This window comes from Brevibacterium picturae (genome assembly GCF_900105045.1).
Taxonomy (GTDB): Bacteria; Actinomycetota; Actinomycetes; order Actinomycetales; family Brevibacteriaceae; genus Brevibacterium; species Brevibacterium picturae.
In genome coordinates, this window is sequence record NZ_LT629739.1 from 3,839,336 (window position 1) to 3,897,006 (window position 57,671).

The 57,671-nt window shown below is 62.7% G+C and carries 47 protein-coding genes and 1 pseudogene (2 of these 48 running past the window's edge); 33 read left to right on the plus strand and 15 right to left on the minus strand.

Annotated elements, in window-relative coordinates; genetic code table 11:
- From murC to nrdR, 12 genes are all read left to right on the plus strand, one after another.
- A protein-coding gene (murC, locus tag BLT92_RS17450) for a UDP-N-acetylmuramate--L-alanine ligase (RefSeq protein ID WP_092107653.1) crosses the window boundary here: on the plus strand, positions 1–922 show its 3' portion. The gene continues 479 nt to the left of window position 1, outside the view; the window shows 922 of its 1,401 coding nt (coding positions 480–1,401); its start codon lies beyond the left edge, outside the window; its stop codon occupies positions 920–922.
- A gap of 5 nt (positions 923–927) precedes the next feature.
- Entirely contained in the window at positions 928–1,683 is a 756-nt protein-coding gene (locus BLT92_RS17455) for a cell division protein FtsQ/DivIB (protein WP_092107654.1), read from the plus strand.
- 190 nt (positions 1,684–1,873) lie between these two features.
- Positions 1,874–3,046 (plus strand): cell division protein FtsZ, encoded by a 1,173-nt coding sequence (gene ftsZ, locus BLT92_RS17460; protein WP_092107655.1) that lies wholly within the window; start codon positions 1,874–1,876, stop codon positions 3,044–3,046.
- A 46-nt stretch (positions 3,047–3,092) separates the two neighbouring features.
- On the plus strand, positions 3,093–3,806 hold the full coding sequence (gene pgeF, locus BLT92_RS17465; protein WP_231938898.1) for a peptidoglycan editing factor PgeF: 714 nt from the start codon (positions 3,093–3,095) through the stop codon (positions 3,804–3,806).
- 76 nt (positions 3,807–3,882) lie between these two features.
- Positions 3,883–4,383, plus strand: a complete 501-nt coding sequence (locus BLT92_RS17470; protein ID WP_092107657.1) for a cell division protein SepF — start codon at positions 3,883–3,885, stop codon at positions 4,381–4,383.
- A 102-nt stretch (positions 4,384–4,485) separates the two neighbouring features.
- Positions 4,486–4,785, plus strand: coding sequence for a YggT family protein (locus BLT92_RS17475; RefSeq protein WP_092107659.1), 300 nt, complete (start codon positions 4,486–4,488; stop codon positions 4,783–4,785).
- A 288-nt stretch (positions 4,786–5,073) separates the two neighbouring features.
- Positions 5,074–5,904: a DivIVA domain-containing protein gene (locus BLT92_RS17480; RefSeq protein WP_092107661.1), complete on the plus strand. Its 831-nt coding sequence runs from the start codon at positions 5,074–5,076 to the stop codon at positions 5,902–5,904.
- 132 nt (positions 5,905–6,036) lie between these two features.
- Positions 6,037–6,582, plus strand: coding sequence for a signal peptidase II (locus BLT92_RS17485; protein ID WP_092107663.1), 546 nt, complete (start codon positions 6,037–6,039; stop codon positions 6,580–6,582).
- Positions 6,575–7,498, plus strand: coding sequence for an RluA family pseudouridine synthase (locus tag BLT92_RS17490; protein WP_092107665.1), 924 nt, complete (start codon positions 6,575–6,577; stop codon positions 7,496–7,498). Before BLT92_RS17485 ends, BLT92_RS17490 begins: the two co-directional genes overlap by 8 nt.
- A gap of 203 nt (positions 7,499–7,701) precedes the next feature.
- Positions 7,702–11,211, plus strand: coding sequence for a DNA polymerase III subunit alpha (gene dnaE / locus BLT92_RS17495; protein WP_231939171.1), 3,510 nt, complete (start codon positions 7,702–7,704; stop codon positions 11,209–11,211).
- 60 nt (positions 11,212–11,271) lie between these two features.
- On the plus strand, positions 11,272–12,582 hold the full coding sequence (gene hisD / locus BLT92_RS17500; protein WP_092107669.1) for a histidinol dehydrogenase: 1,311 nt from the start codon (positions 11,272–11,274) through the stop codon (positions 12,580–12,582).
- A 2-nt stretch (positions 12,583–12,584) separates the two neighbouring features.
- A complete protein-coding gene (nrdR, locus tag BLT92_RS17505; protein ID WP_092107671.1) occupies positions 12,585–13,082 on the plus strand; it encodes a transcriptional regulator NrdR in 498 nt (165 codons plus the stop codon).
- Positions 13,083–13,338: 256 nt separating this feature from the next.
- Here nrdR and BLT92_RS17510 read toward each other — a convergent pair whose 3' ends face one another.
- Both BLT92_RS17510 and BLT92_RS17515 read right to left on the minus strand, forming a co-directional pair.
- Positions 13,339–15,549, minus strand: a complete 2,211-nt coding sequence (locus BLT92_RS17510) for a HelD family protein (protein ID WP_092107673.1) — start codon at positions 15,547–15,549, stop codon at positions 13,339–13,341.
- 86 nt (positions 15,550–15,635) lie between these two features.
- Positions 15,636–16,427 carry a spermidine synthase gene (locus BLT92_RS17515; protein WP_092107675.1) on the minus strand — a complete coding sequence of 264 codons (792 nt, stop codon included), beginning with the start codon at positions 16,425–16,427 and terminating at the stop codon, positions 15,636–15,638.
- A 164-nt stretch (positions 16,428–16,591) separates the two neighbouring features.
- On the opposite strand from BLT92_RS17515, the gene BLT92_RS17520 reads away from it, so the two are divergent.
- Both BLT92_RS17520 and BLT92_RS17525 read left to right on the plus strand, forming a co-directional pair.
- Positions 16,592–17,779 carry a DUF4192 family protein gene (locus tag BLT92_RS17520; RefSeq protein ID WP_092107677.1) on the plus strand — a complete coding sequence of 396 codons (1,188 nt, stop codon included), beginning with the start codon at positions 16,592–16,594 and terminating at the stop codon, positions 17,777–17,779.
- Between the two features lie 186 nt (positions 17,780–17,965).
- A complete protein-coding gene (locus BLT92_RS17525; protein WP_231938899.1) occupies positions 17,966–19,351 on the plus strand; it encodes an RNA polymerase sigma factor in 1,386 nt (461 codons plus the stop codon).
- 201 nt (positions 19,352–19,552) lie between these two features.
- Here BLT92_RS17525 and BLT92_RS17530 read toward each other — a convergent pair whose 3' ends face one another.
- A complete protein-coding gene (locus BLT92_RS17530) occupies positions 19,553–20,377 on the minus strand; it encodes an N-acetylmuramoyl-L-alanine amidase (protein WP_092107681.1) in 825 nt (274 codons plus the stop codon).
- 128 nt (positions 20,378–20,505) lie between these two features.
- Between BLT92_RS17530 and BLT92_RS17535 the strand changes: the two genes are divergently transcribed.
- Positions 20,506–22,617: a DNA gyrase/topoisomerase IV subunit B gene (locus BLT92_RS17535; RefSeq protein WP_092107683.1), complete on the plus strand. Its 2,112-nt coding sequence runs from the start codon at positions 20,506–20,508 to the stop codon at positions 22,615–22,617.
- Positions 22,618–22,702: 85 nt separating this feature from the next.
- Here the strand turns inward: BLT92_RS17535 and BLT92_RS17540 are convergent, their stop codons facing one another.
- Complete coding sequence (locus BLT92_RS17540) at positions 22,703–23,596, minus strand: M56 family metallopeptidase (protein WP_092107685.1); 894 nt, start codon at positions 23,594–23,596, stop codon at positions 22,703–22,705.
- 18 nt (positions 23,597–23,614) lie between these two features.
- Complete coding sequence (locus tag BLT92_RS17545) at positions 23,615–23,977, minus strand: BlaI/MecI/CopY family transcriptional regulator (protein ID WP_092107686.1); 363 nt, start codon at positions 23,975–23,977, stop codon at positions 23,615–23,617.
- Positions 23,978–24,302: 325 nt separating this feature from the next.
- Between BLT92_RS17545 and BLT92_RS17550 the strand changes: the two genes are divergently transcribed.
- The 3 genes from BLT92_RS17550 to cydC are packed head-to-tail and all read left to right on the plus strand — an operon-like array spanning position 24,303 to position 30,373.
- Positions 24,303–25,868, plus strand: coding sequence for a cytochrome ubiquinol oxidase subunit I (locus tag BLT92_RS17550; RefSeq protein WP_092109569.1), 1,566 nt, complete (start codon positions 24,303–24,305; stop codon positions 25,866–25,868).
- A 12-nt stretch (positions 25,869–25,880) separates the two neighbouring features.
- Positions 25,881–26,903 carry a cytochrome d ubiquinol oxidase subunit II gene (cydB, locus tag BLT92_RS17555; RefSeq protein WP_092107688.1) on the plus strand — a complete coding sequence of 341 codons (1,023 nt, stop codon included), beginning with the start codon at positions 25,881–25,883 and terminating at the stop codon, positions 26,901–26,903.
- Entirely contained in the window at positions 26,900–30,373 is a 3,474-nt protein-coding gene (gene cydC / locus BLT92_RS17560) for a thiol reductant ABC exporter subunit CydC (protein WP_092107690.1), read from the plus strand. The genes cydB and cydC overlap by 4 nt, the downstream gene beginning before the upstream one ends.
- Here cydC and sepH read toward each other — a convergent pair.
- Positions 30,348–31,445 carry a septation protein SepH gene (gene sepH / locus BLT92_RS17565; RefSeq protein WP_092107692.1) on the minus strand — a complete coding sequence of 366 codons (1,098 nt, stop codon included), beginning with the start codon at positions 31,443–31,445 and terminating at the stop codon, positions 30,348–30,350. The two genes, cydC and sepH, sit on opposite strands and share 26 nt — an antisense overlap.
- 168 nt (positions 31,446–31,613) lie before the next feature.
- On the opposite strand from sepH, the gene BLT92_RS17570 reads away from it, so the two are divergent.
- The gene (locus BLT92_RS17570) at positions 31,614–32,720 is read left to right on the plus strand and encodes a ferrochelatase (protein ID WP_092107694.1); all 1,107 of its coding nucleotides are present in this window, start codon (positions 31,614–31,616) and stop codon (positions 32,718–32,720) included.
- A 92-nt stretch (positions 32,721–32,812) separates the two neighbouring features.
- Here BLT92_RS17570 and BLT92_RS17575 read toward each other — a convergent pair whose 3' ends face one another.
- Positions 32,813–33,040 (minus strand): hypothetical protein, encoded by a 228-nt coding sequence (locus BLT92_RS17575; protein WP_092109572.1) that lies wholly within the window; start codon positions 33,038–33,040, stop codon positions 32,813–32,815.
- A gap of 286 nt (positions 33,041–33,326) precedes the next feature.
- Here BLT92_RS17575 and BLT92_RS17580 point away from each other — a divergent pair, with 286 nt between their 5' ends.
- On the plus strand, positions 33,327–33,626 hold the full coding sequence (locus tag BLT92_RS17580) for a DUF4193 domain-containing protein (protein WP_092107696.1): 300 nt from the start codon (positions 33,327–33,329) through the stop codon (positions 33,624–33,626).
- A 105-nt stretch (positions 33,627–33,731) separates the two neighbouring features.
- On the opposite strand, the gene BLT92_RS17585 is transcribed toward BLT92_RS17580, so the two are convergent.
- Complete coding sequence (locus BLT92_RS17585) at positions 33,732–34,187, minus strand: DUF3093 domain-containing protein (protein ID WP_092107698.1); 456 nt, start codon at positions 34,185–34,187, stop codon at positions 33,732–33,734.
- A 64-nt stretch (positions 34,188–34,251) separates the two neighbouring features.
- On the opposite strand from BLT92_RS17585, the gene dut reads away from it, so the two are divergent.
- From dut to BLT92_RS17600, 3 genes are read left to right on the plus strand one after another with little or no spacing between them, the layout of a single operon-like run.
- Positions 34,252–34,725, plus strand: a complete 474-nt coding sequence (gene dut / locus BLT92_RS17590) for a dUTP diphosphatase (RefSeq protein WP_172802621.1) — start codon at positions 34,252–34,254, stop codon at positions 34,723–34,725.
- A 6-nt stretch (positions 34,726–34,731) separates the two neighbouring features.
- Entirely contained in the window at positions 34,732–35,631 is a 900-nt protein-coding gene (locus BLT92_RS17595) for a DUF3710 domain-containing protein (RefSeq protein ID WP_092107700.1), read from the plus strand.
- Positions 35,632–35,636: 5 nt separating this feature from the next.
- Positions 35,637–36,011: an OB-fold nucleic acid binding domain-containing protein gene (locus tag BLT92_RS17600; protein WP_092107702.1), complete on the plus strand. Its 375-nt coding sequence runs from the start codon at positions 35,637–35,639 to the stop codon at positions 36,009–36,011.
- Between the two features lie 36 nt (positions 36,012–36,047).
- Here BLT92_RS17600 and BLT92_RS17605 read toward each other — a convergent pair whose 3' ends face one another.
- Entirely contained in the window at positions 36,048–36,713 is a 666-nt protein-coding gene (locus BLT92_RS17605) for a potassium channel family protein (RefSeq protein WP_092107704.1), read from the minus strand.
- On the minus strand, positions 36,710–37,381 hold the full coding sequence (locus BLT92_RS17610; RefSeq protein ID WP_092107706.1) for a potassium channel family protein: 672 nt from the start codon (positions 37,379–37,381) through the stop codon (positions 36,710–36,712). The genes BLT92_RS17605 and BLT92_RS17610 overlap by 4 nt, the downstream gene beginning before the upstream one ends.
- Before the next feature lie 136 nt (positions 37,382–37,517).
- On the opposite strand from BLT92_RS17610, the gene BLT92_RS17615 reads away from it, so the two are divergent.
- Together BLT92_RS17615 and BLT92_RS17620 are read left to right on the plus strand one after the other, a co-directional pair.
- The gene (locus BLT92_RS17615; RefSeq protein WP_092107708.1) at positions 37,518–39,428 is read left to right on the plus strand and encodes an APC family permease; all 1,911 of its coding nucleotides are present in this window, start codon (positions 37,518–37,520) and stop codon (positions 39,426–39,428) included.
- A 6-nt stretch (positions 39,429–39,434) separates the two neighbouring features.
- Positions 39,435–40,748, plus strand: a complete 1,314-nt coding sequence (locus BLT92_RS17620) for a class I SAM-dependent RNA methyltransferase (protein WP_231938900.1) — start codon at positions 39,435–39,437, stop codon at positions 40,746–40,748.
- A gap of 22 nt (positions 40,749–40,770) precedes the next feature.
- Here the strand turns inward: BLT92_RS17620 and BLT92_RS17625 are convergent, their stop codons facing one another.
- The gene (locus BLT92_RS17625; RefSeq protein ID WP_092107710.1) at positions 40,771–40,962 is read right to left on the minus strand and encodes a hypothetical protein; all 192 of its coding nucleotides are present in this window, start codon (positions 40,960–40,962) and stop codon (positions 40,771–40,773) included.
- A 275-nt stretch (positions 40,963–41,237) separates the two neighbouring features.
- Between BLT92_RS17625 and acnA the strand changes: the two genes are divergently transcribed.
- Entirely contained in the window at positions 41,238–43,922 is a 2,685-nt protein-coding gene (gene acnA, locus BLT92_RS17630) for an aconitate hydratase AcnA (RefSeq protein WP_092107712.1), read from the plus strand.
- A gap of 410 nt (positions 43,923–44,332) precedes the next feature.
- On the opposite strand, the gene BLT92_RS17635 is transcribed toward acnA, so the two are convergent.
- Entirely contained in the window at positions 44,333–44,524 is a 192-nt protein-coding gene (locus BLT92_RS17635) for a hypothetical protein (RefSeq protein WP_092107714.1), read from the minus strand.
- A gap of 161 nt (positions 44,525–44,685) precedes the next feature.
- On the opposite strand from BLT92_RS17635, the gene BLT92_RS17640 reads away from it, so the two are divergent.
- Positions 44,686–46,848 carry an AAA family ATPase gene (locus BLT92_RS17640; protein WP_172802622.1) on the plus strand — a complete coding sequence of 721 codons (2,163 nt, stop codon included), beginning with the start codon at positions 44,686–44,688 and terminating at the stop codon, positions 46,846–46,848.
- 120 nt (positions 46,849–46,968) lie between these two features.
- On the opposite strand, the gene BLT92_RS17645 is transcribed toward BLT92_RS17640, so the two are convergent.
- Positions 46,969–47,157, minus strand: a complete 189-nt coding sequence (locus tag BLT92_RS17645; protein WP_269457399.1) for an Abi family protein — start codon at positions 47,155–47,157, stop codon at positions 46,969–46,971.
- 426 nt (positions 47,158–47,583) lie between these two features.
- Here BLT92_RS17645 and BLT92_RS17650 point away from each other — a divergent pair, with 426 nt between their 5' ends.
- Positions 47,584–48,606 (plus strand): GNAT family N-acetyltransferase, encoded by a 1,023-nt coding sequence (locus BLT92_RS17650; RefSeq protein WP_172802623.1) that lies wholly within the window; start codon positions 47,584–47,586, stop codon positions 48,604–48,606.
- A 733-nt stretch (positions 48,607–49,339) separates the two neighbouring features.
- Here the strand turns inward: BLT92_RS17650 and BLT92_RS17655 are convergent.
- Positions 49,340–50,083, minus strand: coding sequence for a hypothetical protein (locus BLT92_RS17655; protein ID WP_092107720.1), 744 nt, complete (start codon positions 50,081–50,083; stop codon positions 49,340–49,342).
- A gap of 848 nt (positions 50,084–50,931) precedes the next feature.
- Here BLT92_RS17655 and BLT92_RS17660 point away from each other — a divergent pair.
- Both BLT92_RS17660 and BLT92_RS17665 read left to right on the plus strand, forming a co-directional pair.
- On the plus strand, positions 50,932–52,458 hold the full coding sequence (locus BLT92_RS17660; RefSeq protein WP_092107722.1) for an Abi family protein: 1,527 nt from the start codon (positions 50,932–50,934) through the stop codon (positions 52,456–52,458).
- A 159-nt stretch (positions 52,459–52,617) separates the two neighbouring features.
- Positions 52,618–52,890 (plus strand): annotated as a pseudogene (locus tag BLT92_RS17665) (hypothetical protein); the annotation flags it as partial.
- A 529-nt stretch (positions 52,891–53,419) separates the two neighbouring features.
- Here the strand turns inward: BLT92_RS17665 and BLT92_RS17670 are convergent.
- On the minus strand, positions 53,420–54,349 hold the full coding sequence (locus BLT92_RS17670) for a helix-turn-helix transcriptional regulator (protein ID WP_092107723.1): 930 nt from the start codon (positions 54,347–54,349) through the stop codon (positions 53,420–53,422).
- Positions 54,350–54,485: 136 nt separating this feature from the next.
- On the opposite strand from BLT92_RS17670, the gene BLT92_RS17675 reads away from it, so the two are divergent.
- From BLT92_RS17675 to BLT92_RS17685, 3 genes are all read left to right on the plus strand, one after another.
- Positions 54,486–55,730 carry an MFS transporter gene (locus BLT92_RS17675; protein ID WP_035768247.1) on the plus strand — a complete coding sequence of 415 codons (1,245 nt, stop codon included), beginning with the start codon at positions 54,486–54,488 and terminating at the stop codon, positions 55,728–55,730.
- A gap of 34 nt (positions 55,731–55,764) precedes the next feature.
- Positions 55,765–56,808 carry a zinc-dependent alcohol dehydrogenase family protein gene (locus BLT92_RS17680; RefSeq protein ID WP_026818589.1) on the plus strand — a complete coding sequence of 348 codons (1,044 nt, stop codon included), beginning with the start codon at positions 55,765–55,767 and terminating at the stop codon, positions 56,806–56,808.
- 171 nt (positions 56,809–56,979) lie between these two features.
- Positions 56,980–57,671, plus strand: the 5' portion of a protein-coding gene (locus tag BLT92_RS17685; protein ID WP_407922891.1) for a quinone oxidoreductase family protein. The gene runs 190 nt beyond the window's last position; only the first 692 of its 882 coding nucleotides appear in the window; its start codon is at positions 56,980–56,982; its stop codon lies off the right edge, out of view.

The window sequence follows — 57,671 nt, forward strand, 5'->3', positions numbered from 1 at the left end:
CGGCGACGTCTTCGTCGCAGAGGCGGACGAATCGGACGGATCGTTCCTGCTCTACGAACCGACGATCGGCATTCTCACCAACGTCGAGGCAGATCACCTGGACTACTATGGCAGCCCGGAGAAGGTGAGGGAGGCGTTCGTCGAATTCTGCGCTGGCATCGGTGCCGACGGGGGAACAGTCATCGCCTGCGCCGATGACGCGGGTTCGCTCGACGTCGCCGAGGATGCCCGAGCGCAGGGGACTAACGTCATCCTCTACGGAACCTCCGAAACCGCCGACGTGCGGTTGCGCGAACTCCGTTCGGGCCTGGTCTCGGAGTTCGTGCTCGACGTGCCGGGACAGTCGGAAGGACTGCCGGTGACGCTGCGGCAACCTGGCACCCACAATGCGCTCAATGCGACGGCCGCGATCGCCGTTGCACACAGCCTCGGTGCCGATGTCGCCAAGGCGGCGAGTGGTCTCGGAAACTACGGAGGCACGCGACGCCGGTTCGAGGAACGAGGAATCGCCGCCGGGGTGCGGGTCATCGACGACTACGCGCACCATCCGACGGAGCTGCGGGCGGTGCTGAGTGCGGCACGCGGCGTCGTCACCGACGATGGCCGGGTGTGGGCGATCTTCCAACCGCATCTGTACTCGCGCACGATGGAGTTCCGAGCCGAATTCGGCGAGGCGCTCGGACTGGCCGACGAGGTGGTCGTCCTTGATGTGTTCCCCGCCAGGGAGGATCCGGTGCCCGGTGTCACCGGTGCGCTGATCTCCGATCGTGTCCCACACGAGAACGTGACCTTCATCGAATCGTTCAACGAGGCGGTGCCCTATGTCGCGGCGCGTGTGCGTCCCGGCGACCTCGTGCTCACCCTCGGCGCCGGGGATGTGACGATCCTGGGACCCGAGCTGCTCACCGCTCTGGAGGCCTGAACGCTGTGGTGCCCCTTCCCGAACCGCGCACCGACGACAACTCCACCGCGGACCTCACCGGGGTCATCCGCGCACGGCGGAAACAGGTCTGGCGTCGTCGTCTCCTGCTCATCGGCGCTGTCGCGACGATCCTCGTCATCGCCGGCCTGCTGTGGTTCACCCCGCTGCTGGCGCTGGGCAAGGTCAGCGTCAAGGGCAGTCAGCTGGTCGACCACGAACAGGTCACGGAATCGGTGCTCGACGTTTACGGCGGAACACCGCTGCCGCGGGTGCGACCGGGATCGGTGGAGGAGAAGGTCCTGGAGGAGTTTCCACGGGCGAAACAGGCTTCAGTGCACTATTCGGGACTGCGGAGCCTGAGCATCGAAATCACCGATCGGCAACCCGTCCTGGCGATCACGACGACCGATGGGTTCACGCTCTTCGACGACGAAGCCGTCAGCTTGGGCACCGTTGACGATGCGCCCAAGGGCGTGACCGTGCTCGAAGAGTCCGGCGGTGCTCCGGACCAAGAGACAGTCGCCGCCGTGATCCGATTCATGGCCGGACTTCAACCAGAGCTGCGCTCCGATCTGGCCTCGATCCAGGCGAAGGACGAGAAGAACCTCGCAGGGGTCATCGACAAGGGAGACACGAAGGCGAAGGTGGTCTTCGGTGACAGCACAAGCGCAAACCTGAAGATGCGCACTGCGATGCAGCTGGCGGCCGACGGGCGGACCGAGATCGACGTGTCCGTGCCATCGGTGCCCGTGACGAACTGAAAACCCGGCGAACCGGACGGGTTGCCCGTCATTGCCGCCGACACACCGGGCCTGGAGTTTGGCCGAAGTCCGACACTCCGGCGAGAATGGTTGCAGTGGTGTTGCCCCGGACAATAGCCTCAGGGCAAAGAAGACTTTTCGAATTTGCACGCAGACGATGCGTGGACGATGCGCCGAAAGAGGAACCGACTTGGCTGAATTCCCACAATCCGGAGCAGATATCAAAGTTGCCGGTACCGGCGGCGGCGGTGTCAACGCTGTTCAGAGGATGATCGACGTCGGGCTGCGCGGTGTGGAGTTCATCGCGATCAACACCGATGCCCAGGCACTCGTGCTGTCGGACGCCGATGTGAAGCTGGAGATCGGACGTGACCAGACTCGCGGACTCGGTGCCGGCGCTGATCCGGAGATCGGCCGCAAGGCCGCGGACTCCAGCGAGGAAGCCATCCGCGACGCACTCGAAGGTGCCGATATGGTCTTCGTCACGGCTGGCGAAGGTGGAGGAACAGGCACAGGTGCGGCCCCGGTCGTCGCCCGCGTCGCACGTTCCCTGGGAGCACTCACCATCGGCGTCGTCACTCGCCCATTCACCTTCGAGGGACGCCGTCGTTCCGCGCAGGCCGAAGCCGGCATCGCCGCCCTGCGCGAAGAGGTCGACACCCTCATCGTCATTCCCAACGACCGTCTGCTCTCCATCTCCGATCGCAGCGTGTCCGTCGTCGACGCGTTCCGCTCGGCCGATGAGGTACTGCGCTCGGGTGTCCAGGGCATCACGGATCTCATCTCCGTACCGGGCCTGATCAACCTCGACTTCGCCGACGTCAAATCAGTGATGCAGGACGCCGGTACCGCGCTCATGGGCATCGGTGCGGCCACTGGGGATGATCGCGCCGTCCAGGCTGCGGAGTCCGCCATCGCCTCGCCGTTGCTCGAGGCCAGCATCGACGGCGCCCATGGCGTACTCTTCTGCATCCAGGGCGGGGCCGACCTGGGACTGTTCGAGGTCAACGAGGCAGCCCGCCTGGTCCAAGAAGCCGCACATCCCGAAGCCAACATCATCTTCGGCGCTGTCATCGACGACAATATCGGTGACGAATGCCGCGTCACCGTGATAGCCGCAGGATTCGACAACTCCGTTCCGGGCCAGGAATCAACCGCCGGCGAAGCCGCCCCGGCCTCGATTCCGATGGCCACGGCTCCGGCAGAGGTCGAGCCGGCCCCGGCCGCCGAAGAAGCTGAGCCCGCAGCCGACGTCGAGCCTGAACCTCGCAGCGACGAGCATCAGATCCCGGCCTCCCTGCCCAACGAGCGCAGCACCTCGAGCCTCGACAACGATCTCGATATCCCGGATTTCCTGAAGTAAGATGCTGCACTCGAGATTCGTCGTCCCCGGAAGGTCGAATGCACACGTGGCGTTCACCGACCGGCACGGCGGCTACTCGAGGGGAGACCTGTCGTCGTTCAACTTGGCGAGGCATGTCGGAGATGACGACGAGCTGGTTGCGGCGAACCGGGCAGCCCTGGCTCAGGTCCTCGGTCTGAGTGGGGAACGACTGAGCTTCGTGTCCCAGGTCCACGGTACGAACGTCCGCATCATCGAGTCACCAGAGCAGCTGCGCGAGGAGCCTGTGACAGCAGACGCGCAGGTCACGGCGCGCGGTGGCATCGGTTTGGCCATCATGGTGGCCGACTGCACCCCGGTTATGCTCGCCGACCCCGAGGCGGGAGTCATTGGCGCGATCCATGCCGGACGCCCCGGAATGGCAGCAGGCGTCGTGCCGGCCACGATCACTGCCATGCAGGATCAAGGTGCTGTGGACATCCACGCGATCATCGGTCCGTCGGTGTGCCCGCGCTGCTATGAAGTGCCTGCGGCGCTGAGAGACGAAGTCGCCGCCGTTGAGCCGGTGGCCGCTTCGGTGTCGGTGACCGGGACTCCGGCCCTCGATGTTGCCGGAGCAGTGGCGGAACAGCTGCGCCGGGCAGGAGTCAGTATCGACCATTTCTCCCGCACGTGCACACGGGAGTCCGATGATCTGTTCTCCTATCGGAGGCAGCGCAGCACAGGCAGATTCGCGGGCGTGGTCTGGCTGCAGGAAGAAAACCCCACGACACACCCATGAGACTCACCCGCCGGGATGGTCTGTTGAGATAGTTTGGCGGCAGGCGACGAAGTGCCGAAGGCCGAGGAGTGGAGAAATGTCAGCAATCAAGAAGACGCTGGAATACCTGGGTTTCGTCGAAGAAGAGGACGAGCAGCCCATCGACCGTCGTGACCGCGAGGTCATCGACACCTACGAAGAGCCCGTCGACGACCATGACGACCATGTCGAAGACGAGGAACGGCCCCCTGCTCAGGTCACGCCGATCCACCCGTCACCGATTCGTCCAGTTGACTCTCCCGCGCCAGGAATCTCCATGAACCGCATCAAGACAATCCATCCCCGCAGCTACAATGACGCTATGGTGATCGGTGCCGCGTTCCGCGAGGGAACGCCCGTGATCATGAATCTCTCCGAAATGGACGAGAACAATTCCAAGCGCCTGGTCGACTTCTCAGCGGGCCTGATCTTCGGCCTGCACGGATCCATCGAACGTGTGACCAACAAGGTGTTTCTCCTCACGCCTGAGAACATCGAAGTCAGCGGGGAGAACGAGTCGGATCCGGACACCCAGGCCAGCTTCTTCAACCAGAGCTGAGGAGTCTGACCTCACATCGAGGTCATTCTGATCGCATCCTCAGCTCGAGCGTATAGACTGGACCCCGACAGGTAAGCACCAAAGAAAGGCACGAGGAACCACGTGGCCACCATCTTCTACATCCTCGCCCTCGCACTCAGTCTTTATGTCTATGTGCTCCTGGCACGAGTTGTCCTCGACCTCGTGCAGGTGTTCTCACGCGAATGGAAACCGTCCGGCTTCCTGCTTGTCCTCGCAGAGATCGTCTACACTCTGACCGATCCGCCGCTCCGTCTTCTGCGCAAGGTGATCCCGCCACTGCGTCTGGGGCAGATCTCGCTGGATCTGGGGTTCATCGTGTTGCTGATCGGAATTCAGATCCTGGCATCGTTCCTCAGGAGCCTGGCCTACGGAGTCGCCTGAACCACGGTGCCTGCGGAGTCGGCTGAACCACGGTGTTCGGGCCGCCCGCTGTGCAGAGTTTCGAACTGGCCCTGAGCCTGTTGCGAACATCACAGCGGCCCCGTGATCTGGACCCTCAGTTCGCAGAACTGTTCTGAGTGTTGCTAGGGTCGAATATTACAACTTCGTCATATGAGTCCGTGACACGGCATTACTGCAGGACAAAACTGCAGGTGTTACGCTAATGTGACGTTGTAGCCGTCTTTATGGCGGCAGCGTAATGAATGTAGATCGACCAAAGGTGACCTCATGGCGCTCACGCCTGAAGACGTAGTAAACAAGCGGTTCCAGCATGTGAAGTTCCGCGACGGGTACGACCAGGATGAAGTCGACGATTTCCTCGATGAGGTTGTCGTAGAGATCCGCCGTCTTTACCAGGAGAACGACGAACTTCGTCAGAAGCTCTCCACCGCCGAGCAGCGAGTCAAGGAACTTGACTCCGGCGGCGCACCTGCTGCCGCACCCGCGCAGGACATCGATGCCACTCAGGCCATGCCTGCCGCGGTGCCCTCCCAGAAGGACGCGGATGCGTCGAAGCAGGAGAAAGCGCAGACCCCAGAGGCTCCGGCTGCTCCAGGAACGACCCAGCAGCCATCGGCACCGGCGGTCAAGGAAGCAGCTCCTGCTCCGCAGAGCAACGCCCCCAACCAATCCGCACCCGCAGCCAATGGTGCAGCACCGGCTGCTGCCGGCACTGCCGCAGGCATCGGCCTCGGCTCGAGCATGGGCGGGGACGGCGACGCCCACGGACTCATCGCCCTGGCACAGCGTGTTCACGATGAGCACGTCACAGAGGGCGAACGTCGCCGCGACGAACTCATCAAGAATGCGGAGACCGAAGCCAAAGACATCGTCGGCAAAGCCGAGACGAAACGTGACGAGACACTGTCGACCCTGGAAACGCAGAAGTCGACCCTCGAGCGTTCGATCGACCAGCTGTCGAACTTCGAACGTCAGTACCGGACGCGTCTCAAGAGCTACCTCAACGACCAGTTGCGCGATCTCGAGAACTCCACAAGTCTGGCACCGGAGACCCTGGACGGGAACTCCTTCGGTTCTTCGTCGAATCACAAACTCTGATTCCTCGCAGCAGACACTCAAGGTCCGGGAACTCCATGGAGATCCCGGACCTTGTCAGTGTCCCCGTGAGGTGTGCCATAGCGCGGGCATCGGTGCCATCGAGTCGTCAGACAGTGAGTTAGAATGAGCCAAATGAACGATGATGCCACCGAGACGAAACCCCGTCGGCGCAGAATGCTCGGGATGCTGTTCGGCATAGCAGCGATCGTCCTCGTGGTGGATCAGTTCACCAAGTTTCTCGCAGTCAGGTTCCTCGAAGGACAGGAACCGGTACCTGTCATCGGTACTCTGGCGGGATTCGACTTCTACCGAAACCCCGGGGCGGCACTGGGGCTCGGTTCGAGCATGACCTGGATCTTCCCCCTCATCGCGATCGCTGTCTTCGCTGCGATCCTCTTCCTGTCGAGGAAATTGGGCTCCGTGGCCTGGGCGATCGGGCTCGGTCTGCTGTTGGGCGGACTGTTCGGCAACCTCGTGGATCGACTGTTCCGGCAGCCCGGATTCCTGCACGGGGCCGTCGTCGATTTCATCGACCTGTCATTATTCATCTGCAATGTCGCCGACATTGCGATCTCCGCAGCGGCTGTCACCCTCGTGGTGGCAAGCCTCAAAGGCATCGAACTGGACGGATCGGACTCGAAGCACGCGAGCACGGTCGGAGAGGACACACATGGCTGAACGCTCGATCCTGGTACCCGAGGGCCTTGAAGGTCAGCGGGTGGATTTTGCGCTGTCGAAGCTGCTGGGGCTCTCCCGCACAGCAGCCGCTGACATCTGCGCAGAAGGGGGCGTGCAGCTGTCGGGACAGGTCGTCGCAAAATCGGACCGTGTCGAATCCGGGGAACGCCTCGACATCATGATGCCCGAGCCGCAGCGGCCCCTGGAGGTCGTGCCGGACCCGGTCCCCGGGATGAGGATCGTCCATGACGAGGAAGCCTTCGTCGTCGTCGACAAACCCGTTGGCGTCGCCGCACACCCTGCGCAAGGGTGGAAGGGGCGGACCGTCGTCGGCGGACTCGCAGCCGCTGGCTTCACAATCGCCACTTCTGGTGCGCCCGAGCGGCAGGGGATCGTCCAGCGTCTCGACGTAGGCACTTCCGGTCTAATGGTGATCGCGAAGAGCGAGCATGCCTACAGCGTCCTCAAGCATGCATTCAAAGAACGCACCGTGGAGAAGACCTATCACGCGCTCGTTCAGGGACTGCCGGACCCCGTTCTCGGTACCATCGACGCCCCCATCGCTCGGAACCCGCGTCATGACGGACTCTATGCCGTCCACAGCGCGGGCAAGAACGCGATCACCCATTACGAGGTCCTCGAAGCCCACAGGCGAGCATCCCTGGTGGAAGTCCACCTCGAAACCGGGCGAACCCACCAGATCCGAGTCCATTTCTCTGCGCTGAAACGTCCCTGCGTCGGGGATCTTCCCTATGGAGCCGATCCGGTGCTGGCCAAGGATCTCCGCCTGGAACGTCAGTGGCTGCACGCTGTCAAACTCGGATTCCATCATCCCGACTCGAACAGATGGGTCGAATTTGAGAGCGGGTACCCCGAGGACCTGCAGTATGCGATTGATCGCATCCGCACACCCTGATCTCTGCCGGTAAGAGCGTGCCCGATCGCATCGGCAGGACATCGATGAGCGAGCGCCCCTCGGACGCCGAGGTGGCAGCAAAGCCCCTGCTCGTCGAGTGCCCAATGGTCTAAGCTGGGGTCGCAACACAGGTCATATCTCAGGGAAGGCTGTCAGTGCCGAAAGACGATTTCGTCCATCTTCACGTCCATACCGAATACTCGATGTTGGACGGAGCAGCCCGGCTCACGGACCTGATGGCTGCGACCAATGCCTCCGGCATGTCGGCCATCGCAACCACAGACCACGGTTATCTCTTCGGGGCCTTCGACTTCTGGTCCCAGGCGACCGCTGCCGGCATCAAACCCATCATCGGCGTCGAAGCCTATGTCACTCCGGGCACGGACCGGCGTGATAAGACAAGGGTGAAGTGGCGCACGGATGAGTCGCAGAAGCGCGATGACCTCTCAGGTGGTGGCCTCTATACCCACATGACGCTGCTGTCGCGGAACAACACCGGCATGCGCAACCTGTTCAAGGCCTCCTCGCATGCCTCCCTCGACTCCGTCACCGCAAAATGGCCGCGCATCGATCAGGAACTGCTTGAGACCTACTCCGACGGCCTGCTCGCCACCACAGGCTGCCCGTCGGGTGAGGTCCAGGTTCGGCTGCGTCTGGGACAGTACGAAGAGGCCAAGGCCGCCGCGGGCAAATATCGGGAGATCTTCGGCAAAGACAACTACTATGTCGAGCTCATGGACCATGGTCTCTCCATCGAGAAGCGAGTGACCAAGGACCTGATCCGTCTGTCCAAGGAAATGGACATCCCGTTGGTCGCGACCAACGACCTGCACTACACCCACGAATCCGATGCGAAGGCGCACGAGGCGCTTCTCGCCATCCAATCGGGCTCGAAGCTCATCGAACCCACCTATGACCAGGGTGGCTCGCGCTTCGCCTTCTCCGGGTCCGGCTACTATCTCAAGTCAGCAGCGGAGATGCGTGCGCTGTTCTCCGAGTTCCCCGAAGCCTGCGACAACACGCTTGAGATCGCCGAGAAGTGCGAAGTCTCCTTCGACACCTCCGCGAACTACATGCCGAAGTTCCCCTGCCCTCCTGGTGAGGACGAAACCTCCTGGCTGGTCAAAGAGGTCCAGACAGGGCTCGAATATCGGTATCCGGGAGGAATCCCCGACGATGTGCGCAAACAGGCCGACTACGAGCTCGATATCATCATCTCGATGGGCTTTCCCGGTTACTTCCTCGTCGTCGCCGACTTCATCAACTGGTCCAAGGACAACGGCATCCGGGTCGGCCCTGGGCGTGGCTCGGGTGCCGGTTCGATGGTCGCCTACGCGATGCGCATCACCGACCTCGATCCACTCAAACACGGGCTCTTCTTCGAGCGGTTCCTCAACCCCGACCGCGTCTCCATGCCCGACTTCGACGTCGACTTCGATGATCGTCGCCGCGGCGAGGTCATCGACTATGTGACACGGAAATACGGTGACGAACGTGTGGCGATGATCGTCACCTACGGCACGATCAAGACGAAGATGGCGCTCAAGGATTCCGCACGGGTCCTCGGCAAGCCCTTCTCCATGGGCGAACGTCTCACCAAAGCACTGCCGCCGGCCGAGATGGCCAAGGACATTCCGCTGGCCGACATCGAAAACCCCGAATCGAAGAGGTACAACGAGGCGGGGGAGTTCAGAGCGTTCGTCGACTCGGACGCTGAGGCGCGCGAGACCTTTGAGACCGCAAAGGGCATCGAGGGACTGAAACGGCAGTGGGGCGTCCACGCGGCCGGGGTGATCATGTCGTCCGACCCGATCATCGACGTCATCCCGATCATGCGCCGCTTTCAGGACGGGCAGGTCATCACCCAGTTCGACTACCCCACGTCGGAGGGCCTCGGACTGATCAAGATGGACTTCCTGGGGCTGCGAAACCTCACGATCATCTCCGACGCAGTGGAGAACATCAAGTCCAACCGCGACTATGATCTCGACCTCGAGCACCTCGACTTGGAGGACCAGGGCGCCTATGAGCTGCTCTCCCGTGGCGACACACTGGGCGTGTTCCAGCTCGATGGTGGTGGCCTGCGTGCTCTGCTGCGGCTGATGAAGCCGGACAACTTCGAAGACATCTCGGCGACGATCGCCCTCTACCGTCCGGGGCCGATGGGCGCCGACTCCCATACGAATTTCGCCCTGCGCAAGAACGGTCAGCAGGAGGTCACTCCGATCCATCCGGAGCTCGAGGAGCCGCTCGAGGACATCCTCGGCACGACCTACGGTCTCATCATCTATCAGGAGCAGGTGATGGCGATCGCGCAGAAGGTCGCCGGCTATTCGCTGGGCCAAGCCGATATTCTGCGCCGTGCCATGGGCAAGAAGAAGAAGTCCGAGCTGGACAAGCAGCAGGTGGGCTTCTTCGGAGGAATGAAGGAGCGCGGGTTCTCCGAGGCTGCCGCTCAGGCGCTCTGGGACATCCTGCTGCCCTTCTCCGACTACGCATTCAACAAGGCCCACTCGGCCGCCTACGGCCTCGTGTCCTATTGGACGGCGTTCCTCAAGGCCCACTACACGGCGGAGTACATGGCAGCCTTGCTCACCTCGGTGGGCGACAACAAGGACAAACTGGCCATCTACCTCAACGAGTGCCGACGACTGGGCATCACGGTGCAGCCGCCCGATGTCAACGACTCCGCTCTGCACTTCACCCCGGTCGGTGAGGACATCCGCTTCGGCATGGGCGCGGTGCGCAACGTCGGTGCCAATGTCGTTGACGGGATCGTCGAGGCCCGGAATGAGAAGGGCAGCTACACCTCGTTCACGGACTTCCTCGACAAGGTGCCCAGCCACGTATGCAATAAGCGCACGATCGAATCACTCATCAAGGCCGGCGGCTTCGATTCTTTGGGCCAGACCCGCAGATCACTCGTCGAAGTGCATGAAGAGGCCGTGGATTCGGTCATCGGAGTCAAACGTCAGGAGGCCAACGGTCAGTTCGACCTGTTCGCAGGTCTCGGTGGAGACGATGATGAGCCGAGCTTCTCCGTGGCGATCCCCGACCGGCCCGAATGGGAGAAGAAGGAGAAGCTGTCCTTCGAGCGCGACATGATCGGTCTCTACGTCTCCGATCATCCCCTCAACGGTCTCGAGGGTGTCCTGGCGGCGGAGTCGGAGGCCTCCATCGCCGAGGTGGTGGATCCGGAATCGCACCGGCACGACGGATCGCAGGTCAAGATCTGCGGAATGATCACTCAGGTCACCCGCAAGGTCTCGAAGAACTCGGGCAAACCCTACGCGATCGTCAACGTTGAGGACCTCAACGCCGAGGTGGAGGTCATGTTCTTCGGTGACACCTACGAACCCGTGGCGAGCCTGCTGGCCACCGACCTCGTCATCTCGCTGACCGGTCGGATCCGTCATTCCGACGACAGGCCGACGTCGATGATGGCGATGTCGATGACGATTCCCGATGTCACGGACCCGAAGGACCGGCCCCTCAACCTCCTGCTCCCGATGGAGAAGGCGACTGAGGACATGGCGTCGAAGCTGCTGCGGGTCCTCGAATCGCACAAGGGGCAGACCGATGTGCACCTGGTCCTCTCGCAGCCGGGCAGGCAGACGGTGATGCGGCTGGATCGTGCCATCCGAGTCGACCCGAATCCGAGTCTCTACGGTGATCTCAAAGCGCTGTTGGGCTCTCGCTGTCTGACCGCCTGAGACACTGTCCGACTGTCTGATTCGGAGGCAGAGGGAATCGGTGCAGGGACGGGGACTAGAATGGTGCGAGTGAACATTCTGGACTTCCGCGGCGAGAGACTGACCAAGAGATTCCTCAAGCAGAGGCTGCCCCGTGCCGCCGAGACGCATGCCGATATCGAACGACGCGTGGCCGAGCTGCTGAGCCAGGTGCAGTCCGGGGGCACTCGCGCCGTCAAGGAGTTCACGGCGAGATTCGACTCCGTGGACCTCGAGTCGCTGCGGGTGCCGGTCTCCGAGCTGAAGCGCGCCGAGGCCGAGCTGGACCCTGCCATCAAATCGGCACTGGTCGAATCGATCTCCCGCGCCCGGCAGGTCGCCCACGATCAGCGTCCCGACGATGTCCGCACTGAACTGTCCTCCGGGGCGCAGGTGACGACACGTCACCTGCCGATCGAACGGGTCGGTCTCTATGTGCCCGGCGGGCTGGCTGTCTATCCCTCGACCGTGGTGATGAATGTCGTGCCGGCACAGGCCGCGGGCTCTGCCTCGTTGGCGATCGCCAGTCCGCCCCAGAGCAACGGGCTGCCCCACCCCACGGTCCTCGCCACTGCCCACATCCTCGGCGTCGATGAGGTCTGGGCCATGGGCGGTGCTCAGGCCATCGGTGCTCTTGCCTACGGCCTCGACGATGACGAGGACCTGGCACCCGTCGACCTGATCACAGGTCCGGGCAACGCCTACGTCGCTGCCGCGAAATCGCTCATGCGCACCCAGGTGGGCATCGACGCCGTCGCCGGACCCACCGAAATCATCATTCTGGCCGATTCGACGGCGGATCCGGCGTTCGTCGCCGCCGATCTCATCAGCCAAGCAGAACACGACGAACTCGCAGCCTCCGTTCTCGTCACAGACTCGACCGAGCTGTCCGAACGTGTGCAGGCGGAGCTTCTCGCCCAGGTTCCTGCCGCGGTCCACCACGAGCGGATCGACACCGCACTGTCGGGTCAGCAGTCGGCCATCGTCCTCGTCGACGATCTGGCCTCGGGCATCGACGTCGTCAACGGGTACGCCGGAGAACATGTCGAGGTCCACACCGCTGACGCTCATGCGGTTGCCGCACGGATCACCAATGGGGGAGCGGTGTTCGTCGGGGACTGGGCGCCGGTGTCCCTGGGCGACTACTGCGCAGGATCGAACCACGTCCTGCCCACGATGGGTACTGCCGCCCACGGCTCCGGCCTCGGAGTGCACTCATTCATCAAGGTCAGCCAGGTCATCGATTATGACCGTTCGGCGCTGGCCGAGGTTGCCGACCACATCGAGGTGCTGGCCGACAGCGAACAGCTGCCCGCCCACGGCCGGGCCGTCAGCATCCGGTTCGAGGAGTAGAAATGCGTTGTCCATTCTGTCGTGAATCAGATTCCCGTGTCGTCGATTCACGGACCAGCGAAGATGGTGCCGCGATCCGTCGCAGGCGTCAGTGCCGCCATTGCGGACGCCGCTTCACGACCATGGAGGCGACCAGCCTGTCCGTGATCAAGCGCTCGGGCGTGACGGAGGAGTTCTCACGTCAGAAGATCATGTCCGGTGTGCGCAAGGCGTGTCAGGGGCGACCGGTCAATGACGACGATCTGGCGAAGCTGGCACAGAAGGTCGAAGAGGACATTCGCTCCAAAGGGATCGCCGAGATCGACGCCGACGAGGTGGGACTGAGCATCCTCGAGCCCCTGCGCGAACTCGACCAGGTCGCCTACCTGCGATTCGCCAGCGTCTACCAGGGATTCGACTCACTCGAAGACTTCGAAGCGGCGATCGATTCTCTGCGTGCCGATGCGGCTCTGAAATCGGGAGATGCGAGGCAGGCGACTCCCGAAGATTTCCAAGCCTGAGAAAATCACCCCCAGAAATCTGTGAGCGGAGTAGTCCAGCACACCGATTCTTGTGTAACATTGACAGTGCGCGCTTCGGCGCGCGGCCGCTTGCGGTTCGGAGGGGAAGCCGAACCGTCAAGCGGCCTTTTACTGTCCTCGCCCGGGCAGACGAGTCCGCGCAGAGTCAAGCACAGGGCGCATCGGAGATGACTCCGATGCGCCCTGTGCTCTGCGTCCGTTCAGATGTGGCGAACGTGCGGGTGGCCGCGCTGATTCAGCCGGCGATGAGCTCTGACAGCTCGGTCGGCGCAGCGGCCAGGATCCGCAGCCGATCTGTCGTTCGAGTCAGCGACACGTAGAGCGCGCCGACCCCATCCTCGTGATTCGCCGGTGCGATCAGTCCGGGTTCGACGATGACGACGGAATCGAATTCGAGTCCCTTCGCCTGCTGCGGAGTGATGACTGCGATCTGATGGTCGAGGCCGGTGACCGAACGGCCGATGTCGAAGCCGACGAGCACCTCGGCGACGGAATCGATGAGGTCGACGGGCGCGATCACGGCGATCTTGCCGCCACCCACGGATTCGACCTCGTCCCGCACGGTGGGAACAAGGGCATTGATCGCCTCCTGCGCCGAGGTGAACGATTCCATCCGCGGGTCGGGGCCGCCCTGCCGGACGGATTCGACGAGTTCGAGCTGCGAGAAATGACGATGCAGATAACGGTTGGCCAGATCCATCACCGACTGCGGCGTTCGGTAGGAGACTGTCAGCACCTGGAGGGCGTAGCGATCTCCGACGAATTCGGACAGAATCGAATGCCAGGTCCTGGTGTTGTCCACATGCGAGGACTGGGCCAGGTCTCCCACCACGGTCGCGGACTTCGAGGGGACCCGGCGGAAGAGCACACGCCACTGCATGGGGGAGAGCTCCTGAGCCTCGTCGACGACGAGATGGCCGTAGGTCCACTCGCGGTCGTCAAGCGCTCTCTCCGCCAGCGTGATCGTCGGACCTTCCTCCTCCCACCTGGCGGCCAGGGTCTCCGCGTCGATGAGGGACGAGGTGTCCGTCATCTCGAGGACGGCTTCGGCGTACTCCCGAGCGGACTCGTCCCGCGCTTCGGACTGCTGCGGACTGCTGCCGAGCAGCTCCGCGAGCTCGTCGAGGAGAGGGACGTCGGAAATAGTGAGTTCGGCATTGGCCGGGCGGAGCAGCATTTCCTGGTCCGCGGGTGAGAGCAGGTGTCCGGCAGCGGCCTGCAGTTTGTGGGGTTTGGTCAGCAGCGCACGCAGCGCCGCAGCGGGACTGATCGGGAACCAGGCGAGGTTGAGAGCGCGACGCACATCCACGCTTGAGCGCAGCTCCTCCATCAGCTCCGGCAGTCTTTCCCCAGCACCGTCGAGGCCCATCTCCCGTGCCAGATCTTCCGCGAGGGTCTTGAGCAGTCCGGAGACGAACCCGTTCCGGGCAGTGTTGTGAGCATCTCCGCCGCGACGTGCTCGATCGCGCGCTCCACGCACGTCGCGACGGCGCAGCCAGATGGTGTGCGAGCCGACACGCAGCTCTACGTCCTGGTCCGGGACCCGCTCGTAGTTGGCGATGTGGTTCTTCAGCACCGCCGCCATCTCCGTCCGACCCTTGATCACCGCCACGTCGGAGTCGTCACTGATCTCGGTGTCGAGCCCGGGGTAGAGCTGTCCGGGCGTGAGCAGAAGCGCACCGGTCTCGCCGAGGCTGGGCAGAACCTTCTCGATGTACTTGAGGAACACGGGGGAGGGCCCGACGAGCAGCACACCTGATTTGGCGATGCGCTCCCGGTGGCGATAGAGGAGGAAGGCCGCGCGGTGGAGCGCCACCGCCGTCTTTCCTGTGCCCGGTCCGCCTTGGACCACGAGCACGCCCTGGAGCGGCTGGCGGATGATGGCATCCTGCTCGGCTTGGATGGTCGCGACGATATCGCCCATCCGACCGGTGCGGTGGTTGGTCAGGGCCGCGATCAGCGCGCCCTCGCCCTGCAGATTCGACCGCTGCGCATCGTCGAGAGCTTCGATGTCGAGCACATCGTCCTCGAGGTCTGTGACAGTGCGGTTCTTCGTCACCAGATGTCGACGCCGCACGACTCCCGCCGGGCTGGCAGCAGTCGACTGATAGAACCGCTCCGAGGCCGGTGCCCGCCAGTCGATGAGGATCTGCTGACGGTCGGCATCGGTGAGTCCGATCCGTCCGATGTAGCTGGGCTCCGCGTCTGAATTGAAGTCGAGCCGGCCGAAGCACAGGCCGTCTTCGGCACTGTTGAGCCGTATCAGCTGGTCCTCATACAGAGTCGCGAACGCATCCCGCTCACTTCGGTGCTGATGATTGCCGCCGACTTCGGAGATCCTCACCGTGCTCAGGCGGGCCGTTGCCTCATCCCGCAATTCGTCGAGTCGTGCATAGAGCTCGTCAAGCTTGACCTGCTCGACGCGTATTTCTGAAGTCTCGGTCATCTCACCTTCCCAATCGGCATTCCATTATGCCGAACTTTTCTCACCGGGAGTAGTCGGAAGCACTGATTCATGCCTGGTGTGTTCCGTCACAGGCCCAATCGCGATTTCAGATCCTGCCCCGTGAGGAACGTCGCCATCGTCGCCGCAGTGCGCAGGCTCCTGTCGAGTTCGGGAATACGCAGTGGGGAATTGGCGGCGATGACGACCACGTTTCCGCGTCTGCGACCCTTGATGATTCCCGGCTCGGCCGCCGCAGCGACATGGTCGAAGGCGGAGCCCAACAGTTCAAGCTCGGCCCTGAGGACGCGGTGGTCGCCGGCATCGGGGACGTTGGCGATGTAGACACCCGAGTCTTTGAGGATGCGCGCACAGGTGGTGAAGAATTCCGACGTCTGCAGGGCCGGAGGCACAGAGTCGTGATCGAAGGCGTCACGGACGAGAACGTCGAGGGCGTCGGGACGGAACTTCTCGGCTTCGACAGCGCCGTCTCCGGCGCGCAGAGCTAGCCCGGGGGAGCGGGGCAGGTCGAACCAGGTGCGTGAGTAGTCGAGGAGAACCGGATCGATGTCGATCGCCGTCTGCTTCGAACCCGGGCGCCCAGCATGGAGGGCCCTGGCGAGTGCGCATCCGGCGGCCCCGATGTGGACCGCGCGCAGCGGACCGGGCGCGAACTGAACGTCGATGATTCGCGACATCCAATCCAGATACTCGAAGTCCAGACGCATCGGCTCGCTCAGAGTGATCGACGAGGACGGCACTCCATTGACATGGAGGACGTAACTGTCGGCCCCACCGTCGACCTTCTCCAAACGCGCGGTTCCGGTCGAGATCTCGACGACTTGTGAGCCGGGTGCTGTGTAAATCCGTCGTTTCGCCACCCCTCACTTGTATGCCAGATGCGCCGCGGTGGCAATTCTGCGCGACTTCGCGTGGGGATGTCGGCTGGCACTCGTGTGCATTCGGGCTGTGGACGCTTCCGTCGTTTCCACATGCGCAATCTTCGCTCTGGTCAATCCGGCGGGGGAGGAGCTGAAGTGATGCCATGCAGACCACAGCGAAGACAGCAGAAGACATCATCGGCATCGTGCCCCATACTCTCGGCTACATTCCACGTGAGAGCCTGGTGGCCGTCATCGTGGGAACAGACGAGCACGGCGCCCAGACATGCGCCACGACGCTGCGGGTCGACTTCGACCTGGAGACCGCTGCCCACATCGTGGCCGAGGGCGGTCGATGGTACAGCGACCTCATCGCCGGAGCGTGCGCCGCGACGGGAGTGTTCCTCGTCCTCTACGACTCGGAATACCAGCTCGGCATCTCGGACGCGCTCCTGCCTGCGGTTGATGAACCCGACGACGAATACCCACGAGTCCACAGAGAACTCATCCGAGCAGCGATCGACGAGATCGCGCTGTCGCTGGCAGACCGAGGCATCGACACGCTGAGTGCGTGGTGGGTCAGTGAGGAGCGATTCGGCCGCATCGACGAGGATGCACAGATCAGCACCGTGATCGAAGCCGCCTCAACCTCAGCATGTGCAACCGAACTGGTCGCGGCAGGATCCTCTCCGGCCGCGTCACCGGAGGAGCTCGTGGTCAGGCCCGTATCGGCGGCCGATTTCACGACCAGCCGCAATGGCCACAGCGATTCCTGGCTGACCATCGCCGAGGCCTTTGACATCCTTGCCGAGTGCTACCCGCGGCTCGTCCGGCTTCGGGAGGGTGAGGACGACATCGACCGGGCTGCCATCTCAGAGTTGATGACGCTGCAGACGGTCATGGCGATCGACGCCGTCCTGTGTGAGAAATGGTCCAGGGACGCGCTCGAGATGATTCTCAGTTTCGACCATCCGAATTTCGCGCCCACCGACATCGAGAAGTGCCGCCCCGGTCAGCTCCTCCTGCGCGCGCGGAAGTTCGCGAAGTCACCGCGGGCCGCGCAGCTCATGGTGGGACTGTCTCCCACTGCGCCTCGCCCCCGCGATGTTCAACTGGGCATCGAGTTCCTCAAGACCTACATACCATTGGGGCACCCCGATGTCCGCTCCACCGCATATGCGGTGGTTGCATGGTTCGAATGGTCACTGGGAGGATCGACGATGGCAGAACATTATGCGCAGGCCGGGCTTGATCTCGACGCTGACAATTCGATGGCGACTCTGATCCTGGACGCGGTGGAACAGGGGTATCTTCCCCGATGGCTGATGTCCGCGCGTCGCGGCCCCGGATGAGGTCTATGATGGTGTGGCGCCTCTCAACGAAGTGATCGGCGCAGTCCCGAGTCGCCGTCCGGGAGCCAATTCGCCAAGCCGGGAATATCGTGCGAAAATTGGGTGTTGACCCTGTCATAGCATCATGGGCGGACTATGTGTTCCCCTCGGGCCCGAACCTTGGACCTCTTGACATGGGTCTTAGTAATGTCCTGGTGCATTCGAGAAGTTTCAACGCTCGCGAAAGGTGAACACGTGCCGAGAGTCGATAAGGAATCCACGACGGTGACGGAGAAGTCGGAGGGAACGGCCGCCAAGACCTCCACCGCAGGATCCAAGACCACTGCGGCGACGAAGGGAGCCAAGAAGACGACGGCCGAAAAAGCCGCTCCGACGAAGTCGACGGCCGCCAAGGTGGCGAAGACCACCGGGGCGAAGAAGACGACGGCGAAGTCGGCCGCGGCCACAGGGACGAAGAAGAAGTCCGACGACGTGCTCGAGACGAGCGAACCAGTCGAGCCCGCAACAGACGCCCTCGGCACTGAGCAGAGTCCGGCCGAGGCGACCGAGACAAAGAACTCCGAGGAGAAGGAGAAGAACGCGGCCGTCACGGAGGCGGGCGGCTTCATCGTCTCCGACGCCGACGAGGAAGATGCTCCTGCACAGCAGGTCATCTCTGCGGGGGCCACCGCTGACCCCGTCAAGGACTACCTCAAGCAGATCGGCAAAGTCGCACTGCTGAATGCGGCCGAAGAGGTCGATCTGGCCAAACGCATCGAAGCCGGAATGTACGCCGAGCACCTGCTCGACACCGGTGACATCTCCGAACCGCGTGAGTCCATGGACTACAAGTGGATCATCCACGACGGTCGAATCGCGAAGAACCACCTCCTCGAGGCGAACCTGCGCCTCGTCGTCTCGCTGGCCAAGCGCTATACCGGTCGCGGCATGCTCTTCCTTGACCTCATCCAGGAAGGCAACCTGGGTCTCATCCGTGCAGTCGAGAAGTTCGACTACACGAAGGGCTTCAAATTCTCGACCTATGCCACGTGGTGGATCCGCCAGGCCATCACCCGTGCCATGGCCGATCAGGCTCGCACCATCCGCATCCCGGTGCACATGGTCGAGGTCATCAACAAGCTTGCTCGAGTCCAGCGCCAGATGCTGCAGGACCTCGGACGCGAGCCCGCTCCGGAAGAGCTCGCCAAGGAACTCGACATGACTCCGGAGCGTGTCGTCGAAGTCCAGAAGTACGGGCGCGAACCCATCTCCCTGCACACGCCGCTCGGCGAAGACGGCGACTCGGAATTCGGTGACCTCATCGAAGATTCCGAAGCAGTCGTGCCATCGGACTCGGTCAGTTTCACTCTTCTGCAGGAACAGCTGCACTCGGTCCTCGACACCCTGTCGGAACGCGAAGCCGGTGTCGTGTCGATGCGCTTCGGGCTCAACGACGGCCAGCCGAAGACCCTGGATGAGATCGGCAAGGTCTACGGAGTCACACGTGAACGCATCCGCCAGATAGAGTCGAAGACCATGGCGAAGCTGCGGCACCCTTCGCGTTCACAGGTTCTGCGGGACTATCTGGACTGAGGAATCTGCCGATTAAGGCTGATCCCTGCTGTGGCATGAGCCCGGTGACCATGATCGCCTGCGGTCGCGAACTCTCGCGACCGCAGGCGATCATGGTCATTGCAGCATCTCAGCCGGTTGAACCGGTTCGGAGCCGTTCGGCCCCGGGATAGCGAGCCCTGGGACGGCAGGCCCTGGGACAGCCCGCTCTGGGCAGTCGGCTCAGTACCAGTCGACGATGCCCTGCATCAATGCGTCGGCGTACTTCTGCTGACCGGATTCCGATTCCATGGTCTTGGCCTCACCGGGATTGCGCATCTCACCGCATTCGACGATGACGGCAGGCACCGAAGCATTGTTGAGTCCGGCCAGATCGGGACGGCGACTGATCGCATTCTTCCCATATGCCGTATTGGGTGTGAAGGAATCGGCCATGGAGTTGCTCATCTCATCGGCGAGACGGTTCGAGTCGTCTTCGACCGCGTCCGAGCTGCCCGGCTCAGCAACGATGACATGAAATCCCTTGGCCTGAGCGGATTCGCTGCCGTTGGCGTGAATGCTGACCATGAGATCGGCGTCGTCGGCAAAGGTGCCGCGTTCATCGACGCAGGGGCCCACCCCTGTGTTGTCATCGCGACTCATGACCACCTCGGCGCCGGCGTCGTCGAGCTCCTGCTCCAGCTTCTGGGCGACTGCCCAGTTGAAATCCGTCTCGGGATAGTCGGAGTTCGTTGAAGTTCCCGTGGTGTTGCACGCTTTGGTGCCGCCGCGCCCATCCGGGACCTGGCGGTTGATCTCCTTCGGGTGTGAGGCGTTGCCTCCGTTGTGGCCAGGGTCGATGGCCACGGTCCGGCCGCTGAGGTCGATGCCGGGCTTCGTCGTCGCGGTGTTCCGCGGGTCAGGGCTGGTCGGACTCGACATCGCCTCGGGCGCCATAGGTGTGGACGTGTCGGGTGTCGACGGGGAGTTCGCACCGCACCCGGTGAGACCCGGAAGTGCGAGTGTCGCGCAGAGGACGGGGACCAGGACGCTGTGACGAGGAGACATAATGCCATTGTTCCAGCAATAATGCCGTGAACCGGGAGGTTTCGGCCGAATCGAAGCGAGACACGGCACGCAATGTCAGAGTCAGGGCAGGTCGAGGGATTAGAATTTAATCGAACGAGAGGAAACGTGTGGAAGAGGAAAGTTACGGCGCCAGGCACCTGTCCGTGCTGTCGGGGCTCGAAGCGGTTCGTAAACGTCCGGGCATGTACATCGGGACCACTGATTCCCGAGGGCTGATGCACTGTCTGTGGGAGGTCATCGACAATGCCGTCGACGAGGCTCTGGGCGGCTTCGGCACGTCGATCCTCATCGAACTCGAACCCGACGGCTCGGTGGCCGTCTCTGACAGCGGCCGCGGCATCCCGGTGGACATTGAGCCGAAGACGGGGCTGACCGGCGTCGAGGTGGTCCTGACCAAGCTTCATGCCGGTGGCAAGTTCGGCGGCAGCTCCTATGCCGCGTCCGGCGGACTGCACGGAGTCGGCGCCTCGGTCGTCAATGCACTCTCCGCTCGGCTCGATGTCGAAGTCACACGTGGATCGAAAGTCCACAAGATGTCCTTCCACCGAGGCGTGCCGGGGCGCTTCGACGACTCCTCCGGCAAGCCCGGCCCCGACAACCCGTTCGAGGAATTCCACGAGCCGACGGGACTCGACATTGTCCGCAAGGCGAAGAGGGGAGTCACGGGCACCCGTGTCCAGTACTGGGCCGACCCGCAGATCTTCCTGTCCAAGGCCCAGTTCGACTATCAGCATCTCGTCGAACGCGCACGGCAGACCGCGTTCCTGGTTCCCGGACTTGAGCTGCGGATCGAAGACCGGCGGGGAGCGGCCCGTGACGAGACCGGAGAGGTCATCCCTGAGCGCGTCGAGGTCTTCCGTTTCGACGGCGGCATCACCGAATTCGTCGACCATCTGTCGATCGACCCGCCGATGACGGATACGTGGCGTCTGCAGAACTCTGGGAAGTTCACCGAAACCGTCCCGGTGCTCGACTCCTCGGGTCATCTGGTCTCGAAAGAGGTCGAGCGCGAGGTCGGCGTTGACATCGCCCTGCGTTGGGGGACCGGCTACGACACGAAGGTCAAGTCCTTCGTCAACGTTGTGTCCACACCGCACGGCGGAACCCACCTGGCCGGCTTCGAGCAGGCCAGCCTGAAAGCGATGCGCAAGGCCGTTGAAGCCAACGCCCGCAAACTCAAGTTGGGCAAGGACAAGCTCGAGAAGGACGACGTGCTGGCCGGTCTGACCGCTGTGGTGACGGTGCAATTGGCCGAGCCCCAGTTCGAAGGACAGACCAAAGAGGTCCTGGGTACGGCCGCAGTCAAGCAGATTGTGGCGAAGACGGTCGAGAAGCAGCTGGGTGACATCCTGTCTTCGACCAAACGCGCAGAGAAGCAGCAAGCAGCCGTCCTCATGGAGAAGGTCGTTGCAGAACTCAAATCCCGTATTTCGGCCCGCACCCACAAAGAGAACCAGCGTCGCAAGACGGCTCTTGAAGCATCGTCCCTGCCGGCCAAACTCTACGACTGCCGTGACAACGGGGTGGAGGACACAGAGCTGTTCATCGTCGAGGGCGATTCCGCAATGGGTACGGCCAAAGCTGCGCGCAACTCCGACCATCAGGCGCTGTTTCCGATCCGCGGCAAGATCCTCAACGTGCAGAAGGCGTCGTTGTCGGACATGTTGGCCAATGTCGAATGCGCTGCACTGATCCAAGTCATCGGGGCCGGCTCCGGACGTAGCTTCGACATGGACGCGGCTCGTTATGGGCGTGTCATCATCATGACCGATGCAGACGTTGATGGTGCCCACATCCGTACCCTGCTGCTGACTCTCTTCTTCCGCTACATGAAGCCGTTGGTCGAGCAGGGCCGGGTGTTCGCGGCCGTGCCGCCCCTGCACCGTGTGGAAGTCGTCACGAAGCGGGGAACGCCGAACGACGTCGTCTACACCTACTCCGAGGCCGAGCTGCACACGCTGCTGAAGAAGCTGGAGAAGTCGAAGAAGACGTACAAGGAGCCCATTCAGCGGTATAAGGGGCTCGGCGAGATGGACGCCGACCAATTGGCGGAGACGACGATGGATCCCAGCATGCGCACCCTGCGCCGGGTCACGATGGCCGACGCCGAGGCGGCAGAGAACACCTTCGAACTGCTGATGGGGTCTTCTGTCGGTCCGCGAAAGGAATTCATCGTCTCGGGAGCCGCTGTTCTCGACGCCGAGCGCATCGACAGCTGAGGCGGAGCACTCCGCAGACGCTGCATTCCTGTAAGGCAGAACCAGGCGTGTTCCGGCGGGACAGAACCAGGCGTGTTCCGGTGGGTCAGAACGCCGACGCCACGGGGGCGAACAGGAGCAGGCTGGGCACGAGCAGCAGGCCCAGTGCAATGAGGGTTGAGGTCACGCGCACTGGCACCCGAGCAGGACTCAGGGGCCGTGAGAGACGGTCGATCCGTTGGGCAGAGAGTTCGCTGCGATGATCAGGGCTGATGTCTGCCGCTGCGCGCACCGCCTGCGCCAGAATCGCCGGGTCGACCTGTTCTCGCGTCTGATCGTCGGCCATGAGCTCGATCAGGCCGTTGACGGAGTTGAGGCCGATCGCTGTTGCTGAGAAGAACGGCAGGGCGCGGTGCCACGCGGCGAAGGGGATCACGAGGACGTCGTGGCGGAAATCGAGATGGGCTCTCTCATGGCCGATGACAGCAGTGCGTTCGTCCTCACTGAGAACTTCCAGCAGGCCCGTTGAGAGTACCGCAGTGCCTTTGCGCGGCCCCTGCGGCAGGCAATAGGCCACAGCCTCGTCGGTTGTGATGATCCGTGTATCCGAGTAGGTCGCGGACGGTTCGCTGAGCAGATGCAGGATCTCGTCATGGCGAATGCGGGTTCTGCGAGCGGAATAGAAGGTCAGTGCCAGACACCCGAGCAGCCGTCCGATGAGTGCGACTGCGATGATGAGGAAGATCCAGGCGAAGACGGTGAGCTGAGCGTGCGACTGGCCTCTGGCCAGCTGCCAGAGGCCCTCAGGCAGGCTGTTCGAGGCCGGAGCCACAGCGAATGCCAGGGCTGTGCCGATGAGGGAGAGGCCACCGGAGAGGCCGACGGCCTGCCACAGAATGACCTCCGAGATGGGGTCTCCCCGAAACCGGGAGAGCAGGGCAGGAACCGGCCAGGCCAAGAGGAATGCAAGTACAGCGAGGACGGATCCCACGATGCTCATGCTCGGGAATTACCTGCTTCAGGAGTTGGTCGAGTGATTGCGTCCCAGCATATTGCGCAGAGCCTTCGTATCGGCTTCCGACACGGTACCGAGGAATCGGGCAAGAACGGCCTGGCGATCCGGTGCTTGTGACAGGACTTCCGTCATCAGCTCTGCGACGTGGTCTTCGCGCGTTGAGACCGCGAGGTAGCGGTGCGGGCGGATGCTGCGATCGCGAGTGACGAAGCCCTTCTTCTCCAGCCGGGTGAGGACCGTGTGGATGGTGGTCAGGGCCAGGTCGCGTGCCGCCAGTACATCGCGGAGCTCGGCCGCACTCAACCCGTCATCATGTACCCAGATGGCGTCCATGACGCTGCGTTCGAGTTCGCCCAGTGTTCCCACGGTGTCCTTGTCCTTCGACGAAATAATTCTTCTTTCCTCATCATTCTAACTCTACAAGCTGTCGAATTCCATGTGAGATCGACCGGAGTCGGCGTCGCCGCGGCTGCCGAGGCCCTATGTGCATAACTCGGTCCCGCGTGGGCCATTTCGGTGAGGTGCCGCGTGCGCCCATTTTGGCGGAGTAGGGTGAGCGCAAACGGGCAAGGGCGCGCGTTCTGGGACAGCGGATCTTGGTTGGCGAAACTTTGCCGCACGCGTTTCTACCCGGTGTAGAATTCTACGTGTTGTAGAAATTAGGTCTTCCACGAACGGAGTACCCATGGACCTGGATCCGGTTCTCATCGGGCGCTGGCAATTCGGCATCACCACCGTCTATCACTTCTGGATGGTCCCGCTCACCCTTGGCCTCGGGATGCTCGTCGCGATTCTGCAGACGATGTATCACCGCACGGGCAACGAGATGTACCTGCGCAGCACCAAGTTCTTCGGGAAGCTTTTCCTCATCAACTTCATCATGGGCGTGGCGACCGGCCTGGTCCAGGAGTTCCAATTCGGTATGGCCTGGAGTGAGTACTCCCGTTTCGTCGGGGATGTCTTCGGCGCACCCCTGGCGCTGGAGGCCCTGCTCGCGTTCTTCCTCGAGTCCACCTTCCTAGGGCTCTGGATCTTCGGCTGGGGCAGACTCCCGCGTGCAGTTCACCTGGGCAGCCTGTGGTGCGCCGTGATCGGGTCATGGATCTCCGCCTATTTCATCATCGTCGCGAACTCGTGGATGCAGCATCCGGTCGGTGTCGAAATGGTCGACGGCAGACCGGTGATGACCGATGTCTGGGCGGTGCTGACAAACAACACGGCGATCGCTGCCTACACGCACGCTCTGTGCGGTGCGCTGGCCGTCGGCGGTGCCTTCCTGGTCGGAATCTCCTGGTATCACCTGTACCGCCGACGCAAGGACGGCATCGACACCATCGGTCCGGATGGAAAGGTCGTCGTCGGTTCCGCACCCGATGTGCCCGGCAGGGATGCCCTTGACCACCAGGTATGGATCCGGTCTCTGCGCATCGGTGCGATCGTCGGTATCGTCGCCTTTGCCGGTGTGGCGATCACCGGTGACGTCCAGTCCAAGCTCATGTTCGAACAGCAGCCGATGAAGATGGCCTCGGCCGAGGCCGCCTGCCACGACGGCACCGAATTTTCGGTGCTCACGATCGGAGATCCCTCGTCCAACGACTGCGACGGGGTGGAGAACGTGTTCGAGATCCCGGGGCTGCTCTCCTTCCTCGCCAATGGTGACTTCAACACTCCGGTCCACGGTGTGACGACTCTGCTTCCTGACTACCAGGAGAAGTACGGCACCCATCTGCCCGAGGACGAACGCTACGGCCAGCACTCCGGCGAGAAAATCGACTACCAGCCCATCATGATCGTCACCTACTGGGGCTTTCGGCTCATGATCGGATTCGGCATGATCGCAGCGGGAGTCAGCGCCCTGGCGCTGTGGCTGACCCGCAAGGGCACCGTGCCCGCCTCGGCCTGGCTGATGCGCGGGGCGCTCCTGTCCATCACCGCACCATTCATCGCGAACTCCGCCGGCTGGATCTTCACGGAGATGGGACGTCAGCCGTTCGTGGTCGCGCCGAATCCCGCACGGCAGGACGGGGTGTACATGTTCACTCAGGCGGCGCTCTCGCCCGAACTCACCCCGGGAATGCTCCTGTTCTCACTGATCAGCCTCACCCTCGTCTACGGCGTACTCATGGTCGTCGAACTGCGGCTGCTCATCGTCTACATCAGGGGAGGGGTCGCCTCGGCGATGCCCGAGGTCACGAAGACCAACCACACCCCGCGGATCACGAACGACGAAGACGACGTTCTGTCGTTCGCGTACTGAGGAGGAGACACGATGGAAACACTCGCTGCGATCTGGTTCGTCCTCATCATCGTGCTATGGATGGGGTACCTGTTCCTCGACGGCTTCGACCTCGGAGTCGGGATGCTCATGCCGGTGCTGAGTCGGACCGAACGGCAGAAACGGGTGCTGCTCAACACGATCGGACCGACATGGGACGGCAACGAAGTGTGGCTGATCACCGCCGCTGGTGCGACCTTCGCCGCCTTCCCGCACTGGTACGCCTCCCTGTTCAGCGCTCTCTACATCCCACTGACGCTGTGCCTGTTGGCTTTGATCTTCCGGGCCGTCGCCATCGAATATCGCGGCAAGGGGCACAGCGCGGCGTGGAAGTCCTTCTGGACGTGGGCGATGGCCGTGGGCTCGACCGGCATCGCATTCTTCATCGGTGCCCTGCTCGCCATCACCTCGACCGGACTGCCTCTCAACGAGCATGGTGACCTCGTCGGCGGAGCTTTCGCGTGGTTCGGCTGGCCCGCCGTCTACGGTGGCCTGGGCGGGATCGGCTTCGCGTTCGTCCACGGCCTGATCTTCCTGGGGCTGAAGACCCAGGGCGATATGCGGGAGAAGGCTCAGCTGTGGGCGCGGAGGCTGATGCTGCCCTGCTCGATCGGCTTCCTCGTCTGGTTCGGCCTCTCCATCACCGAACGCACGTGGCTCGTGGCAGTCGTCGTCGTTTCGGTGATCGCGCTCCTGGCGGCATACTTCGCCGTGCGTGCGGGCTCGGAGAAGGCGGCGTTCGTCCTGCACGGCATCTACCTCGTGTCCGGGCTCTTCGCCGTGTTCGCCGGTGCCTACCCCAACGTGCTGCCGTCGACCCTGGATGCGGCGAACTCACTGACCATCGCCTCGGCGTCGTCATCGGATTACACCCTCACGGTGATGTTGGTCGCGACAGTGATCTTCCTGCCGATCATCATCGGGTACCAGATCTTCAGCTATCGGATGTTCCTGGGCCGGATCGCGGAGACGCACATTCCCGAAGCACACCGTGTTCCGGTGGCGATCCGGTCATGAAGTCACTGCTTCAGATCCTGTTCGACCTGCCGGGCGGCCAACGCGGATTCTTCCTCTCCCTGTTCAGCGCCCTGGCTCGCGCCGTCGGCATCGTGCTCATCGCCGAGGCCCTGGTGCGATCGATCGTCGGCGCGGGCCCCGTGGCGGTTTGGGCGGTGTTGGGGCTTCTCGGGGCGGCGCTGCGAGGAGCGAATCTGTGGGCCGACCACAGTCTGGGGACCTCCCTGGCCGCCGTCAACAAGCAGAGGCTGAGGTTCTCGATTCTCAGGTCCCTGCTCACCGGGTGCGGCCAGCCGCGCATGAATACGGCAGTGACCGTCACACGCGGCGTCGACGACCTCGACGATTACTTCACGACCGTGGTGCCTGCACTGAGCGCGGCGGCAGTGGTCCCCGTGACGCTGCTTGTCCGCATCGTGTTCACCGATGTCCTCTCAGCGGTCATCATCGTCCTGTGCCTGCCGTTGGTTCCGGTCTTCATGATCCTCATCGGTCGATTCACGAAGGACTCGACGGTTGCGAGCAGCACTGCGCTCGAGCGTCTCTCCGATCATCTGGCCGAGTTGGCCGAGGGGCTGCCCGTGCTCATCGGCCTCGGACGATCCAGAGATCACGCGCGTCGACTGCGCGCCCTGGGCGAAAAGTACCACAGCGCGAACCTGGCAACCCTGCGCATCGCATTCCTCTCCAGCCTTGCTCTCGAACTCATCGCCACGATCTCCGTGGCTCTGGTCGCCGTTGTCATCGGCCTGCGACTCGTCTACGGAACCATGGATCTGAGCTCCGGTCTCTTCGTTCTGCTGCTGGCACCGGAGTGCTTCATCCCGCTGCGCGAACTCGGCTCCGGCTACCACGCCAGCGAGAATGGTCGCGAGGCACAGGATCGCGCACATGCGCTGATCGCCAGCACCGACACCGCGGCGCAGGACGGGGCCGACCGCGATGATGCTGCCGGAGACGAGCACCATGTGATCTACCCGAACCGGACGATGATCGAGTGGACCGGTGACGTCCCGGTCACACCTGGCATCACCGCGGTCCGTGGCGCCTCGGGCGCAGGCAAATCCACGATCCTGGCGGCCCTGACCGGAAATCTCCCTACCGGGGCCAGAACCACAATGACCCCGCGTCGGGTCGCATTCGTGCCACAGGCTCCCCGCATCTTCGGTGCGACGATCGGAACCGAACTCGGCGTCTACGGTCTCCCGCGCTCACTACAGGGGGCGGCTCTGCGCAATGCCCGCCTGCCCGAGGACGTGACGCTGTCGACGTCTGCATTGAGTCCTGGCCAGCTTCGTCGGCTCGCCTTCGTCCGGGTGCTGCACCTGATCGAGGACGACGCCGAAGCGCTCGTGCTCGACGAACCGACCGCTCACCTCGATGATGAGAACGCGGAGATCATCATCGGCATGATCGCTGAGGCGGCAGCGCGCGTCCGTGTCGTCCTGGCCAGCCATGATGACCGCGTCTCCGCACTCGCCGCCGAGGAGATCGTCCCACGCAAGTCCACTTCCTCCGCGAATGCCGCGCGTGCTGCGAATGCTGCGAGTGCCGATTCCGTCACGAGCGCCGATTCCGCCGCGAGTGCCGCAGCGTCGGTGCAGGCACGCGGGCAGGGCACCGAGTCGCAGAAACATAGTGCGGCAGCGGCCGCCGTCCCAGCCATGCCCGCCGTCCCAGCGATGACTACTGACCCAGCCATGTCCGCTGACTCGGCTGCTGGTACCGGGTCACAGGTCGCGGACAGGGTGGCCGAGGTCCGTGGCTCGTCCGCGAAGGGGAAGCTGTCAACGCTTCGCCGTCGGTGGTCGCTCCTGCGCTCGAGCATGCCGCTGCTGACTCCGAACATGATCATCGCTCTGCTCTCGTCCTGCGCCTCGAGCCTGGCCGCGATCGCACTGACCGCAGTCTCGGCCTGGCTCATCGTCGAGGCCTCCTACCAGCCTCCCATCATGATCCTCATGGTCGCCATCGTCGGTGTGCGGTTCTTCGGACTGAGCCGATCGGTCCTGCTCTATCTCAGTCGACTCAAACTGCACTCGGCGATCTTCGCCTCGTTGGCCAGGCTGCGCTCTCGTCTTTGGGAGCACTTCGAAGCGGTCGGCGTGGGGGACCGGAAGCTGCTGACCTCTGACGCCGCACTGCGCACCATGGTCTCCGATGCCGATGATGTGCGCGACTTGATTCCGCGGACCCTGTTCCCCCCGGTCGCCTCGGCGCTGGTCTTCCTAGCTGTGCTCATCGCCACCTGGGCGTTCGACCCGACCTCGCTGCCGTTGTTCCTGGTCCTCGGCACTCTCAACCTGGTCCTGCTGCCGGCGATAGTCATCAGGAGTGAAAGCGGGCTTGCCGCCCGCGTCCGAACCGTCCGCAACCGGATACTGTCAGTCCTGGCACGCGCACTGAATGCCAAAACGGACCTGCGAGCGAATCGTGCAGACAATACGGTTCTCACGGTCCTCAGCCGCGCGGAGCGGGAACTGCAGTTGGCTCAGCGTCGTTCCTCACAGAACTTCGGGGCCGCTCAACTCTGGCTGCAGCTGAGCACGGTGGCCACTGCGGTGCTCATTGCGATGACCTCCTCGGCCCCGACGGAAATTCTGGCCGTCGTCGTCCTCATGGCGCTGGGTTCGGCAGACGTCTTCTCACAGTCGCTGCTGGCATTCCGTGCGCTGCCCAGCCTCGGGGTCGTCCTCGACCGTCTCCCGGAGCTGTCACCCGCCCGGTCGGGCTCCGCGGCCAAGCGCCGCAGTCACGAGGACTCAGCTGCCGACGCGCTCGACGCGAGTGCGTTCACAGCGCTCGAGCTCGAAGGCATGAGTGTCGGGTGGGACGCCGGGCCCGTCGTCGAGGATGTCGATCTGCGTGCTCAGAGAGGCCGGTGGACCGTCCTGCACGGCGAGAGCGGCGCGGGCAAGTCGACGACGCTGAGTGTGCTGCTGCGTTTCCTCGACCCATGGTCAGGCACCTACCGAGCCGAGGACGATGCGGGCCGCGAGACGGATGTGCTCGGTTTGGCACCGGCGGAGCTCGCCGGACGAATCGCGTGGTGTCCGCAGGAGGCGCATGTCTTCCGGTCGACGGTGAGGGGCAATCTGGCGATCGCGCGCAGAGACACACCCACCACCGAGGAGATGTGTGCGGCATTGGCCAGCGCGGGCTTGGGCGAATGGGCCGATCCGGTCGGCTTGGAACTCTGGGTCGGCGATCATGGAGCAGACATCTCGGGTGGACAGCGTCAGCGATTGGCCGTGGCCAGGACTCTCCTGAGTGGAGCGGACGTGATCGTGCTCGACGAACCGACGGCACACCTCGACGATGAGATGGCGCACGGGTTGGTGGCCGACCTGCGGCGGAGCCTTGACTCACACACCGTTGTGATGGTCACTCATGATCGCAGCCTGATCGCTGACGGCGACCAACTAGTCGAGCTGGGAAGTGAGCTCAGTCGCGCTTCGAGCCGAACATGATCTCGTCCCAGCTGGGGATCGATGCGCGGCTGTTCTTCTTCGCCTTCGCCTTCGACTCTGTGTCCTTGAGCTGAGTCGATTCCTCGCTGGTACCAGACTCTTCTTCGCTGACACCAGGTTCATTGAGCAGGGAAAGCTGCTGGTCTTCGTCGAATCTGCCGACCTCCTGGGTCGGCTCCTGCGGCTCGTCCGGATCGACCCCCGATGAAGGATCTTCGAAGGCGAAGACCTCGTCATCGGTGGCATCTGTCGGCCGTCCGGGAGCTGTGTGCGCGCCCTGCGGGTGAGTCTCCGGATCCTCGGTGACCGCACGGAGCCGACCACGCGGTTCATCCTCCTCGCCATGACGGCGTCGTTTGCGCAGATTCTCCAGGATTCGTCCTGTCTCTGCCTGGTGATCGCGAGCGGCGGGAGAAGGGTCAGTCGGAGCCGGTGGAGTCGGAGGCGTATCGATCTCCTCGGTGTTCTTCTGACGTTCGGCGCCGGTTCCGTAGTTCGGGATGGGTCCGGTGTCGGTCGGTCCCGAATCGGCCAGCCACTTCGCTTCGTCGTCGATGGGAGTCAGAGACCGGCGATAGTAGTTCCATCCGGCCGTGCGGGTCCGATCAGCGGCGGTGAAGCTGAGCTGGATGTACCAGTTGCCGTCCTGCTGCTTCCACGCATCCCAATCCATCGTTTCGATGTCGACGTCGCGCATGGCCAGACGAGACTGGCACAGTTCGACCAGAGGAGTCGGGTCGCCGTTGGGGTCATGATCGGAATAGATCGGATGCTGACTGGCCCTGTACGCCGTGTGCGCGCGTTCGGCGAGTGCCGGACGCTCATAGGTGCGGACCTGCTCGATATCGGCACCCGTCGAGGAGATGACCTCCTCAGCGCTCATCCCGCCGCGGATCATCGCCTGGATGTCACGGGGACGAACGGGGGTGTCCGGTTTGGCCGTGGTGCGGTCCTTGCGGACAGCAGCGGAGAGAGCTTCGTCGAGAGCCAATCGATACTGCAGCCCGTTCTCGTCGTTCAGCAGCAGATGAGTGCCGTCGGCGTCGACTCCGTTCAAGATCAGTTCACGCATGCCTTAAGCTCCTTTATCGCGTCTCATCTGCATCGTGTCACGTCCGGAGCCGCCCATAGGGCAGATTTGCGCGCGAGTCGCGAAATGGCAGGCCTGATCGCTGAGCTGGTCTGACTCACTGTGCGGACAACGGGCGCAGACCCTCTACAGGCTGTAAAATCGGTAAGTGTGAATACCACTGCACCCATTGACACTCTCGTCCTCATGTCATTCGGGGGACCGGAGGCTCCAGAAGAAGTCGTCCCTTTCCTCAAGAACGTCACCGCCGGTCGCGGCATACCGGAGGAGCGACTCGAAGAAGTCGGTGAGCACTACTACGGCTTCGGTGGGAAGTCGCCCATCAATGATCAGAACAAGGCGCTGCTGCAGGCTCTGCGCGACGAGCTCGAGCGTCGCGGAATCGACACCCCAGTCATCTGGGGCAACCGCAATTGGGAGCCGTACCTGACCGATACGGTGCGTGCCGAGGCGCAGGCCGGCCGAACCCGATTCCTGTCCATCGACACCTCGGCGTATTCGTCGTATTCCTCCTGCCGTCAATATCGTGAGGACTTCGCCAAGACGATTGATGAGCTGTCCGCCGAAGGCACGTCTGTCACGATCGACAAGATTCGGCAGTTCTACAATCACCCCGGCTATGCCGAGGCCTGCGCTGTCCTCCTGAGAGAGGGCATCGCCGACTTCACGAAGCAGGTGGGCGCCCTCGACGCGGCGAAGCACCGCATCCTGTTCGTCACGCACTCGATCCCCAACGTCATGCAGGACGCCTCTGCGGTGGCGACCGGTGGCTATCGCGCACAGCACGAAGAGCTCATGACCCACCTCCTGGATGGATTGGCTGAATCCGAGACTCTTCCGGCAGAGCTGGTCTACTGCTCACGTTCGGGGTCGCCGGAAGTGCCGTGGCTCGAACCGGACGTCAACGATCGGATGACGGAGCTCGCCGACGACGGAGTCACCGGTGTGATCCTCGTTCCGATCGGATTCATCTCCGATCACATGGAGGTGGCCTTCGACCTCGATACTGAGGCGAAGGAGACCGCAGCCGAAGTCGGCTTCGCCTTCACCCGCGTCGCAACCGTCGGCACGCACCCCCTGTTCGTGTCCGGGCTCGTCGACCTCGTCGAGGAGAGGACAGCACAGCTTCGCGGCGAGCAGACGTCTGCTCCGGTGGTTGCCGGTTCCACTGCGCTGACTCCCGGCAGCGGCGCGTGCAGCATCGACTGCTGCCGCGGACGCATCGAACGGATGACCGAACCCAACTGGCCCACCTGACTGCCGCGCCGCTGAGCGCTCTGCTCGAAACAGAAATCCCTCCTCTGCACGAACTGCAGGGGAGGGATCCTTCGTTCAGTCTTCCCGACGCGTCAGGTTTCTTCCGGTTCGGAAACGACCGGTATCGCTCCGGTCTCTGCTGCGATGACCGCAACGATCGGACCGGTGTCCACATCATTGCGACCGGCAAGTTCCAAGAGATTCTGCAGGTCGTCGATGAGGGTCTCGACGAGGTAGTCGTCCCCTTCTGACCGGGCTTCATGAATGCGATGACGGACATCGTCGATCCTGGTATCGAGTTGATTTGCGAATTCACTCATCGTGTATCCGTCCTTCCTCGGGGCGTCACCCATGCGCGGGACGATCCCAGTTTCATTCACCGACACAATGCGGTCGGCGTTATTCGACTTATGTATTCTCGCAGAGCTTTTCGAGAGTCGTATGTGTGAACTGTCACGAGGCGACTCATCAGTGACGAGAATCACTGTGAACATGGACGATCTGATCTTGCCAACAGCAACCATACAGTGCACAATGCTGGGGACACGTTTGGCGAGAGGGGTAGAAAATCCTCTTCAGCACACCCGACAGAGAGCGATGAGCCATATGGCAACGGATTACGACGCACCTCGTAAGCAAGACGATGAAATCAAAAGCGATTCGATTGAACAGCTGAAGGCTTCACGCTCGCAGGCGCAGGCCAGCAAGATTGACGAAGATGAGACCGCGGTTGCGGAAGGGTTCGAACTGCCCGGTGCGGACCTGTCGAACGAAGAGCTCTCCGTTCGAGTGCTGCCCAAGCAGAATGACGAGTTCACCTGCATGGAATGCTTCCTGGTTCGCCATCGCTCACAGCTGGCGAGCGAAGAGGGCGGAGTCCCCATCTGCACGGACTGTGCTGGCTGAAACGCCTGTCGGACGAAGCAAGAACGCGCCCTTGTCGGGGCGCGTTTCTGTATCTCGGCTGAGTCCAGCGTCAGCGTGTCAGTCCGAATGTTCAGGGTGTGCGCCTCAGGGCGTGAGCGCAGCGGCGAATTCCATCGGTCGCTTGCTCGAGACCAGCCAATAAGGGGTCGGGTCGGTCTCGTCGTGGATGTCGATGCGCACTGCACATTTGGCCCAGGGGCGCAGCATGAGGAAGGCCCGTGCGTCGAGGCCCGGTCCGCGGGCCGTCCGGGCCCCCTCGGCCTCGTAGCCGGTGGCGCCGGTGACATAGCGGCGATCGATATGTGCATCGCCGACGAAGAGCTGCCGCTCGGTGACGATGATGGAGATCCCAAGCGAACGCAGCCACCAGGCCAAGAGGATGAAACTGATCACCGGAAGGATGACGGCACCGGTCTTCCACACAGGGAAGACCATGAGTGCGGTCGAAGCCGCGGCGATCGCGATGAGAATCCACATGCCGACTGATGGGCCAAGTTTTTCCGTGTACACCACGCGTGTATCGGGTTGAGTCGTTGCCATGGGCCTATTCTCCCATAACGGACTTTTTGGAAGCGCTCAGGCTTCGGCGTTAGAGTGCTTCTTTGTGGCAGAAATCCTGAAGATTGACCTCAAACGCCTCGACACAGGCATGACTCCTCCCTCGTACGCACATGCGTCGGACGCGGGCGCCGATCTGTGCTCGGCGATCGACTTCGTCCTCGAACCGTTCGAGCGGAAGGTCGTGCCCACCGGCATTGCGATCGCGCTGCCGATCGGCACCGCAGGATTCGTCCATCCACGCTCGGGCCTTTCGAGCAGACACGGTGTGACAGTGATCAATGCTCCGGGCACGATCGACGCTGGCTATCGAGGCGAGATCAAGGTGCCGCTGGTCAACCTCGATGCGCGGACCCCTGTGCGCATTTCGCGTGGGGACCGCATCGCCCAGCTCGTCATCCAAGAAATCAAACAAGCAGACTTCACCCTCGTCGAATCGCTGGACGACAGCGATCGCGGCGCAGGGGGCTTCGGCTCCACTGGTGGGGTACAAGCAGGTCTGACCGAGAAAGAGGTGTGAACGACCATGGGACTGTTCTCTCGATTCTCCAAGAAATCCTCCGCTGAGAAGATCGACGACACTGTCGACGAGGAGCACGACGTCGACGACGCCGTGACAAATGACACCGAGGCTGAGGAGTCGACCGACAGCGATTCGGACTCGACCGACGATGATTCGGACCAGACCGGCAGCGGTTCGGATGAGGCTGACTCACAGGAGTCGGAGGATGCGACCGATGACGACGATGTCGACGAGCTCGACGAGGAGGCTCTGCTCGAGAAGTCAGCTCCCTATGACCGCTCTGAGAAGGGCCCGTTCGACGCCGGCGAAGACTTTCCTGAGCTCAACAGGCTCGACCTGGGAGCTCTCAAGGTACCCGTCGTCGACGGCATGCAGGTGCGCCTGGACACAGATGACGACTCCCAGCGTGTGCTGGCTGTGACTCTCATCCATGAAGGCGGCGGGATCCAGTTGCAGGCCTTCGCAACACCACGGTCAGAAGGCCTGTGGAACACCGTCCGCAAGCAGTTGGCAGACAGCGTCGCCTCACAGGGCGGCGAAGCATCGGAACTCCACACATCGCTAGGCAGAGAGCTGGCTGTAGAAGTCCCCGCCAAGACCGAGGACGGTCGCCCTGGGAAGCGCGCCATGCGCTTCGCCGGGATCGACGGTCCGCGGTGGTTCGTCCGCGCGGTGTTCTCCGGCAAGGCCGTCACCGACGACGAGATCCGGTCCGAACTCAGCGCACTCTTCCGCGGCGTCGTCGTCGACAGAGGACAGGAGGCGATGGCTCCGCGTGAGCTCATCGTGCTCACTGCGCCTCAGGTCGACGCAGATTCCGAGAACGACGATGAGGAGAAGGATAAGGACAAGGACGAGCTCAACCCGTTCGAACGCGGACCGGAAATCACCGAGGTCCGCTGAGTCCCATGCTGGATATCATCACACGCCTCGTGCGTGATTTCGGGTCCAGGGACGCCGAGGCGCGGGCCGATCTGAGGCTCCTGTCCCAAATTCCCGGCGTCATCAGCGTCCGCGACCTCACGCCCCGGCAGCTCTCACGGATCGCCGGCGTCGTCAGCGCGGTGACGCAGTCATGCAGCGGCGACAGCCCTCGCCTGCACATCACAGTTGCCGATGGGACAGGGGAGGTTCACGCACAGTTCCTGGGCCGTCGTGAGATCAGCGGAATCAGGCCGGGAGCACTGATCGTCCTCGAGGGTCGCTTCTGCAGCCATGACGGAGTGCTGAAGGCGCACAACCCGGTCTACGAGCTGATCCAGACCCGCGATGACCACGAGTGAGCTGACCTCGGCGTCATCAGCGAACAGAGTTCGTGCTCATTGAGCGGGAGCCTGCAGCAGACTCAGCAGAGCACCTTCCTGATCCGGAGAGGAGAGGAAGAACAGCTCGTCGCCGGCCTCGACCACGTTATCGGCGCTGGGCGCGAATGCCCGGGAATTGCGAATGACCGCGACGAGCACCGTGTCAAGCGGGAAGGCGATGTCGCCGATTCGTGAGGCGACAAGTGCCGACGATTCGTGGACCGTGAACTCCATCAGCCCCGCCTGACCTCGTTCGAAGCTCATCAGATGCACGAGTCCGCCGACCTCGACGGCTTCCTCGACAAGCGCGGTCATCAGCCTCGGCGTCGACACTGCCACGTCGACGCCCCAGTTGTCATCGAAGAGCCATTCGTTCTTCGGATTGTTCACCCGCGACACAGTGCGCGGGACACCGAACTCCGTCTTCGCCAGCAGAGACAGTACGAGGTTGGTCTTATCATCACCGGTGGCGGCGACGACGACATCGGCCTCCTCGAGCTTGGCCTCACCCAATCCCGCCAGTTCGCAGGCATCCGAGAGCAGCCATTCGGCACCCGGGATCCGCTCATGACCTAGAGCCTCCTGGCTCTGATCGATGAGGAGGACCGCATGCTTCTTGTCGAGGAGTTCCCGTGCCACCGAACGACCGACGGATCCGGCTCCAGCGATGACGACTCTCATTCTTCCTCCATTGCTCGCACAGGCTGATCCAGTATCTTCTCGATCTCGCCGAGGCGGTCCACCGGACACATCAGATGGACCAAGTCTCCGTCCTGGAGGAGCAGATCCTCGTGAGCGAGGATACCCTCGGACAGTCGGGTGACGTAGGCGACCCGGGCCTTGGTTCGAGTCTCGATCTCCTTGATCGGTCTGGCCACCCACCCGGGATCGAGATGGACCTCGGCGAGCACGAGCCTGCCCGAGGGTTCGCGAAATTCGGTGATCGATCCCTGCGGGACGAGTTTGCGCATCACCTGGTCGGCCGTCCACCTCACCGTGGGAACGGTGGGAATGCCCAGCCGTTCGAACACCTGGGCGCGGTTGGGGTCGTAGATTCTGGCCGCGACGTTGGCGACGCCGAACGTCTCCCGGGCGACACGCGCGGCGAGGATATTGGAATTGTCTCCGCTGGAGACGGCGGCGAAGGCGTAGGCGTCCGAAGTCTTCGCCTGGGACAGCGTCTCACGGTCGAACCCGATGCCGGTGATGGTGGATCCGCTGAAATCCCTGCCCAGTTTGAGGAACGCATCAGGGTTGCGATCGACGACGGCCACCGTGTGCCCATTGGCATCGAGTGCTTTAGCCAAGGACGCTCCGACTCGGCCGCAGCCCATAATCACGAAGTGCATGGGTAATCCTCTCCGCATTGATCTACCATTGGTGCCCGTGGCCAGCAGTTTTTCTGATGCCGTCAAAAGACTACTCGTTGGACGGCCCTTCCGCAGTGAGGGCAGGCGTGCGCCTGCGCTGAAGAAGCGCATCGCGATGCCGGTCTTCGCCTCCGACATGCTCTCCTCCGTGGCCTATGCCCCGGACGAGATCCTGCTGGCCCTGTCGCTGACATCGCTCGTCGCCCTCACAGTCGCGCCCTGGATCGGTGTGGCCGTCGGCGCAGTGATCCTCGTCATCGTCGCCTGCTACCGCATCAACGTCAAGGCCTACCCGTCCGGAGGCGGCGACTACGAGGTCGCGTCGAAGAACCTCGGTCCCCGTGCCGGGCTGGTCGTCGCTGCGGCCCTGCTGGTCGATTATGTGCTGACCCTGGCCGTGTCGATGACGGTCTTCGCCGCGTACATCACGACGGCCTTTCCGCTCCTGGCTCCGTATCGCGTTCCCGTGGCGATCATCGGGATCCTGCTCATCACCCTGGCCGGGCTGCGCGGTTCACGTGCCACTCCGGTGCTTCTCGCGATCCCGACCTACCTGTTTCTGGGTGCCGTCTTCCTCACCATGTGCGTGGGTCTGCTGCGGGTCGGTGCCGGAGACATCCCGCAAGCGGAGACCGCCGATTACACCGTCGTCCATACCGGAGTCCAAAACGAGGCCACGCTCGGGCTGGCGACGGTCCTGATCGTCCTGCGCGCCTTCTCCTCCGGCTCTGTGGCCTTGGCCGGTGTGCAGACGGTGGCCACCGCAGTGCCCGCATTCAAGAAGCCGCGCGGGAAGAATGCCGGCAACACCCTCCTGCTGTCGGGCCTGTTGGCGGCGCTGATGCTGACCGGCCTGACCTATCTGGCATCCGTGACGGGCATCAAATACGTCGACGACCCGCATCTCTACCTGGTCAGACCCGATGGTAGCGCGGTCAGCGCCGAATACGAGCAGGAACCCGTGCTCGCGCAGCTGGCGCACGCGATCTTCGACAACGCACCCGTGATGTTCTACTTCGTGGTGCTTGTCGCGGCCCTGGTGCTCATCGTCGCCGCGAACACCGCGGTCGAGGGATTCCCCGGCCTCGCCTCTCGGCTGGCACGCGACGGATTCCTGCCCAGGCAGCTGGCGACCAAGGGCGACCGGCTGACGTTCTCCAACGGCATCCTGCTCCTGGCCTTTGCAGCGATCCTGCTCGTGATAGCGACGCGGGCCTCTGCGACGACCCTGATCCAGCTCTATCTCGTCGGTGTCTTCGCGAGCTTCGTCGTCGGCCAAGCGGGCATGGTCCTGCACTGGAACAAGCGCCTGCGCTTGGTCATCGACCCGAAGGCGCGCGTGCGGATGCACATCAATCGCCTCGTCAACGGGGCCGGCTGCATCATCGCCTCGGGCGTGCTGCTCGTCGTCATCGTCTCCAAGTTCCTTGCCGGCGCCTGGCTCGCGGTCGCGGCGATGGCAGGACTCTACCTGGTGATGGGCGCTATCCATCGCCACTACTCCCGCGTCGCCCGGGAACTTGCTCCGGAGGCCGACGGGGGATCGCGCACGATCCCGTCCAACACCCACGCGATCGTCGTCGTCAATGAGATCAACAAGCCGACTCTGCGGGCCCTGTCCTATGCCCGAGTGACCCGTTCGAGCCAGCTCGAAGCCATCACCGTCGCCGTCGACGAGGACTCTGCGAGCGCCCTGCAGCGGCAGTGGAACGATATGTCGCTGCCCGTGCCGCTGACGGTCCTCGACTCGCCGTACCGTGAGTTGGTCCGACCCCTGCTGGCGCATGTGCTCGCGATCCGCCGCAGATCCCCGCGCGACCTCGTCATCGTCTACATTCCCCAATACATCGTGGGACGCTGGTGGGAACACATCCTCCACAACCAAGTAGCCTTGAAGCTGCGCACTCGTCTGCTGCTGGTCCCCAATGTCGTCGTGGTCTCAGTGCCGTGGCGCCTGCGTTCCTTCTCCCGGCAGTACGGCGGCGATGGACCCGAGAACGACAATCCACTGTATAGACAGGCTTGAACACCGATGAGCGCACATTCTGCCGAAGAGATCCCGGCCATGGATCTGACCCTGCACGTCGAGAGCCCGGCCGCCGGCGGCAGCAGCATCGCCCGCCACGAGGGGCAGGTCGTTTTCGTCACCGGGGCGGTTCCGGGGGAGACCGTCCGTGCCCGCACCGAGGCAGGGCCGGCGGCGAAGTTCCTGCGCGCCGACGTCATCGAGGTCCTCGATGCCTCGGAGTTCCGTGTCACCGACCGTCGCTCGCGGTTCCTCGCCGGCGATGCCGGCGACCGGCCGCTCTTCGGCGGGATGGAGTTAGCCCACGTCGACCTCGCCCACAGTCGTGAGCTCAAGGCCGAAGTCCTGCGTGATCAGCTCTCCCGCATCGGCCACATCGACCGCAGCGTCGACGTCGCGGCCGCACCGGGGGAGAACACCGGGCTGAATTGGCGGACCCGGGTGCAGATGGCCGTCGACAACACGGGCCGACTGGGCATGCTGGCACCGCGTTCGCACGATGTCGTGCCTTTGGCCTCGGCTCCGCTGGCAACGTCGGCCATCGCCGAGGTGGCCCTGTCCTCGCTGCGCCTGCCCGGTGCCGATCGACTTGAGTTCGCCTGGGCCGGCGATCGCGGAGCCGTGATCGTGCGCGGCCAATGCGATCCGGTCGCGCTCACAGACCTCGCGCAGACTCTGCCCTCGCAGTGGTCAATCCTCGCGGATGCGCGAAACGGCACCGGCCGCAAGGGCGCTGGAGCCACGGGCGGACACACGAAGCTGGCCGTGGTCAGGGGAGAGGACCAGCTGATCGAAGAGGTCTCCGGGCGCGATTACCGGGTGGCTGCCGATGGGTTCTGGCAGGTCCATGAACAGGCTCCACAGCTGCTGAGTGCGCAGGTCAACTCCGCGCTCAGTGATCAGACACGGGTGATCACGGACCTCTACTGCGGTGTGGGGCTGTTGGGGATCAGCGCCGCCTCTGCCACCGGCGCCGGTCTCTACGGGGTCGAGGGCGCGAAATCAGCGATTGAGAACGCGAAGGTCAACGCCAAGGGTCTCAACGCGAACTTCGACGCCTCCCGGGCAGATCGCGCGAGGATTCCGAAGTCGGACGTCATCATCCTCGACCCGCCGCGTTCCGGTGCCGGCAAAGCGGTCACGCGAGCGCTGCTTGAATCGAGCGCGACGACGATCGTCTACGTCTCCTGCGACGCCGCAACCCTGGCACGGGACTTGGCGGTACTCGTCGGCGGAGGGTTCGCCATCGAGAGCCTGTCCGGCTTCGACCTGTTCCCACTCACCGCTCACCTGGAAACGGTCACCGTCCTCAGGAGGTGACCGGGTCGCAACGTCGGGGCCCTCAGGTGCGCACCCTCTGCGGGAGCAGAATGAGGACGATGAGGGCGATGAAGGTCGTCAGGAAGCCCCACAGTCCCCACCAGCCTGAGGAGCGGCCCTTCTCGCTGGCCAGGGAGCGACAGATGACGGCGAATATGATACCGACGAGGAGAGCGCCGAACCCGAATCCGGCGCCGAGAGTGAACGGGTCCATGAAAGCTCCTTGTTCGCAGCTGCTGATGTGACTCCAGATTAGGGACTTCGACTGCTGATTCGCGCTGGAGTTGTCCGGACTCTCACGTAGGGAAAACCTGATTCTCCATTCACCGACAGGCCAGCCTCCGAAGGTGGTCAAGGCCGGGCAAATGAGATAGAATTTATCTTGACGTCAAGATACTTTTGGAAACAATTGTGTCGCGTAAATCGGTGCGCGGCTCACGGGCTTGCCCGGTTTCTTGGATGAGTGTCGGATGAAACAGGAGAATCACGATGAGCAACGTCGATACGTTCAAATCGAAGAGCACCCTGACCGTAGGCGAAACGGATTATGAGATCTATCGCCTGGATCAGGTCCCAGGGTCACAGAAGCTTCCATTCAGCCTCAAGGTGCTGATGGAGAATCTGCTGCGCACTGAAGACGGTGCGAATATCACTTCGGAGCATATCGAAGCCCTCGGCAACTGGGACCCCAGTGCCGAACCGGCTACGGAAATTCAGTTCACCCCCGCACGTGTGGTCATGCAGGACTTCACCGGCGTGCCCTGCATCGTCGACCTCGCGACAATGCGCGAGAAGGTCGTCGAGCTGGGTGGAAGGCCAGAGCAGGTCAACCCGCTGGCTCCGGCCGAGTTGGTCATCGACCACTCGGTCCAGATCGACAACTTCGGCACCGCCGAAGCGATCGAACTCAACATGGACATGGAATACAAGCGCAACGGTGAGCGCTACCAGTTCCTGCGTTGGGGCCAGACGGCCTTCGATGACTTCAAGGTCGTTCCCCCAGGCATGGGCATCGTTCACCAGGTCAACATCGAACACCTCGCACGCGTCGTCATGCCGCGCGAGGTCGACGGTGTTCTCCGTGCCTACCCGGACACACTGGTCGGCACCGACTCCCACACCACCATGGTCAACGGCCTCGGTGTGCTCGGTTGGGGCGTCGGCGGCATCGAGGCCGAGGCAGCCATGCTCGGCCAGCCCGTCTCGATGCTCATCCCTCGCGTCGTCGGCTTCAAGCTGACCGGCGAGATCCCCTCCGGCGTGACCGCGACCGACGTCGTGCTCACGATCACCGATATGCTCCGCCAGCACGGAGCAGTCGGAAAGTTCGTCGAGTTCTACGGCGAGGGCGTGGCCTCAGTGCCGTTGGCCAACCGCGCCACGATCGGCAACATGAGCCCCGAATTCGGTTCGACCGCCGCGATCTTCCCGATCGACGAGGTCACCATCGACTATATGAAGCTCACCGGCCGTTCGGCCGAGCAGATCCAGTTGGTCGAGGACTACGCCAAGGCGCAGGGCCTGTGGCACGATCCCAGCAGCGAAGTCGAGTACTCGGAGTACCTCGAGCTCGATCTCTCCAGCGTCGTGCCTTCGATCTCAGGACCGAAGCGCCCGCAGGACCGCATCGAGCTCACGGACGCCAAGGACCAGTTCGCCAAGGACATCCACAATTACGCGAAGCCCGGCGAAGAGAACAAGTCGGCTCCCGTCACCACCAGCGACGGATCCAGCTTCGAACTGGCCAACGGCGCCGTGGCGATCGCTTCGATCACCTCGTGCACCAACACCTCGAACCCCTCGGTGATGCTGGCTGCAGGTCTGCTGGCCCGTAACGCCCGCAAGCGCGGACTCAACTCCAAGCCCTGGGTCAAGACCTCCATCGCTCCGGGTTCGAAGGTCGTCACCGAGTACTACAAGAAGGCCAACCTCATTGAGGACCTCGAGGCGCTCAACTTCTTCGTCGTCGGCTACGGCTGCACCACCTGCATCGGCAACTCCGGACCGCTCGATTCCGATATCTCGGAAAGCATCCAGGACCACGACCTGGCAGTTTCCGCAGTCCTGTCCGGCAACCGTAACTTCGAGGGCCGCATCAGCCCCGATGTGAAGATGAACTACCTTGCCTCGCCTCCACTGGTCATCGCCTATGCTCTGGCCGGAACCATGGACTTCGACTTCGACAACCAGCCCCTGGGCCAGGACTCGGAAGGCGTCGACGTCTACCTCAAGGACCTGTGGCCATCGCCGGAAGAGGTTGAGTCGGTCATCTCGTCCTCGATCTCGACAGATATGTTCGACGAGGAATACGGCCGGATCTTCGAAGGTGACGACCGCTGGAAGGCGCTGCAGACACCCGAAGGCGCGATCTTCGAGTGGGACGATCAGTCGACCTACGTGCGCAAGCCAACCTTCTTCGACGGAATGGGCCTGGAAGCAGAGCCCGTTTCCGACATCAAGGGTGCACGCGTTCTCGCGAAGCTCGGCGACTCGGTCACGACCGACCACATCTCGCCTGCAGGTTCCTTCAAGGCCGACACCCCAGCCGGCAAGTACCTCATCGAGCACGGCGTCGAGCGCAAGGACTTCAACTCCTTCGGTTCGCGTCGCGGCAACCACGAGGTGATGATCCGCGGCACGTTCGCGAACATCCGCTTGCAGAACCAGCTCCTCGACGGAGTTCAGGGTGGCTTCACCCGCGACTTCACGCAGGAGGGCGGTCCGCAGACCTCGATCTTCGACGCTTCCGTGAACTACGCGAATGCCGATACCCCTCTTGTCATCCTCGGTGGCAAGGAATACGGTTCAGGATCCTCGCGTGACTGGGCTGCCAAGGGCACCAAGCTGCTCGGCGTCGAAGCCGTCATCACCGAGAGCTTCGAGCGCATCCACCGCTCGAACCTCATCGGCATGGGCGTTATGCCGCTGCAGTTCCCCGCTGGTGAATCTGCTGATTCGCTGGGCCTCGATGGCACAGAGACCTTCGCGATCTCCGGAATCACGGAGCTCAATGAAGGCACCACTCCGAAGACCGTCAAGGTCTCGGCGGCGAAGGAAGACGGAACCACCGTCGACTTCGACGCAGTGGTCCGCATCGACACCCCGGGTGAAGCCGATTACTACCGCAACGGCGGCATCCTGCAATACGTGCTTCGCCAACTTGCCGGTAGTTGAGGAAACTCCTGGTAAGAACGGGTTTCGAAGCCGGCACGACTAGGTGCTACAGGATCGGAACAGTCTAGATGATCGCCCCACCCGGCGCTGCTGGGTGGGGCGATCTGGTGCTCACAGGGATGGCCGACTGGCGGATGTAGTAAGTCCTTCGCCCAGTCGTCAACATTCGATCGTCGACCTCGCGGACTGATACTCATCCTGTCACCTGCTCGTGCTGCCGTCCCCCCATGAGCCAGGACGGCGGTAGCACGGATGAGCCGTAGGTGGTGAGGTAGTGCTCAAGGGCCGAGCCGCGGATCCGCGTGTCTTCACCGGTATCCGGCGTTCCGCGGAGGCGCTCGTCGCCGGAGTTACAGTCACTACTCCCAACGGCAGCTCCTGCGGTATGACGATACTGACGAGCGGATGGATCAAGTACGCGAGACCCAGCGGAGGGCCGCACCCGTGGCGACGTCCACCCAGGTCGCGAACCCTGCGCTCAAGTCGCAGACGATAGCGGCGCGCAGGCCGTTGCCGACGAGGGAGACCACTGTGAGGACCCCGAGCCCCACTCGAGCCGGACAGGTGTAGGTGAGTGGGTGACCGCGCAAGGCGAAGGGCACGGTGATCCCTCTTTGGCTGAATCGGTCGGAACCTCAGGCCCGTCCGTCACAGTGCGCGAGTCGCGCAACTAAGCACGGAACCTCGATATACTATCGGCGAGGCCGCCTCTACAAATCGAGTTTTCTCCGAGTCTCCAAACCTGCCTACGACAAGGATGTCAATGCAACTTTCAATGGTAAGTATTGAGAATTTTCGCGCTCACACATCGACAGCTATTCCGCTTACCCAACTCGGCTCTCTGATTGGCGAGAACAACGCGGGGAAATCTTCCGTTCTTCATGCGATTCAGTACGCGTTGGAGGAAAGGAGGCTCGACGACGCCGATTTTCGAGATGCAACTAAGCCGATAGCCGTCACGCTTCATCTCACGGGGATTGGGGAGCAGGATCTTGAGCGAGTCGGAGATTCTCACCGTGAAAAGGTTGCCGGAATGATTCGAGATGGCAACCTCACGATCGTTCGCTCTCAGACTCATGGCGGGAAAGCAGAACCAAAGTATCTCAAGCTAGTCCCGAGCGATCCGCGGTGGAGCGTCGACAATCTGAACGATTGCACAAAAGGTAAGTCGGGTACCGCACTTCGCACTGCCGCGGTTGAACTTCGCCCCGAACTCGAAGACCTTCTGGGGCAAAAGGTTACGAAGGGAGACGTCGTCGCTGCTTGGAACGAACTTAATCAGCAACTTCCGAAAGAAGACCTTCAGCAACAGTTCGACCCCTATCCGACTGGCATTTCTACGGCAATAAAGCCTCTTTTTCCTTCAGTGATTTACATCGAGTCAGTTAAAGACGCCTCCCTCGAAGCAAGAGCGAGCGGAACCTCTGCCTTCGCCAAGCTCCTGGGCCTGCTGTTCGAAGAAGTGCAAGAACAGTTCGACGACATAGAGGAAAAGTTTAATGCTGTCCATCAGAAGCTGAACCGGCATCTTAGCTCGGACGGGGAACCAAAGGACACGCGTCTCCCCGCCGTCAAGCGCATTGAAACTGTTATCGAACAGTACGTGACTGCGAGCTTCCCCGGTGTAAAGGTTCAGATGGACATCCCCGCGCCGACTCTGTCCGTACTGCTGTCTTCAGCCGACCTGCTAATCGACGACGGCCACGTGAGCAAGGTGTCCAGTAAAGGCGATGGTCTGAAGCGCAACGTTCTGTTTGCTCTCCTGCGTGCCTATGCCGACATTCGTGACAACGGACTTGGCGGCACCGAGTCGGACGAGGTTGCTGATTCTATTGAAGCGGCGCGCAACGATGAGTCCCCCGAGACATGCTTGAGGCCCAGGGGCTCCTACCTGCTCTTGTTTGAAGAGCCCGAGCTATATCTCCATCCCAGAGCGCAGCGGCAGCTGATGGCAGCGCTGACGCAGTTCGCGAAGGACCACCAAGTGCTCGTAACAACCCACTCGCCGGGATTCTTCCAGCCAGGGACCAAAGGGTTCACGCGGATGTACAAGACTGACGCAGGTGTTGTGGCCAGGCCGGTAGACCTTACGCTGAAATTGAAGGACGAGTATCAGATCGTCCGGCACGAGAACAACGAGGCAGCGTTCTTCGCGCAAAAGGTCGTTTTAGTCGAAGGGGATAGCGACACTTTCGTTTTTCCGCACCTTGCGAAGCTATTCTCTAAAGGTTGGGATGACGTTGAACGCAATGTGATGTTCGTGAAGATCGGCGGTAAGGGCAACATCAGTCGTTACAGGACCTTCTTCGAGCAATTCGAGGTTCCGATCCACGTCATCGCCGACCTAGACGCACTGTCGAACGGGTTCGAACATCTGACTTCGACGTCGCGTGTCAGAGAGAGCCACGGCAAGCTGATTCAGTCGGTGAAAGAGCAGATCTCTGGTCCGAGTACTCCGGACCGCGACAAGGTGAAGGAAATCGTTCGGAGCCGGTCGCATCGAGAGCTGTGGGGGTCGGCGCAGGAAAACTTCGGGGCTTGGCGAGACATCCAGACAAAGGAAACCGCACAGGCTGTAGTGGATGATCTGACGGAGCTTTTCGATGCAGGTAATGGCGACGCTATCCTTGCACAACTGCAGAATCCACCTACTGAGCAAATTGCCGACTTGATTGAGGAAGTCATCTCATCGCTCGCGCTGGAGGATACATATGTGTTGCGACGCGGCGATCTCGAGACTTACTGTGGCACGCATGCGAAGGGCGAAAAGGTGGCAACTGCGATGAAGTTCTGCGCGGAGACTTTGACGCTCGATGCTCTTAAGAAAGTGCACGGCACGGAAGGGCCTGCCATTGCCGCGGAGCTGGAAGATGTTTTCTCGGGCATCTTCGATTCGAGCGCCCATGAACCTGAGACGAACGTGTGAAGTAGTTGAGAAAGTGATCGTTCCCCAAACCCGTGCGCAGGATCCCGGCAGGCCGCGGCGAAGTCGCAGGACCGTGGTGGTGCCTCGATGTAGTAGGGGTGCCAAGGCATCCGCACTTACTTAGGCAAGCGTGGTGAAGCGAGAACTTGAGCGTTCATTGTGGTCGGTCAGTGCTGCGCGGACAGCAACTTCGACGCGCTCGAGCGCGTGCATGACCAGCAGGCGCAAGGCGCGGTCGAAGACGTAAAGGTCCAACACATCGTCGAAAGAGGTGCCTTCGCGGAAGAACTGAAAGGTCGCGGGTTCGATTCCCGCAGGCGGCTCGGCAACGCCCCTCCCACCAGGCTAAACACGGGATAGGGAGGGGCCTTTTCTTTGAGAGCGACAAGACCGCTACGTTCCAAAGGACGTTCTACCGCGACACGTCGTTCGAGCAGGATTCGACGGCCTTGTGCCCTGCTCCATGTCAGCCCCTCGTGCGAGGATCGAATACAGAACCACTTCGAAAATCAGAGAGGATGCGAGATGAGTAAGAAGTCAGCTGCCGAAAATCGCCGGAGTCGACAGGCGAGCAGTGCCGCCCGACAACGTGCTCAACGCGCCAGGGGAGTGACTCGCAACACCAGCCCCCGCAAAAGGACCTATTGGCATGCAGGGTGGCCCGGCTTGGAACCGGGCACCATCCTTGTTGGATCAGACGAAGCGACGGGTTTGGGTATCGACTCAGCTCGATACATGGGTCAGGACAGAGACGATGAGCTCGATCCATACGACGCCAGCAAAGTCTATTTCAGCAACGACATTGAGTTCGCCAGGGCATTCGCCACCAACACGCAGATCGCTGATAGCCCTACTGGCGTTGTGTACCAACGGGGTGCGCTGTACCGAGTAGAGCCCATCGGCGACATCGAGCCTGATCCCGATTTCCAGAAGAGCGACGTCTCGTGGTGTTCGCCCCGGGCCCGAATCGTGACTGTGGAAGACCCAAACGTGATGATGGACGCATACTCCGCCGCTGAGCGCATCGGTCCTCACATGGCTTGGACTGACGGGTCCCCGGTCTACTCAAAGACGGGAAAGTATCTTCTCAGCCCCGAGCAGAAACAGAGCGCCTTTACTCAGACTCAATTGGACTCCCTCGTGGCCTGGACCCCTCTAAGGCATGTAAATGCCGCGCTAGCGGGTGAGCGTTCTGGCGACCGACCTCTGATCGAAAAGCATTCAGAGATCGCCATCGATGCCGCCGAGGCTACGGACGTCTTGAAAAGACACTTCAAACGAGCCAAAGCCCTTGTCGACCAGGGTGTGGAATTCTCGGACAATTATCGACCTGTCATCGACGATCTCAGCTCACTCATCGCGCCCACAGAGCTCCAGGCTGACGACCCGCGCGCGGTCGCTGTTGCGATCCATCCGCGCGATGGTCTGATCGGAGCAGCTGTTTTCACGGCTGCCCGCATGGGTGACGCTGAAGACCAGATGGTCATGATGATCGACCGAGTGGCAGTGACTCCAAGTTGGAGGCGCAAAGGTGTCGGCTCTGTGCTGCTTACGACGATGCAGCAACTCCTGCCAAACCCGGTCGACTTCGCCGTCGGGCACTGCGATTCCCAGATCGCTCCGTTCTTCGCACAGATGGGATACACGGTGCTCACGCCGGACACACCGCTGGCTTTCCCCGTTGAGAAGTTCGAGAAGGATCTACAGCCAGTTCAGTTCCCTGGCCAATGCGCCTTCTATCGACAGGGCCGGTGGTGACTCGGGGAGCGGTGCCCCTACGTTTTCGTCAAGAAGCGAATACCAGCTTCCCCAATAATATTCGCCGGGTCTCGGACAACACGAATGGTCGGTCCGGGGCCGCCTCCCAGACTGACCGGATATCTCGTCACAGAACTGTTCTGGCACAGTCGCCATCTCGGGCGTGTCGAAGTAGGCACCATCACGCAGCATCGCGTAGAAGCGGTTGCAACACCTTCTCGCCGACGCGATCAGTGCCTGTTGTGCTTCTTATGATCGCCACGTTTTTTGTAGCAATAGGCCCTCGCCAACGAGTCGCTCAATGCCGTGACCGCGGACAAAAGCAACGCCGGATTGATGTAGGGAAGCGGTATTGACAGTGGCATTGAGAACGGCGAGGGTTTCAATTGAGGACATCCGCAGCCTCAACTTCCAGTTCCTTGGATGGACTACGGAATTAGATGCCGAGCCGTGATCCTAAGTCATAGTCTGTCGACCGATGTTGGTGCGGAGGACCGCTGACTGTATGGTCGACTTCAGGGGACTGGTGCAGGGTTTGGTGACATCTAACCTGGCTTGCTCACAACGTAGGGACTGTTGCATGGATTGTAGACATAGTCCGGCTTATTCTCAGACAAGCATGGGACAGCCGAAGGTTGCCCAAGCTGGATTGCGGTGGTCCTAACCGACGGTTCCCTCTTCGCGCAACTTGTCAATCGGGCGGAGGGGGTTGCTCGGCCTCACTTAGTCTCCGCTATGGGCCTCCTTCGGCCTGCCTTGGGCAAACCGGGCATTTGAACGGAGCACCGGCGCAAGGTAGTCCCGTAAGCTGACATTCCTCTTCGGGCTGGCCATGTATCCGAGCGATCCCGATGTCATACAGCTCAGGCCGGTTATGAATATCCAACCACGTGGCCTCGAGTGATTCGCTCTCGCTCGGTATAGTGCCGCTCTCCACACCAACATCGATGAGGGAACGGAGTTGAGCGATGATAATGCCGACCTGCATCGATTGTCTCAGCATCAGCCCATGAGACATTTCTTTGAGGATTCTGGACCTGATGAGTTTGTTCCGGTCTGAGTGCACGAGTCTGCCGTAGGTGACTATTTCACGTGTCTTCACATAGTCTAGTTCGACGCCGTTGAATTCTCCTGAAGAACGAGTTGCTCTCCCTGAAGCGACTCCCTCGAAAAACCAGGCGTGAAAGTCGAGAAGGTAAATCGAGTTGTCATCCGATAGGTACTTCCGAAGAGCCTCAACGACATTCGGGATATAGGTGTTTCTGTCATTCTTGACCATGAACTTCCGTTCAAGCATCATCCGAACGTACAAGGCCATACGGTCCCGTGGTGCCAAGTCGGTCCCGGGCTTAGGCTCCTCTATATTCCCAACCAGTTCCACAAGCTCGGAGTACTCTCCCGCCAACTCCCGAAAAATCATGATTCGTTCGAGAGCGTCATGTGCCCAACGGTCATCAGCGATTACAGACTCATCCATAGGCACATCATGCATTAGAAGGAGCCCCGCTGCAGACACCGCTCCGCTGCGGTAGTACAAGTCATTGACCTACTTAGAATCGACGTGCAAGTGTGAGCCAGAACTGTGTGGGTATAACTACCGAATCTCGATCTGTATGTGTTTCTGCATCGAACCTGTCAAGCGAGGTGTCCGCGGAGAGTACGAGGATTAGTCGGCCTCTTGAGCCGGCGTTTGTTAAGAACAGCGACTTCTTCCGTAGCCGCTCTCAAAGACACATGCTTGGGGAACGATGGGTCGGTGAGCAACTGTCGATACCGGAGCATCTCGACGTACGTGCTTCACTTACTGTATGGTAGTCATTCTCTCGCATGAGCTGGTTCTCTGACCAGGTGTTTTGTATTTTGCTGTATGGCTCCATAGCGAGTCTTGTCACCGAAGCATGTCTCAGTACGTGCTTCGGCAACTTGCCGGTAGTTGAGCTAAACCGCTCGAATAAAAGAACCTGACACGCCCGACCGTGTCTAGTTCCAGCGTCTCACACATACGCTCCGTCAGGCTTCGGCCTGGCGGAGCGTATGTGTCTATGGCTCAGTCGAGGTGTCGACACCAGAACGAGTCGTCGGCCCAGTCGTCGGGGATGCCGATGTCTCACAGGTGCACGACCGCTCTTCATCCCCAGTTCAGAGCCCGGCTAACCCTTGGGCCAGGCGAGCCTCGACGACTCGTGAAGTGGTCCTCCTCCGTTCGTTTGACCCATGTGCAGCGACCCCGTATGCTTGTACCAACACGACAGGTCCGCTTCTCTAGATGAGACGCGGGCCTGTTCTCTTTCTGCCCCGCGCCGGGGACGCGAGGACGATAAGCACATGAGCACGCCGGAGAGCACCTACGCCAAGCCGTTCCTGACGATCCCCGAACAGATCAGGCGGCTGCGCGGGCGAGGCATGGACTGCGGAACAGGCACTTTCGCTTCGGGCGTCCTCGAGCGCTACGGCTACTACCGGCTGTCGGGATACTGGCACCTCCACCGAGCTCGACCCAAGCCTCCCGCGGATCGTTTCGACAAGGACGGCCGTGAGATCCGCCTGGACTCGTTCGTGCCCGGCACGAGCATGGCCCACGTGGTCGCCCTCTACGAGTTCGACCACGAGCTGCGGACCCGTCTTGGCGACATCATCAGCATGGTCGAGACATCGTTCCGGTTCCACGTCGGCCACCGACTCGGAAGGAGTGACCGGTTCGCCCATCGGCGTCCCGAGAAGCTCGGCGCGCTCCGGCCAGCGGACCCGGGCGCGCCACCCGAGCCGACCACTGCCTACCGCGAATGGCTCAAGGAGTACGAGCGTCACGAGAAGCGTGCACGGGGCGACTTCGTCGTGCATTTCCGCGAGACCTACGGTCCGCACCTGCCGATCTGGGTGGCCACGGAGGTGATGTCTTTCGGTGTCTTGAGCGGCCTCTACTACCTGATGACCCAGGCCGATCAGGAGATCCTTGCAGCGCGGTTTCACATCAGCACCGCCGACGGCAAGGGCGACCGCGGTGCTTTGAGCAACTGGCTCAATAACCTCCGGAACGTCCGGAATATCTGCGCGCACTACGGCCGCCTGTGGAACCGCAGCTTCGACGTGGTCATCGACGCGCCGGGGCAGGCGCGCGCGGACGCGGGCGACCTCCTGGCCCCGCTCGTCGAGGAGGGCGTTAACAATCGGCTGTACGGCGTGCTGCTTATCCTGCGCCACCTGGTGCTGAGCATCGCGCCTGAACGGTCCGACGTCATCGACCTCGCCGACCTCATCGAGGCCAGGTCGAACGAGATCGGATTCTCCATGACCCAACTCGGGTTCCCCGACGACTGGCGGAGCAGCCCGACCTGGGACCGGGCCTTCTCGCTCGATCCCTCGCCCATGCTGACGGCGAGCCTGCTCGACCGCGCCAAGTGGTGGACGGCAGTCGAGACGCGAGCCGCGCTGACCCGGGCAGAGGTCGCTGGGACCGAGCATTATCGGACCCCGGAGGAGGCGGCGCGGGCGATGAAGGCGGCCCAGCGCAGCCTGCTGCGGACCTATCTCAAATACCGAGTCGTGATCGAGGTTGAGCTCGGGAAAACCAGGCACTATCCCGCTTTCCAGTTCCGCGACGGCAAGATCATCGACGCTCTCGCGGAGATCAACAAGGCGTTGGCCGCTGCTTGCGAAGACGTGGATCCAACGCAACTCGCCGCGGCGCTGCTGGACTGGTGGCAGACGCCGCATCGTGGACTGCCGAAGGATTCGGACGGCTCGGATCAATCGCCCGTCGACTTGTTGTATTCAGTCTCCGAGCAGGACTTCGAAGCGGCGGTCGAGGAATGCGGTGCGACGAGCAGTTTCGTTGCGCCGGCGCGGAGTTAGCTCCTGGGGCATGTCCTGGAGGCATTGAAACGCGAGATCGACTGGGCGATGTGCAAGACGGGCACTGGATCGGCTCCAGGGACTAGCCGATGTTGAGCGCGGTGAGCTGCTCCGGGGTGCCGGTGACGACCTGCCGGTGGGGGTGTGTTTGCCAGCCATATGGCCGGCCTCGACGTGCCCGGCAGGCGCGCGGTCGTGTTCAGCGGCGCTACCCGGAACTCGCTCGTCGTGCCCCCGCTTGTCCTCGCCCTGCCCGCCGCGTTCGACCTCGCTCCGCTGGTTGTGGTCACCCCGACCCTCGTCGAGCTCGTCGCCATGGTCGTGTTCGTCCGCCTCGTGCAGCGACTTGTAGCGCAGAAGCAGTACCGACCAGCCGTTGTCGGCGTGCCTCTCGTAGACATCTCGCAAACGAGACCGGAGGTGATCTGCTAGTGACCGCGGACGTCCAGGTTCCAGCATGTGTCTCGCTCATTTGCGTTCGGAGAGATGGATGACTCCTTAGGCACTCATGGGTAAATTGTAGTGCGATAATGGCACAGCCATTGACTCCTTGTGCTAAAGTAGCAGTGGTTCGCCTTTAACCTAAACATGTGTACTCCGCCGGGTCACCGCCCTAAAATGTCTAGGTGGTGTTCCGAACTCCAGGCCCCGCGTTTGGCCTGGTCAGCCCCGTTTCTGAGCCTGGTTGCGAGTACCGACGAAGACCCGCATCCGCTCGATATGTGCCGAGGTCGGTGACCCAGTGGGGCGCTCGGGGAGAATGGAGCCATGGAACGACGGATCGACTAGGCATCGAGGCTCCTCCTTGGCCCCGGCTGAGGGAAATCCCCCAAGTGCGCATCGTGGAGAGGTGTGGGGGACGTAGTGATGTCAGAGCAACACGGGCCTCTCCGAGTCGTCGTCTGCGAAGTGTGGACGACGAGGCAGCGATGCGATCGAGCCCGGTCCATTGCGGCTCGGCTCAGGGGCTCTGCTCGTCGGCCTGCTGCGTGGGAACCGTGGAGTCGTCCGCGGGTGCGCCGGACCTTGCTGCGCTCGGTGCCGCCCAGCTCGCCAGGAGCTTGAGGTTCGCCTCGTGCTGTGAGCCGGGCTCGGCAGTGTAGAAAGACAGGTCGTGCCAGGCCCGCTTCGCGGTCGGGAGGTCTACGGACTGGTAGGTGAGCTCGATCTCGCCGATCTCGGGATGCTGCAGACGCTTGGTGCCCTCGTGGCGGATGCGGATGTCGTGGGAGGCCCAGTAGGCGCTAAACTCCTCGCTCGCGGTGGACAGTTCGCCGATCAGTTCGCGCAGAGTCTTGTCGTAGGGCTCGCGGCCGGCCTCGGCGCGCAGCAGCGCCACGGTGGCCGCGGCTCCTGATTCCCAGTCGACGAAGAAGTCCTTGGAGGACTCGTCGAGGAAGTGGTACCGGGCGAAGTTCGGCTTGCCGTGCGCCGCGGCGGTGGGGCTTTCGAACATGGGGGCGTGCAGGGCGCGGCCGAGCGCGTTGGAGCCGATGACGTCGAGGCGTCCGTTGCGCACGAACGCCGCCGACATGGTGATCGAGTCGAGCATCCACTGCACCTGCGGAGCGACCGGGACCTCCCGGCGGCGGGCAGCCTTGCGACGGGCGGGCTTGGCGGCGCGGGCGAGGTCGTTCAGGTAGGTGCGTTCGTCGTCGTCGAGCCGCAGTGCTTCGGCGACGGCATCGAGGACGTCCTCGGAGACCTCGCCGATGTGGCCCTTCTCCAGTCGGGTGTACCACTCGGTGCTCACTCCGGCGAGGACGGCGACCTCTTCGCGGCGCAGTCCGGGGACGCGGCGGCGGGCGCTGGTGGGCAGCCCGACCATGTCAGGGGTCAGCTTCGCGCGCCGGCTGGCGAGGAAGCCCTTGATGTCGTCGCGGTTGTCCATGGTCCAAGCATAGAAGCGATCCCTCGCGCGAAGGGGGTCGATCTTCTCCCCCCTATGAACTCGACCTTCCCCGCCTGCGCGATCAGCGATCAAATGGATAACGACCGAACATCGTCCATTCGTCTATGAGGTATCCATGCAGAACGAAGCCCCCACGGCTTCCGCCCCGACGCAGCCCGCGACCGGCGGAGCTACGCCCAAAAACCGTCTTCCACTCGTCGTCTACGTCCTGGCGCTGGGCACGTTCCTGATGCTCACCACCGAGTTCGTCGTCGCGGGCATCCTGCCCGAGATCTCGAGCGACCTGGGCATCTCGCTCGGCCAGGCCGGGTCGCTGATCACGGTGTTCGCCATCGGCATGGTCATCGGCGCACCGCTGCTGGGAATGCTAACGATGCGGCTGTCGAAGAAGCTCACGCTCCTCATCGCCCTCGTCGTGTTCGTCGCCGGGCACGTGGTCGTCGCGCTCGGCTCGGACCTCACGATCCTCACGACCGCGCGCTTCGTCACCGCCCTGGCAACGGGCGCATTCTGGGCTGTCTCCGCGGTCGTTGCCTCGAACGTCGTGGGCTCCTCGTTGAAATCCTCCGCCGTGGGAGTCGTGGCCGCGGGCGGTTCGCTGGCCACAGTGCTGGGCGTGCCGATCGGCGCGTTCCTCGCCCAGCACGTGGGCTGGCGGGGCACCTTCTGGGCGCTCGGGATCGCCGCGGCCATCGCCGTGGTGTTCATCGCGCGGCTGGTCCCCGCGGACGAGGCCCATCCGCAGGGGTCATCAGCGCTCTCCGGGCTCGCGGATCTCCGTTCACCGCGTCTCTGGCTCGTCCTGGCCGCGTGCCTGACGACGACCGGCGGCGTGCTCGCCGCGTACTCGTTCATCGCGCCGATCCTCACCGACCAGGCCGGTGTGTCTGTTGGACTCGTTCCACTGGTGCTCGCGGGTTTCGGCATCTGCTCTTTCCTCGGCACCCTGCTCGGAGGCCGGCTGGGCGACAAGCATGCACACGTGGTGACGATCGTGACCCCCGTCGCGACGACGCTCGTGCTGCTCGCGATGGCCCTGCTGACTGGATCGACCTGGACCACCGTCGTGCTCGTGGTGCTGCTGGGCGCATTCGGGCTCAGCGCCAACAGCGTGCTCATCCACCTCGCCGTCGGCTACGCCGGCCGAGCGGCCACTCTCGGATCAGGGCTCGCAGTCGCGGCGTTCAACGCCGGTACCGCCATCGGCACCACCATTGCCGGAGCCACCCTCACCACGTCACTGGGCCTGACCGGCCCGGCAGTGGTGGGTACGGTGATCGTCGCACTGACCGTGATCCCCGCATCGATTCTCATGGTCATTACTCGCCGGCGAATCGTCGAGCCGAACTCATCCCTCTGACCACTCGACATCAACCCACGAAGGAGAACACACCATGCGCGCAACACTCATGTACCAAGCAGGCGACGTCCGGATCGAGGACGTCCCCGACTCGGTGATCAGGAACCCGACCGATGCCCTGGTGCGGGTCACCGCGTCCTGCATCTGCGGGTCCGACCTGCACCCCTACCACCAGATGACCGCCGAGGACGGCCCTGCGAGAATGGGCCACGAGCTCATCGGCGTCATCGAGGAGGTCGGCGCAGACGTCACCACCCTGAAGAAGGGGGATCTGGTCGTCTCGCCGTTCGCGATCTCGGACAACGTGTGTGAGTTCTGCCGCGAGAACCTCCAGACGTCCTGCACCCACCACGAGGCGACGTTCCTCGACGGCATCGCCGATGAGGGTGGCCAGGCCGAGGCGATCCGGGTGCCGTTGGCCGACGGCACTCTGGTGAAGCTGCCCGTCGCGCCGGACTCGGCACTGATCCCGTCGCTGCTGACCCTGGCCGATGTGTTCGGCACCGGCTACCACGCCGCAAAGATGGCCGGCATCAAGCCCGGCCAGCGCGTGACCGTAATCGGCGACGGCGCGGTCGGACTGATGGCCGTCCTGTCGGCCAAGCGCCTCGGCGCGGAACAGATCGTCCTCATGGGCCGCCACGAGGTCCGCACCTACCTCGGGCGCGAGTTCGGGGCGACCGACGTCGTTGCCGAGCGCGGCAAGGAGGGCATCGCCAAGGTCCGCGATCTCACCGGCGGCCACGGCTCCCATGCCGTGCTCGAGGCCGTCGGGCACATGCCCGCCTACGAGCAGGCTCTCGGCGTCGTCCGCCCCGGCGGCGTGATCAGCCGCGTCGGGGTGCCGCAATACGACGATGCCCCGGTCGGGTTTACCAGTCTGTTCGGCGGCAACATCCGTCTCGCCGGTGGACCTGCCCCGGTCCGCGCCTACATCGAGGAGCTCATGCCCGACATCCTCGACGGCACAATCGAGCCCGGCAAAGTCTTTGACACCATGACGGATCTGGCCGGCGTCCCCGCCGGATACCGCGACATGGACGAGCGCAAGAGCCTCAAGGTCCTCGTCCGCCCGTAAACCGGACGCGGCGGACTGGAACGTTGCCGTCCGCCGCGCCAGTCCGTCCACCTCTGATCTGGAGTACCTATAAGCATCACTGCCACCGGGATCGTCGTCGACCGCACCGGAGGTCCTGACGTCCTCGCCGTCCAAGACATCACACTGCCCGCTCCCGCGGCAGGCGAAGCACTGATCCGGCACGAGATGATCGGGGTCAATTTCACCGACGTCTACCAGCGCCGAGGCTTCGACCCCGTGCCCGTGCCCTTCGTGCCGGGCATGGAGGCCGCCGGCGTCGTCGAGGCCGTCGGCTCGGACGTGACCGCGGTGAAGCGCGGCGACCGGGTCGCATACGCCCGCTGGCGCGGCTCCTATGCCGAGGCCGCTGTCGTCCCGGTCGGCAGTCTGATCCCGCTTCCCGACGACGTCTCGTTCGAGCAGGGCGCGGCGTTCGGTATGCAGGGCGTCACCGCCCAGTACCTCATCACCGAGTTCTGCCTGCCCACCCGTAAAGACACCGTTCTCGTGCACGCCGCGGCCGGGGGAGTGGGTCTCATGCTCGTGCAGTTCGCGAAGCACTTCGGCGCACGCGTCATCGGCACGGTCTCCTCTGCGACGAAGGCAGAGGCGGCGCGCGAGGCCGGCGCGGACGAGGTCATCGACTACACCAGGCGCGACTTCGCCGACGAGGTGCTGCACCTGACCGACGGGCACGGGGTCGACCTCATCGTCGACGGCGTCGGGAAGGCGACTTTCGACGGAGATCTCCGCGCGGTTGCCACGCGTGGGAACATCGTCGTCTTCGGAGCCGCCTCCGGCCCGGCCGAGCCGTTCGGTCCCGGTGACCTTATCAGTCGCTCCCGCACCGTCTTCGGCGGCGA

Coding starts and splice junctions, on each gene's coding strand:
- BLT92_RS17485 (WP_092107663.1), top strand. CDS start 6,037: ATGAACGATGATGCCACCGAGACGAAACCCCGTCGGCGCAGAATGCTC.
- cydB (WP_092107688.1), top strand. CDS start 25,881: ATGGAAACACTCGCTGCGATCTGGTTCGTCCTCATCATCGTGCTATGG.
- BLT92_RS17605 (WP_092107704.1), bottom strand. CDS start 36,713: ATGAGAGTCGTCATCGCTGGAGCCGGATCCGTCGGTCGTTCGGTGGCA.
- BLT92_RS17675 (WP_035768247.1), top strand. CDS start 54,486: ATGCAGAACGAAGCCCCCACGGCTTCCGCCCCGACGCAGCCCGCGACC.
- BLT92_RS17530 (WP_092107681.1), bottom strand. CDS start 20,377: ATGTCTCCTCGTCACAGCGTCCTGGTCCCCGTCCTCTGCGCGACACTC.
- BLT92_RS17540 (WP_092107685.1), bottom strand. CDS start 23,596: ATGAGCATCGTGGGATCCGTCCTCGCTGTACTTGCATTCCTCTTGGCC.
- BLT92_RS17595 (WP_092107700.1), top strand. CDS start 34,732: ATGGGACTGTTCTCTCGATTCTCCAAGAAATCCTCCGCTGAGAAGATC.
- BLT92_RS17625 (WP_092107710.1), bottom strand. CDS start 40,962: ATGGACCCGTTCACTCTCGGCGCCGGATTCGGGTTCGGCGCTCTCCTC.
- BLT92_RS17585 (WP_092107698.1), bottom strand. CDS start 34,187: ATGGCAACGACTCAACCCGATACACGCGTGGTGTACACGGAAAAACTT.
- acnA (WP_092107712.1), top strand. CDS start 41,238: ATGAGCAACGTCGATACGTTCAAATCGAAGAGCACCCTGACCGTAGGC.
- BLT92_RS17660 (WP_092107722.1), top strand. CDS start 50,932: ATGAGCACGCCGGAGAGCACCTACGCCAAGCCGTTCCTGACGATCCCC.
- BLT92_RS17610 (WP_092107706.1), bottom strand. CDS start 37,381: ATGCACTTCGTGATTATGGGCTGCGGCCGAGTCGGAGCGTCCTTGGCT.
- BLT92_RS17620 (WP_231938900.1), top strand. CDS start 39,435: ATGAGCGCACATTCTGCCGAAGAGATCCCGGCCATGGATCTGACCCTG.
- cydC (WP_092107690.1), top strand. CDS start 26,900: ATGAAGTCACTGCTTCAGATCCTGTTCGACCTGCCGGGCGGCCAACGC.
- BLT92_RS17510 (WP_092107673.1), bottom strand. CDS start 15,549: ATGACCGAGACTTCAGAAATACGCGTCGAGCAGGTCAAGCTTGACGAG.
- dnaE (WP_231939171.1), top strand. CDS start 7,702: ATGTTGGACGGAGCAGCCCGGCTCACGGACCTGATGGCTGCGACCAAT.
- nrdR (WP_092107671.1), top strand. CDS start 12,585: ATGCGTTGTCCATTCTGTCGTGAATCAGATTCCCGTGTCGTCGATTCA.
- BLT92_RS17600 (WP_092107702.1), top strand. CDS start 35,637: ATGCTGGATATCATCACACGCCTCGTGCGTGATTTCGGGTCCAGGGAC.
- BLT92_RS17615 (WP_092107708.1), top strand. CDS start 37,518: ATGCCGGTCTTCGCCTCCGACATGCTCTCCTCCGTGGCCTATGCCCCG.
- BLT92_RS17525 (WP_231938899.1), top strand. CDS start 17,966: ATGTCCTGGTGCATTCGAGAAGTTTCAACGCTCGCGAAAGGTGAACAC.
- BLT92_RS17480 (WP_092107661.1), top strand. CDS start 5,074: ATGGCGCTCACGCCTGAAGACGTAGTAAACAAGCGGTTCCAGCATGTG.
- BLT92_RS17640 (WP_172802622.1), top strand. CDS start 44,686: ATGCAACTTTCAATGGTAAGTATTGAGAATTTTCGCGCTCACACATCG.
- hisD (WP_092107669.1), top strand. CDS start 11,272: ATGGTGCGAGTGAACATTCTGGACTTCCGCGGCGAGAGACTGACCAAG.
- BLT92_RS17650 (WP_172802623.1), top strand. CDS start 47,584: ATGGGTCAGGACAGAGACGATGAGCTCGATCCATACGACGCCAGCAAA.
- BLT92_RS17490 (WP_092107665.1), top strand. CDS start 6,575: ATGGCTGAACGCTCGATCCTGGTACCCGAGGGCCTTGAAGGTCAGCGG.
- BLT92_RS17680 (WP_026818589.1), top strand. CDS start 55,765: ATGCGCGCAACACTCATGTACCAAGCAGGCGACGTCCGGATCGAGGAC.
- BLT92_RS17575 (WP_092109572.1), bottom strand. CDS start 33,040: ATGAGTGAATTCGCAAATCAACTCGATACCAGGATCGACGATGTCCGT.
- BLT92_RS17470 (WP_092107657.1), top strand. CDS start 3,883: ATGTCAGCAATCAAGAAGACGCTGGAATACCTGGGTTTCGTCGAAGAA.
- BLT92_RS17670 (WP_092107723.1), bottom strand. CDS start 54,349: ATGGACAACCGCGACGACATCAAGGGCTTCCTCGCCAGCCGGCGCGCG.
- BLT92_RS17580 (WP_092107696.1), top strand. CDS start 33,327: ATGGCAACGGATTACGACGCACCTCGTAAGCAAGACGATGAAATCAAA.
- sepH (WP_092107692.1), bottom strand. CDS start 31,445: ATGCGTGAACTGATCTTGAACGGAGTCGACGCCGACGGCACTCATCTG.
- BLT92_RS17655 (WP_092107720.1), bottom strand. CDS start 50,083: ATGGATGAGTCTGTAATCGCTGATGACCGTTGGGCACATGACGCTCTC.
- BLT92_RS17520 (WP_092107677.1), top strand. CDS start 16,592: ATGCAGACCACAGCGAAGACAGCAGAAGACATCATCGGCATCGTGCCC.